41 protein-coding genes and 1 pseudogene (1 of these 42 running past the window's edge) are annotated in these 57,671 nt (G+C 64.6%); 21 read left to right on the forward strand and 21 right to left on the reverse strand.

Annotated features, from left to right (window positions below):
* Positions 1-162 precede the first annotated feature (162 nt).
* Together VIQ49_RS26095 and VIQ49_RS26100 are read left to right on the forward strand one after the other, a co-directional pair.
* Complete coding sequence (locus VIQ49_RS26095; RefSeq protein WP_331889587.1) at positions 163-1,674, forward strand: coniferyl aldehyde dehydrogenase; 1,512 nt, start codon at positions 163-165, stop codon at positions 1,672-1,674.
* Between the two features lie 138 nt (positions 1,675-1,812).
* Positions 1,813-3,096 (forward strand): HNH endonuclease signature motif containing protein, encoded by a 1,284-nt coding sequence (locus VIQ49_RS26100; RefSeq protein ID WP_331889589.1) that lies wholly within the window; start codon positions 1,813-1,815, stop codon positions 3,094-3,096.
* Positions 3,097-3,229: 133 nt separating this feature from the next.
* Here VIQ49_RS26100 and VIQ49_RS26105 read toward each other — a convergent pair whose 3' ends face one another.
* The 3 genes from VIQ49_RS26105 to VIQ49_RS26115 form a co-directional block, all read right to left on the reverse strand.
* Positions 3,230-3,865 carry a cysteine hydrolase gene (locus VIQ49_RS26105; RefSeq protein WP_331889591.1) on the reverse strand — a complete coding sequence of 212 codons (636 nt, stop codon included), beginning with the start codon at positions 3,863-3,865 and terminating at the stop codon, positions 3,230-3,232.
* Positions 3,862-4,878, reverse strand: coding sequence for a Rieske 2Fe-2S domain-containing protein (locus VIQ49_RS26110; protein ID WP_331889593.1), 1,017 nt, complete (start codon positions 4,876-4,878; stop codon positions 3,862-3,864). Before VIQ49_RS26110 ends, VIQ49_RS26105 begins: the two co-directional genes overlap by 4 nt.
* A gap of 82 nt (positions 4,879-4,960) precedes the next feature.
* Entirely contained in the window at positions 4,961-5,872 is a 912-nt protein-coding gene (locus VIQ49_RS26115) for a TIGR03619 family F420-dependent LLM class oxidoreductase (protein WP_331889663.1), read from the reverse strand.
* Between the two features lie 132 nt (positions 5,873-6,004).
* On the opposite strand from VIQ49_RS26115, the pseudogene VIQ49_RS26120 reads away from it, so the two are divergent.
* The 5 genes and pseudogenes from VIQ49_RS26120 to VIQ49_RS26140 all read left to right on the forward strand — a co-directional run.
* A pseudogene (locus VIQ49_RS26120) lies at positions 6,005-6,926 on the forward strand (TIGR03617 family F420-dependent LLM class oxidoreductase); the annotation flags it as partial.
* A gap of 151 nt (positions 6,927-7,077) precedes the next feature.
* Positions 7,078-8,073 carry a hypothetical protein gene (locus tag VIQ49_RS26125; RefSeq protein ID WP_331889595.1) on the forward strand — a complete coding sequence of 332 codons (996 nt, stop codon included), beginning with the start codon at positions 7,078-7,080 and terminating at the stop codon, positions 8,071-8,073.
* A 42-nt stretch (positions 8,074-8,115) separates the two neighbouring features.
* Positions 8,116-10,317 carry an acyl-CoA dehydrogenase gene (locus VIQ49_RS26130; protein WP_331889597.1) on the forward strand — a complete coding sequence of 734 codons (2,202 nt, stop codon included), beginning with the start codon at positions 8,116-8,118 and terminating at the stop codon, positions 10,315-10,317.
* A gap of 41 nt (positions 10,318-10,358) precedes the next feature.
* Entirely contained in the window at positions 10,359-12,089 is a 1,731-nt protein-coding gene (locus tag VIQ49_RS26135) for a class I adenylate-forming enzyme family protein (protein ID WP_331889599.1), read from the forward strand.
* A 114-nt stretch (positions 12,090-12,203) separates the two neighbouring features.
* Positions 12,204-13,289: a phosphotransferase family protein gene (locus tag VIQ49_RS26140; RefSeq protein WP_331889601.1), complete on the forward strand. Its 1,086-nt coding sequence runs from the start codon at positions 12,204-12,206 to the stop codon at positions 13,287-13,289.
* Here VIQ49_RS26140 and VIQ49_RS26145 read toward each other — a convergent pair.
* Positions 13,263-14,588, reverse strand: a complete 1,326-nt coding sequence (locus tag VIQ49_RS26145) for an MFS transporter (RefSeq protein WP_331889602.1) — start codon at positions 14,586-14,588, stop codon at positions 13,263-13,265. The two genes, VIQ49_RS26140 and VIQ49_RS26145, sit on opposite strands and share 27 nt — an antisense overlap.
* Before the next feature lie 86 nt (positions 14,589-14,674).
* On the opposite strand from VIQ49_RS26145, the gene VIQ49_RS26150 reads away from it, so the two are divergent.
* Complete coding sequence (locus VIQ49_RS26150) at positions 14,675-15,586, forward strand: LysR family transcriptional regulator (protein ID WP_331889603.1); 912 nt, start codon at positions 14,675-14,677, stop codon at positions 15,584-15,586.
* A 19-nt stretch (positions 15,587-15,605) separates the two neighbouring features.
* On the opposite strand, the gene VIQ49_RS26155 is transcribed toward VIQ49_RS26150, so the two are convergent.
* Positions 15,606-16,181: a TetR/AcrR family transcriptional regulator gene (locus tag VIQ49_RS26155; RefSeq protein WP_331889604.1), complete on the reverse strand. Its 576-nt coding sequence runs from the start codon at positions 16,179-16,181 to the stop codon at positions 15,606-15,608.
* A 115-nt stretch (positions 16,182-16,296) separates the two neighbouring features.
* Between VIQ49_RS26155 and VIQ49_RS26160 the strand changes: the two genes are divergently transcribed.
* From VIQ49_RS26160 to VIQ49_RS26180, 5 genes are all read left to right on the forward strand, one after another.
* Positions 16,297-17,007: an alpha/beta hydrolase gene (locus tag VIQ49_RS26160; protein ID WP_331889605.1), complete on the forward strand. Its 711-nt coding sequence runs from the start codon at positions 16,297-16,299 to the stop codon at positions 17,005-17,007.
* Between the two features lie 215 nt (positions 17,008-17,222).
* Positions 17,223-17,519, forward strand: coding sequence for a putative quinol monooxygenase (locus tag VIQ49_RS26165; RefSeq protein ID WP_331889606.1), 297 nt, complete (start codon positions 17,223-17,225; stop codon positions 17,517-17,519).
* A gap of 457 nt (positions 17,520-17,976) precedes the next feature.
* On the forward strand, positions 17,977-22,560 hold the full coding sequence (gene gltB, locus VIQ49_RS26170) for a glutamate synthase large subunit (protein WP_331889607.1): 4,584 nt from the start codon (positions 17,977-17,979) through the stop codon (positions 22,558-22,560).
* Positions 22,553-24,019: a glutamate synthase subunit beta gene (locus tag VIQ49_RS26175; protein ID WP_331889608.1), complete on the forward strand. Its 1,467-nt coding sequence runs from the start codon at positions 22,553-22,555 to the stop codon at positions 24,017-24,019. Before gltB ends, VIQ49_RS26175 begins: the two co-directional genes overlap by 8 nt.
* Before the next feature lie 97 nt (positions 24,020-24,116).
* On the forward strand, positions 24,117-25,025 hold the full coding sequence (locus VIQ49_RS26180) for a cutinase family protein (RefSeq protein ID WP_331889610.1): 909 nt from the start codon (positions 24,117-24,119) through the stop codon (positions 25,023-25,025).
* A gap of 501 nt (positions 25,026-25,526) precedes the next feature.
* On the opposite strand, the gene VIQ49_RS26185 is transcribed toward VIQ49_RS26180, so the two are convergent.
* From VIQ49_RS26185 to VIQ49_RS26230, 10 genes are all read right to left on the reverse strand, one after another.
* A complete protein-coding gene (locus tag VIQ49_RS26185; protein WP_331889612.1) occupies positions 25,527-26,396 on the reverse strand; it encodes an alpha/beta fold hydrolase in 870 nt (289 codons plus the stop codon).
* A gap of 71 nt (positions 26,397-26,467) precedes the next feature.
* Positions 26,468-26,731, reverse strand: a complete 264-nt coding sequence (locus tag VIQ49_RS26190) for a hypothetical protein (protein ID WP_331889614.1) — start codon at positions 26,729-26,731, stop codon at positions 26,468-26,470.
* A 220-nt stretch (positions 26,732-26,951) separates the two neighbouring features.
* Entirely contained in the window at positions 26,952-27,998 is a 1,047-nt protein-coding gene (locus VIQ49_RS26195) for a hypothetical protein (RefSeq protein WP_331889616.1), read from the reverse strand.
* Between the two features lie 104 nt (positions 27,999-28,102).
* Positions 28,103-29,539 (reverse strand): HAMP domain-containing sensor histidine kinase, encoded by a 1,437-nt coding sequence (locus tag VIQ49_RS26200; protein ID WP_331889618.1) that lies wholly within the window; start codon positions 29,537-29,539, stop codon positions 28,103-28,105.
* Positions 29,536-30,255, reverse strand: coding sequence for a response regulator transcription factor (locus VIQ49_RS26205; protein WP_331889621.1), 720 nt, complete (start codon positions 30,253-30,255; stop codon positions 29,536-29,538). The genes VIQ49_RS26200 and VIQ49_RS26205 overlap by 4 nt, the downstream gene beginning before the upstream one ends.
* Before the next feature lie 634 nt (positions 30,256-30,889).
* Entirely contained in the window at positions 30,890-31,693 is an 804-nt protein-coding gene (locus VIQ49_RS26210; RefSeq protein ID WP_331889623.1) for a lipase family protein, read from the reverse strand.
* A 445-nt stretch (positions 31,694-32,138) separates the two neighbouring features.
* The gene (locus tag VIQ49_RS26215; RefSeq protein ID WP_331889625.1) at positions 32,139-32,393 is read right to left on the reverse strand and encodes a DUF4190 domain-containing protein; all 255 of its coding nucleotides are present in this window, start codon (positions 32,391-32,393) and stop codon (positions 32,139-32,141) included.
* A gap of 57 nt (positions 32,394-32,450) precedes the next feature.
* Complete coding sequence (locus VIQ49_RS26220) at positions 32,451-32,846, reverse strand: hypothetical protein (RefSeq protein WP_331889627.1); 396 nt, start codon at positions 32,844-32,846, stop codon at positions 32,451-32,453.
* A gap of 69 nt (positions 32,847-32,915) precedes the next feature.
* Complete coding sequence (locus VIQ49_RS26225; protein WP_331889629.1) at positions 32,916-33,878, reverse strand: alpha/beta hydrolase family protein; 963 nt, start codon at positions 33,876-33,878, stop codon at positions 32,916-32,918.
* Positions 33,879-33,952: 74 nt separating this feature from the next.
* The gene (locus VIQ49_RS26230; RefSeq protein WP_331889631.1) at positions 33,953-34,885 is read right to left on the reverse strand and encodes a polysaccharide deacetylase; all 933 of its coding nucleotides are present in this window, start codon (positions 34,883-34,885) and stop codon (positions 33,953-33,955) included.
* A gap of 681 nt (positions 34,886-35,566) precedes the next feature.
* Between VIQ49_RS26230 and VIQ49_RS26235 the strand changes: the two genes are divergently transcribed.
* A complete protein-coding gene (locus tag VIQ49_RS26235) occupies positions 35,567-36,406 on the forward strand; it encodes a helix-turn-helix transcriptional regulator (RefSeq protein WP_331889633.1) in 840 nt (279 codons plus the stop codon).
* Positions 36,407-36,481: 75 nt separating this feature from the next.
* Here VIQ49_RS26235 and VIQ49_RS26240 read toward each other — a convergent pair whose 3' ends face one another.
* The 3 genes from VIQ49_RS26240 to lysX form a co-directional block, all read right to left on the reverse strand.
* Positions 36,482-37,753 carry a glutaminase gene (locus VIQ49_RS26240; RefSeq protein WP_331889635.1) on the reverse strand — a complete coding sequence of 424 codons (1,272 nt, stop codon included), beginning with the start codon at positions 37,751-37,753 and terminating at the stop codon, positions 36,482-36,484.
* Positions 37,754-37,931: 178 nt separating this feature from the next.
* A complete protein-coding gene (locus tag VIQ49_RS26245; RefSeq protein WP_331889637.1) occupies positions 37,932-38,627 on the reverse strand; it encodes a hypothetical protein in 696 nt (231 codons plus the stop codon).
* 54 nt (positions 38,628-38,681) lie between these two features.
* Positions 38,682-41,969 (reverse strand): bifunctional lysylphosphatidylglycerol synthetase/lysine--tRNA ligase LysX, encoded by a 3,288-nt coding sequence (gene lysX / locus VIQ49_RS26250; RefSeq protein ID WP_331889639.1) that lies wholly within the window; start codon positions 41,967-41,969, stop codon positions 38,682-38,684.
* Between the two features lie 126 nt (positions 41,970-42,095).
* Between lysX and VIQ49_RS26255 the strand changes: the two genes are divergently transcribed.
* The 6 genes from VIQ49_RS26255 (at position 42,096) to VIQ49_RS26280 (ending at position 49,969) form a co-directional block, all read left to right on the forward strand.
* Positions 42,096-42,317, forward strand: coding sequence for an RNA-binding S4 domain-containing protein (locus VIQ49_RS26255; protein ID WP_331889641.1), 222 nt, complete (start codon positions 42,096-42,098; stop codon positions 42,315-42,317).
* Between the two features lie 49 nt (positions 42,318-42,366).
* Positions 42,367-42,855: a ribonuclease E activity regulator RraA gene (gene rraA / locus VIQ49_RS26260; RefSeq protein WP_331889643.1), complete on the forward strand. Its 489-nt coding sequence runs from the start codon at positions 42,367-42,369 to the stop codon at positions 42,853-42,855.
* Between the two features lie 13 nt (positions 42,856-42,868).
* Complete coding sequence (locus VIQ49_RS26265) at positions 42,869-44,422, forward strand: succinic semialdehyde dehydrogenase (protein ID WP_331889645.1); 1,554 nt, start codon at positions 42,869-42,871, stop codon at positions 44,420-44,422.
* A gap of 132 nt (positions 44,423-44,554) precedes the next feature.
* Positions 44,555-45,523 (forward strand): alpha/beta hydrolase, encoded by a 969-nt coding sequence (locus VIQ49_RS26270; RefSeq protein ID WP_414731724.1) that lies wholly within the window; start codon positions 44,555-44,557, stop codon positions 45,521-45,523.
* Positions 45,520-48,075, forward strand: coding sequence for an AMP-binding protein (locus tag VIQ49_RS26275; protein WP_331889649.1), 2,556 nt, complete (start codon positions 45,520-45,522; stop codon positions 48,073-48,075). Before VIQ49_RS26270 ends, VIQ49_RS26275 begins: the two co-directional genes overlap by 4 nt.
* Before the next feature lie 7 nt (positions 48,076-48,082).
* A complete protein-coding gene (locus VIQ49_RS26280) occupies positions 48,083-49,969 on the forward strand; it encodes a glycosyltransferase family 2 protein (protein ID WP_331889651.1) in 1,887 nt (628 codons plus the stop codon).
* Here the strand turns inward: VIQ49_RS26280 and VIQ49_RS26285 are convergent, their stop codons facing one another.
* The 3 genes from VIQ49_RS26285 to VIQ49_RS26295 are packed head-to-tail and all read right to left on the reverse strand — an operon-like array spanning position 49,970 to position 52,619.
* Positions 49,970-50,821 carry an ABC transporter permease gene (locus tag VIQ49_RS26285; RefSeq protein ID WP_331889653.1) on the reverse strand — a complete coding sequence of 284 codons (852 nt, stop codon included), beginning with the start codon at positions 50,819-50,821 and terminating at the stop codon, positions 49,970-49,972. It abuts the gene before it with no gap.
* Positions 50,818-51,651, reverse strand: a complete 834-nt coding sequence (locus VIQ49_RS26290) for an ABC transporter permease (protein ID WP_331889655.1) — start codon at positions 51,649-51,651, stop codon at positions 50,818-50,820. The genes VIQ49_RS26285 and VIQ49_RS26290 overlap by 4 nt, the downstream gene beginning before the upstream one ends.
* Positions 51,648-52,619: an ATP-binding cassette domain-containing protein gene (locus VIQ49_RS26295; RefSeq protein ID WP_414731725.1), complete on the reverse strand. Its 972-nt coding sequence runs from the start codon at positions 52,617-52,619 to the stop codon at positions 51,648-51,650. Before VIQ49_RS26295 ends, VIQ49_RS26290 begins: the two co-directional genes overlap by 4 nt.
* Positions 52,620-52,926: 307 nt before the next feature.
* On the opposite strand from VIQ49_RS26295, the gene VIQ49_RS26300 reads away from it, so the two are divergent.
* On the forward strand, positions 52,927-57,671 hold the 5' portion of the coding sequence (locus VIQ49_RS26300; RefSeq protein ID WP_331889659.1) for an amino acid adenylation domain-containing protein. Its footprint extends 12,610 nt past the window's final position; the window shows 4,745 of its 17,355 coding nt (coding positions 1-4,745); the start codon lies at positions 52,927-52,929; its stop codon lies off the right edge, out of view.

Here is a 57,671-nt window from a genome sequence, read left to right on the forward strand (position 1 = left end):
CTGGTCGGTCGGTCCGAGGAAAACGGGACGATCGTCGACCTGAAGCCGATCGACGTCGGATATCTGTTCGCCCAGCCGACCACCTGATCGACTACCGAAGCCGCGAACGATGCTCTGGCGCCGAAGGAGTCTTCGGCGCCGGAGCCATGGAATGGACATGACATGAGCACAACCGACCACGCAGAGCCCGGCATCACGACCGGTCCGCCGGTGATCGAACTGCAGCCGGTCCTCGATCGGTTGCGGCAATCGTTCCTGCACGACGGGCCACCCGGAATAGCACTCCGCCGCAATCGGATCGATCGTCTGATGGCGCTCGTTCTCGACAATTCCGACGCCCTCGTCGATGCGATGGTGGCGGACTTCGGCTCCCGGTCGCGAACCGCGACCCTCATGACCGAGATCTTCGGCATGATGTCGGTGATCGAACACACGCGGTCGCACCTCGGTCGGTGGATGCGATCGACGACGCTGATGCGCGCCGGCAAACTCGTCGGCCTGAACGCCGAGGTGCAGCCGACGCCGTTGGGAGTCATCGGCATCGTCGGGCCCTGGAACTACCCGCTCAATCTCGTGATCCTGCCGGCAGCAACCGCATTCGCGGCCGGCAATCGGGTGATGATCAAGATGTCTGAGGTCACTTCCAATACCGCGGAGCTGGTGAAGATCTTGGCTCAGAAGTACTTCGACGACACCGAGCTGGTGGTCGTGACCGGTGGACCGGATGTCGCCGCCGCGTTCGTATCGCTGCCGTTCGACCACATCTTCTTCACCGGTTCACCGGCCGTCGGCAAGCTTGTCCAGCGTGCGGCTGCCGACAACCTGGTGCCGGTCACGCTCGAACTCGGAGGGAAGAACCCGGTGGTGGTGGCCCCGGACGCCGACATCGCCCGGTCGGCGGCGCGAATCGCGCGTGGGAGGATGGTCAACGGCGGCCAGGTCTGCGTCTGCCCCGACTACGTCCTCGTACCGGATGACAGGGTCGACGAGTTCGTCGAAGTGGTGCACAAGACCTTTCGTGAGATGTTCCCGACGATCCTCGACAACGACGACTACGCCTCGAACGTGAACCAGGCGAACTTCGATCGGGTGGTCGGATTGCTCGAGGACGCGCGGTCGCTCGGTGCCCGGATCGAGTCGGCCACCCCCGACGGAGAACCGCTTCCGGATGCCCGTACCCGCAAGATCGCGCCGACCACTGTGCGAAACATCGACGCCCGCATGAAGATCGCCGACGAGGAGATCTTCGGTCCGGTGCTGGCTGTCAAATCGTATTCGACGCCGGCGGAGGCCATCGACCATGTCAATCGCGGCCCGGCGCCGCTCGTTGCGTACTGGTTCGGACCCGACGGAACGGAGTTTCGCGAGTTCGTGCGGAGCACACGTAGCGGCGCGGTGGCCCGGAACGACTTCGCGATCCACATGATGCCCTCGGACGCCCCGTTCGGCGGTGTCGGCAACAGTGGCATGGGCGCGTACCACGGCAAAACGGGCTTCGACACCTTCAGCCACCAGCGAAGTGTCGTCGGCACCGACGTCCGGTTCACCATCACGACAGCGGTCGCCACCCCACCCTTCGGTGGTGCGATGCGAAAGTTCGGCGACATCGCCATCGCATCGGTACGACGGCGTACGCGTAGGCGCCTGAAGAAGGGTGCAGGTGAGCGTGATTGAGGGAGCATTGATTGTCGTACCGTCTCGGTAGACTGGACGGTTGCCTCGCTCACTCTGGCTAAAAATCATTGCAGGCCAAGCGAATTGGCGTACTCGAAAGTTTGTGCGAATCGCGATCGTGGCGGGTATTATTGAGTCATGGACTTCGGGGGAATGTTCGCCAGACTGTCTGATCTGGCAGGGGATGCGGCTGTGGTCGCGGGTGACGATGCTGAGTTGTCGTCGCGGGTTGTGATGGTGATCCGTCTCAATCATGTTGTGGAACAGATACTTTTCCGGCTGGTGGGTGAACTCGATGCGCGGGGGATCGCCACGCGGAGGGGTGAGGGTTCTACGGCCACGTTGTTGCAGCAGGCGGGGATGGCGCCGGCGGTGGCGCACCGCTACGTGAGGGTGGGCGGCGCGTTGGATGATAGTGCGTTGGTCGCGTCCTATGCGGTGGATGGGTCGTTGTCGGGTGAGCATGTGGATGCGATTGTGAAGGGCTTGGGCCACATTGCCCGGCGCAACCCAGACCTGTCGGACGAGGACCGGACCGATTGTGTGCGAGGCCTGTGGGCGGAGGCGTTGTCGGCCACTCCTGCGGCGGTGTCGGTGCGGGCGCGGCATATGGCGTTGGTGTTGTCGCCGCCGGACAAGGCGGTCCCCGATGCGGAGAATCATGAGCTGAACGAGTTCACGCTCGGCTTGGGTGACGATGGGCGCAGTCGCGGGACGTTGGATCTGGACAACCTGCTCGGCGAAAAACTGCGGGTGGCGCTCGACCCGTTGTCGAAACCGGTACCTGAACCCGACGGTTCACCCGACAAACGCACCAGCGCCCAGAAACGGGCGGACGCGTTGGAACGCCTAGTCGATTCCTACCTCGAGCAGGAGGACCGACCTACCCGCGGCGGGGCGACACCGCAGGTGGTTTTGACGCTCACACCCGAAGGGCTGCAGACGTTGCAGTTGAGCGGTATCCCGGGAGCGAAGGCTCCGGAGGTGGCGGCGGCGTTCGAGTGGACCGGGCCGGCGTCGGCGTCGACCGCGCAACTGGTGGCGTGTGATTCGGTGATCACGAAGATCTTGGTGGACAACAACATGGTGCCGCTTGATGTCGGCCGAGACCACCGGACGGTAACTCCGGCAATCCGTAAAGCCCTCATTGCCCGCGATCGAGGATGTGCGTACCCGGGGTGCGATTGCTCTGCCGGCCGCACGGACGCGCACCACATCCGGCATTGGAGCCAGGGCGGCGCGACGAGTCTCGCCAATACCGCCCTATGCCGGCGCCATCACCGGTACATCCACCACATGGGCTGGGAAGTGTTCATCGGGTCCGACGGCCATCCCTGGTTCATCAACCCTGACGACGCGACCAGAACTCCGTTGCGGTCTCACGCCCGCCGCACCCTGACGTCCGACCTCGCCGCCGCATAACCAGGCGAGAATCGGAACCGCAAGACCAGCAAACCTACGACGACATATTCGGAGAACCCCGAGCGACACGGCAATCGCTGTGTACTGCAGGACCTTTGAGAACTGAATAGTGAACACCGGCGAAGCGCACCCTTCACAGTCGTGTGGTTGGCATGTCTTTCCAGGTTCGGAGTAGCTCGTCGGTGGTTGTCACCGTGGACAGCAACGACAACGTGTTGTCGATGACGGCTGCGCCGTAGTCGGCCGGAAATCCGGCGACCGCATCTCTCGGCAGGACCACCCGGTAGGCGGCGTTGACCGCGTCCATCACCAGATTCGGGATCGCGACGTTCAGTGAGACACCCACGGCCACAATGGTCGTCACGCCGAGGTTGCGGAGGATGGCATCGAGATCGGTGCCGCCCATCGGACCCAGACCGTGCCAGCGGCTCAGGGTCAGATCGGTTGGTTCGGGCCCGAAGTCAGGCAGGAGTGCGGAGCCCGGTGTGCCGGGTGCGATGCCCACCGCACTGCGTCCGATGGCGAACAGTTTCGCGTTGCTGTTGGAACCGAGTCCATCTGGCCTTCGCTGGACGAGGCAGTGCACCACCTGCACACCCGCCGCCCGTGCGGCGGGAAGCAGACGCGCGATGTTCGGCAACGCTTCGCGGCGTGCCTCGTCGGCGAGTACGCGCAGACCGGCATCCGGACCGACGACGGCACCCTGCAACTCCTGGGTGACGATGGCGGTGTGGCCGGGTGCAACCAGTTCGGCCAGATCAGTCCTCATCTCGCGGCCATGCTGTCGTCCGTCGGCGGCACGTCGTAGAACTGGGTGGCCCACTTCCGCATCGCCATATACGGTTTCGCGTCCACCCGGGACAGCGGCGGGCGTTCGACGTACTCCTGGTAGCGCCAGATGTCGAGGTCTTCGAAAACCGTGACCAGATACTGTCGCTCGACCTTCTCGCGAATATCGTCGGGTGGGATGTCGGACTCGTCGCCCGGGTTGCGTGGCCACCAGATCGAATAGAACAGATCGGAGTAGCCGTCCTCCACCGGGGTGCACGCGAAAATCAGGCGGTAGTTGGTGGACCCTTCGAATGCGCTGATCGCGAATCCCAGCCCCGAGAAATGACTGTGGATGAACAACGCCATCTTGTCGGGGTCATCGCTGCGCACGTCCGGCCACCCGGTGAGGAACCGCCATTCGTTGTCGACCATTTCCCAGTTCAGGCTCACCGGCGTCACCGAGGCATTGTGCACGTAGCGGAAATGCGCACTGTCCGGGCCATTTTCGGCCACGATCTGCGGATGAACCGGTTCGTGCTCGGACTTCCTCGAGAACTCGGGATACGGGCGGTAGTACGCCTCTCGGTCGGTGGGGAACTGGGGGAACTTGTCGAACAGATCAGGTAGTTCCCAGCTCGGTGCCTTGCCTTCGGGGTGGTGCCACATGAACACCAGGCCGTACTGCTCCTGAACCGGGAACACCCGCAGTTTCAGCAGCTTGTTCGGGCGGTCGGGCTCGTCGGGCCGGTACTTGTTGACACCGTCGGGTCCCCACTGCCATCCATGGAACGGGCACTCCACGCAATCGCCGACCACCTTGCCGCCGTGGCCGATGTGGGCGCCGAGGTGTCGGCACCGCGCGGAGGTCACGTGCATCTCTCCGGACTCGCCGCGGTAGGCAACGAGGTCTTCGCCGAAATACTTCAGCGGGCGGACCTGCATGATCGCGAACTCCTGCGACCACCCGATCACAAACCAGCCGGTGACCTTCCAGGTGAACGGAACTCTCATACTGTGCCTTCACATCTCGTAACTGTTGCCAGGTGTTGGTGCTTGTCTCCCCGACATCGTGGCGATATCGCGGCGTCCCGAGTCAGCCGTCGATGACGGCCTCGCCGAATACCTTGATGAAGTTGGTCGCAGCCTGTGGGCTTGATCCGTCGACGTGGACGACGACCGAGGTTGCTCCGCGCCGCTCCATGTCGTTGACAAACGTCCGGGCCTCGGACAGCGAGGCGTGATCATCGAGGTCGATGTGCGGGCAGACGACTTGAACATCGACCGACGAGGGATCGCGACCGACGGCGAGCAACCGGGTCCGCAGCCGGCCGACTGCCGCCTCGAACTGATCGGCATCCTCGATGGCGACGGTACGAATGGCCGAGGCCAGGCCCGCCGACGCGATGATCGGCATCCAGCCGCTACCGTGCTCGACCACGCGGCGCATGGCTGCATTACCGTTGCCGCCGATCCAGATCGGCGGGTGCGGTTGCTGGATCGGGTTCTGCAGCCAGAGTGGTCCCTGAGCTTCGAAGTCCTTGCCGGCGAACGGAACCTGAGGTCTGGTCCAGATGGACTGCAGCGCATCGAGGGCTTCGTCGAGCAGTTCTGCTCGACGGTCGAAATCGACACCGACGGCGGCGAACTCCGACCGCAGATAGCCCGCGCCGACACCGGCGATCAACCGGCCGCCCGAGACGATCTCGACACTCCCGAGGGCCTTTGCCGACAGGTACGGGTTGCGGAACGGGAGCACGTAGAGGTTGGTCATCAGCGCGATGCTGTCGGTCACGGCTGCCATGAAGCTCAGTGCGGCAATCGGATCGAGAGTGTTGTGGCCGCCACCACGACGCCATTTCATCGACGGTGCGGGGTGCTCACTGAGCGCCAGCGCTGAAAACCCCGATGATTCCGCGTGGATGGCGACCTCCCGGATGACCTCCGGCCGAAGGAAGTCGTCCGGAGCGGAGGGCAACTCGCTGGGGTATTCCAGGGTGTACTTCATCGTCGGGACTCCCGATCTGCTCACGGCTCTACTGTAATGCTTACCGTATCAGCCGCGGCGATCGTTGGGTCGGGATTCGAAAGGCCGACAGGAGCGGTGGCGCACACGGGGACTGTTCCTGCCGAACCGCCTACTGTAACGTCCGCCCACGACCCGTTTCTTCTGTTACTTCTTGCGGCAGAACACACGTCGCGCCTCGAGATCGGCACGAGCATCGCCGTGGCTTTCGCCAGGAATCCGATGACCGTGGCAAATCTGGCGTGGGATCTGCAGGACTACGCGCAGGGTCGGTTCATCCTCGGTCTGGGCGCCCAGATCCAACCGCACATCGAGAAACGGTTCGGGATGCCGTGGAGCCGTCCCGTCCGGTGGATGGAGGAGTTCATCGCTGCGTTGCAGGCAATCTGGAGCGCCTGGCACGAACAAGGCGAACTGCGGTTCGAGGGCGAGTTCTACACCCACAAACTCATGACCCCGATGTTCAGGCCCGAACCGTCGGTCCAACCGGCCTCCGAAGGTGTTCGTCGCGGTCGTCGGGGAACGGATGACCGAGATGTGTGGTGAAAGCGCGGACGGCGTCATCGGTCACGCTTTCACGACCCGGTTGTACTTCGACGAGGTCACGGCGCCGGCGATTCGACGCGGGCTGCAGCGATCGGGTCGTGATCGAAGCGAGTTCCAGGTGATGTCTCCCGTCTTCCTCGTCACCGGTGAGGACTCGGCCGAGACGGCCGTCGTCTCGGAAGCGGTTCGGCGCCAGATAGCGTTCTACGGTTCAACTCCGGCGTACGCCAAAGTTCTGGAGTTGCACGGTTGGGGCGACCTGCACACCCGACTCCACCGTCTGTCGAAGGTGGGTGAGTGGGGTCAGATGGGCGCGCTGATCGATGACGAGGTTCTCAACGCGTTCGCTGTTGTCGCACCGCCTGACGGGGTGGCGGTCGCCCTGCGAGACCGATGTGCGGGCGCCATCGACCGCGCCCTGGTGATGTTCCCGCAGGCGATCTCTGTGGCGACGGTAACCACGGTTCTCGAGGACCTCCGCGCCCGGTAGTCCCGGGTGCTGCCTGGCCCTCGTGGTCACAACACACGATTTGGCGACGATACTGGAAGCATTACGGTAACCTCGACCTCACTCTCCGCGCCGCCGGTCGTGATTGCACTCCCGGCCGGTCGGGGCACCACGCTCATCGAGAAGAGGCGCCATGGCGAAGGTCGATACAGCCAGGGTCGGAATCATCCCTTACGTGTCGCTGGCGGACGCAACGGTACAAGACCATTCGACCGCTGACACCCAATTCCCGGGGGTTTACAACGACGCCCTGTTCCTGTGGGCGATGGTCGACACCGAAGACGGGAAACGCTACGAACTGATCCGTGAACTCTCGGCGAGCGCCGCCTTCGACTACAACCTCCACGAATGCTCGACCGACCTGTGGGAGCACCCGCGGAACCTCCGATTCCCCAGTGAGACCGACTTGTACGCCGGACTGATCATGTGGTTCGAACGTGACGGGAAGCAGATCGTCTACCCGGCACATGCCCAGATGCGCGCGAAGCATCGAATGCGGATCTCGCTCGGACCGGACGAGTACATGTGGAAAGAAGACGAGAACTGCATCGATGTGGTCCTCACGCCGCTCCCGATGAACGTCACCGCGATCTACGTGCCAGGTCTCCCCGACGATGTGGGATACACGAGTTCGGGATGTTCCGTGACCGGGACCATCGAGGGCTCGAAGATCGTCGGCGGATACGGCGGCCTCGACCGGATGTACTGCCTACCGGGGCGCAGCGCCCACGATTCCAAAATCGCTGAACTCGAACACTATTGGTTCGTCTGGGGCTCGATCTCGGCAGACGGGACCTGGGAGACCGGCAATGCGATGCTGGGCACCGGAAATTATGCGACGGCAACGTTCCATCGCCAAGGTGAACCGCCGATCATCGCCACCAACGACGACGTCGCCGCCAGGGTCAGCTGGGAAACGAGGGGCGATCGAAGCCAACCGCTTTTCGCCACACTGTCTTTCGGTGGACGCACCTTCGACTTCGAGGCGACCCACAACGCCGCGGCCGCCGGGATATCGCTCGGCATCGCATGGATGCACGGCACCATGCACGAACAAGGTGCCCCGAAACCGGCCATGAGCTCGTCGACGATGGATGTCATCAAGTCGCGTGCGACGCCACGCGACTAGGCGCCCATCACCTTTGCCCATCAGTACAGAATCGAGCTCAGATTGTCTCTCACGGTAACCAGGGACCAGCAGGACCTTGCCGCGTCAACCGGCTCCTGGGGTGAACGGTGCGGGCTTCGTGCGGCGGCCCGGGCGGGGGTCAACACACCACCCGGTGATCGTTCGACGGAGCCGCCGCTCTGGTGGGCCGAGGCAGTCGATCTGGGTCTTCCGGCTTTGTCGATACCCGAATCGGCTGGGGGAGTGGGGGCAACGGTCGAGGAATCCTCGATCGTGATCGCCGAACTCGGGTACCGGATCGCCACCGGTCCAATGGCGACGAGCGCGGTCGGTGCGCTGGTCCTGGCAACACAGGCGGCAGGTACCGATGCCCACGAGGTGCTCCGTGGCGTGGCGGATGGGTCGGAGATCGTCGTGGTCGCGTTGGTTGGGGACACGCAGGCGATACGGACAGCAGACGGTTGGCTGGTCTCCGGCGACGCCGGCTACGTCATCGGTGCGCAAGAGGCGACACGAATCATCCTGTCGGTCAGGACGGTTGAAGGAATGGTCTGGATCGTTGTGCCGAAAGGGGAGGCGGTCACGGTGACACCCATCGACAGCGTCGATGTCACCCGCCCCTCGTCCAGGGTCACGATCTCTGACGCCCTGGTCGGCGCTGAGAGCGTACTCGCCGGTGTCGACACCGAACTCGTCCTCGACCTGTGGATCACGATGACCGGCGCAGAGGCGGCCGGGATCGCCCGCTGGGCACAGGAAACGGCAATGGAGTACGCCAAGGTACGTGTCCAGTTCGGGCGCGCCATCGGATCCTTCCAGTCGATCAAACATCTGTGCGCCGACATGTTGGCACGGTCCGAAATGGCCGGTGCGGCAGCGTGGGATGCAGCCGGGGCGGCCACGGCGTATCTCCGCCTCGGAGACGACGAATCACGCAGGCAGCTGGCGGTCGCAGCAGGGGCCGCCGGGGTGGTGGCGCTGGAGAACGCAGTCCTCAACGCCAAGGACTGCATTCAGGTGCTGGGCGGTATCGGGATGACATGGGAGCACGACGCGCATCTGTCTTTGCGTCGGGCACTGACTCTCCGAGAGATGTCCGGCGGCTCCGACCACTGGCGTGCTCGCATGACCGAGGTCGTCCGCGCGGGAGTGCGCCGGGAGTGGGCGGTCTCATTGGGTACGGAGACCGACCGGCTCCGCAACGAGATCTCGGAGCTCATCGCCCGGCTACCGGTCGAGGAAGGCAAGCTCAGGATCGCCCTTGCCGACGAGGGGCTGATCGCGCCGCACTGGCCCGAACCCTACGGCCGGGGAGCGACGGCGATCGAACAGATCCTGATTGCTGAAGAACTGAACCGAAATGGGATTCGGGTTCCCGACATCGTCGTCGGGAACTGGGCGCTGCCCACCATCATCGAGTTCGGGACCGAGGAGCAGCGCGACCAGTTCGTCTCCCAAACGTTGCGTGGCGAGATCACCTGGTGCCAGATGTTTTCCGAGCCAGGAGCCGGTTCCGACCTCGCCTCACTGCGGACCAGGGCAGAGCGCGTCGACGGTGGCTGGATGCTCAACGGACAGAAGGTGTGGACATCGAATGCGATGCAGGCCGACTGGGCCATCTGCCTGGCCCGCACCGATCCGGCGTCGGACAACCACCGGGGGATCACCTACTTCATCGTGAATGTGAGAGATCCCGGGGTCGAGGTGAGGCCGCTGCGGGAGATCACGGGCGATGCCGTGTTCAACGAGGTGTTCCTCGATGACGTCTTCGTGCCGGACCACATGGTGGTGGGCCAGATCAATGACGGGTGGAAGCTGGCGCGGGCCACACTGGCCAGCGAAAGGGTTGCCATCGCAGCAAATACCACCCTCGGAGACGGCCTCGATGAGTTGGTCGCCGAAACGCCGGCGAACCTGCTGTTCGACAATCGCCTCGGCGAGCTGCTGGCGACCGGACAGGTTGTCAAAGCCGTGGGTCAGCAGATCGCGCTCCGGCAGATCGAGGGTCTCGATCCCGGTCCGTCGGCCAGCATCAGAAAGCTCGTTGCTGCGCACTTCTCGCAGAGTGCCAGCGAACTCGCGATGAGTGTCCTGGGCACGGCGGGACTTGACATGACGGATAAGCAAGCAGCGCAACGGGTATCCCTGTTCATGCTGACCAGATCCGGCACCATCGCCGGCGGCAGCAGCCAGATCATGCGCAACATCATCGCCGAACGCCTCCTCGGACTGCCTCGAGATTGACGTTCACCCCCCCGCACGAAAACCATTCAAGGGAGCCAATCGTGACACTCGGCCCAGCTACCGATCGCCGCACCTTCGCGAGTGACTACGCAATCGATGCACGGCTCGCGGGCCTGCTCGGTCCCTTCGCGGTCGAAGAAGTTCTTGTCGACGGCGTCCGGATACGTTCTTTTGTGCACATACCGGGATCGCTGGTGGATGTCTTCGCGATAGCGCAGGCACATCGTGACCTGGTCCACCTGGTATTCGAGAACGACCGATTGACCTTTGGCGACATCCGCTCGCAGGCACTGGGTCTTGCGCAGCGGCTGAAGTCCGATCTGCATGTGGGACAGGGTGATCGGATCGCCATCGCCATGCGGAACTATCCCGAGTTCGTGCCGGCGTTCTGGGCCGCGGTAGTCCTCGGTGCGATCGTGGTACCGCTGAACTCGTGGTGGCAGGGCCAGGAGTTGCACACCGCTCTCGAGGAGTGCGGCGCCAAGGTGGTGTTCGCCGACGCCGAGAGGATCGAGCGGCTCGCGAGCGTCGGGCGAGGACACTCGGCGCCGGCCATCGTCGGGGTCCGAACAGCAGGCAGCAGCCACGTCGGGGACCACTCCTACAACGATCTGGCGTTCGGACCAGGACTCGACCCGGCCGAGTTCGCCACCGCTGCAACCGATGACGTGGTCGCGATCTCGTACACCTCGGGGACCACGGGGCGTCCCAAAGGAGTGGTCATCACGCATCGAGGCATTCTCTGCAGCATCATGAACATGGGTTTCGCCACCGTCCGCGACATGACGATCAGTGGAACCCAACCGTCGGGTCCGCCGGTTCAATCCAGCGGGATCCAGGCCGCCCCGCTCTTTCACATCGGTGGGATCAACGGCATCACCGGCGCCGCCATGGCGGGTGCGAAGATCACGTTGTTGCGCAGGTGGGACATCGAGAAGGCGATGCGGCTCGCCGAGCAGGAGAACGTCACCAGCCTCGGTGGTCCTCCCACGATTGCCCGGCAGATGCTCGAACATCCCGACGTGATGAGGTTCCGCCGGCAGGTCACGGGCTTCTCGATGGGTGCGGCAAGTGTCCCACCCGATCTGGTGGGACTGACCGGTGAGGTTTTCGGGGATTCGGTACGTGTCTACAACGGCTACGGCCTCACCGAGACGACATCGGCGGTGGTCAACAACATCGGGGCCGAATACTTCGCGCACCCGGACAGCGTCGGCCGACTCAACATCACCGCGGACCTGTTGGTCGAAGGTCCGACCGGCGAATCGCTCGGTCCCGGGGAAGTCGGTCAGCTGTGCTTTCGCTCGCCGCAGAATGCCAAGGGGTACTGGAACAATCAGGCCGCCACGGACGAATCCTTCATCGACGGCTGGTTCCGCAGCGGAGACCTCGGCTACATCGACGACGACGGCTACATCTTCGTGGTCGACAGGCTCAAGGACGTCATCATCCGTGGCGGGGAGAACATCTACTGCGCCGAGGTCGAGGCCGTTCTCTTCGAGCACCCCGACGTGTTGGACGTGGTGTTGATCGGGCTGCCGGAACGCATCATGGGTGAACGAGCCTGCGCCGTCATCGTCGCCCGCCCGGGCACGCAGCCGACACCGACGGATCTCCGAGAGTTCGCCGGCCGACGCCTCGCCGCATTCAAATGCCCGGAAGCGTTCTATCTGACCGACGAGATCCCCAGGACCCCAACCGGAAAGACCGTCAAGAAGGCCGTTCGCGACCACGTCATCGATGACGATCAACGGATCGTGGCCACGTGGTGAGCACCTGGCCGGGTGCCGGATTCACACCGAACCACATCGAAAGGAAGCCCCGTTGAGATCACCTCTGATATCCCGCCAGATGTCCTGTCTCCCGCTGATGAAGTCGGTGACTCCGTGAGTGCCGCGCTGTCGATTCCGCGTCGTCCCGCCGATGTCACCAGCGGGTGGCTGTCCTCGGTGCTCAGCGCGACGGGCGACAGCATCGATGTCACAGAGGTCGATGTGAGTCCTATCGGGACCGGTCAGACGGGCGCCACTTATCGGATCCGGGCGACCTACGCCGAGCCCGCGTCGCAGTTGCCGGCCACATTCGTGTTGAAACTGCCCGCTCAGGATGACTCCACCCGCGACCGCGTCATCCTCGGCTACCGGAGTGAATGTGCGTTCTACGAGACGGTGGCGGACAAGGTTCGCATACCCAAACCGGCGTGCTACCACTCCGACATCGACAACGAGACAGGCGACTTCGCGCTGCTACTCGAGGACCAGGCCACCTCGGTGCAGGGTGACCAGATCGGTGGTTGTGGCGCCGACCAGGCGGTCGCGGCGGCGCGCGCCCTGGCCGGCCTGCACGGACCGACGTGGTGTGACCCGATCTGGCAGGACTTCCATGCGTTGTCGATGACGATGAAGGATGACGAGTCGATCAAGATGCTCGGTGAGGTCGCGGTCATGAGCGCCGGAATGGTCATCGAGAAGATCGGCGCCCGGTTGAGTGCGGAGGATCGCGAGACACTCACCGCTGCAATGTCTTTGGTCGATCCGTGGCTGCGTGATTCACCAGAGCGATTCGCACTGATGCACGGCGACTACCGGCTCGACAACATGCTCTTCGACACCGAAAGCGATCGGCTCACAGTGGTCGATTGGCAGACGTTGGGTGTCGGCCTGCCGGCCCGCGACCTGGCGTACTTCATCGGCACCAGTCTGGTCCCGGAACTACGAGCTGAGCTGGAAGGTGAACTCGTTGACAAGTATCACCGGGAGCTGCTGGCCTACGGGATCACCGGCTACACCCGGGAAACCTGTTGGCGCGACTACCGGATCGGGATGCTGCAAGCGTTGCTGATCCCGTCGCTCGGGTGTGCATTCGCCAGCGACACCGCCCGCGGGGACGACATGTTCATCGTCATGCTGCAACGTGGTTGCCGAGCCATCCGCGAGCTGAACAGCCTAGAGCTGGTCTCCCCCTCCCCCTGAAAATTCGCTCCGGTTGCCGACGTTCGCTCCTGTTGCAACAGGAGCGTGCGCAGGCACGTGGAGCGAATTTGGGCGGCGGGTGTGTGTGCGTAGGAGGACAACCATCAAGATCGTGGAAGCAACCAGGAATACACCGACGAACCCGACGATGCCGGCCCACCCGGCAACGGCGAACGCGATCCCACCGAGCGCGCCGACAAACGAGCTGCCGAGGTAGTAGCAGAGCATGTAGAGCGACGACGCGCCCGCACGATTGTGGGTCGCGCGGGCCCCGACCCATCCACTGGCCACGGAGTGGGCGGCGAAAAAGCCTGCGGTGAACAGCAATATCCCGGCGAGGACGGTCGGGAGGAAGTCGGGGAGACTCAGAACGAGCCCGATGACCATCACGGCCAGCGACGCCACGAGCACGCGGCTGCGACCCCACGCATCCGACATCCGGCCCGCAGCGGCCGACGAGACCGTCCCGGCGAGGTACAGCAAGAACACCAGTCCGGCCAGCACGACCGGGAGGTCGAACGGGTCGTCGATCAGTCGGTATCCGAGGAAGTTGTAGACGGTGACAAATCCGCCCATCAACACGAATGCCAGCCCGAAGAGGCACAGCAACGGGACATCACGAAGGTGTCCGGCGAGGTTGCGCAGGGTCGCGCGGGGCGTGATGCGCGCAGCGGTGAAGTTGTTGGAGGGCGGGATCATCCGGACGAACAGGATGGCGAAGCCGAGAGAGGCCAGCGAGGCCAGTTCGAGGGCCCATTGCCACGCGATGAGATCGACTGCGAGCGTTGGGATCATCCGGCCGACGAGCCCGCCGATGGTGGTGCCCGCAACGTAGGTGCCCATCGCTGTCCCGAGCGATCGGCCGTCGATCTCCTCGGCGAGGTACGCCATGGCGACCGCGGGTACTCCGGCGCACAGCAGACCCTGCAGGGCTCGTCCGGCGAGCAACAGTTCGAAGGTTGGACTCCACGGCAACACCAGACCCAACACCGATGCTGACACCGCCGCGACACTCATCACCCGGACCCGGCCGAAGCGCTCGGACAGCAGGCTCGCGGGCACGATCGCGAACGCCAACAGCCCCGTCGCAACCGATACCGCCAGGGCTGACATGGCGGGCGACACCCCATAGTGATCGGAGAAGATCGGCAACAGGCCTTGCACGCAGTACAGCGTCATGAAGGTGCCCATGCCGGCGGCGAACAGCGCCAGGGTCGTGCGCCGGTAGCCGGGGCCGCCGACTCGGTAGCCCGCCGGGCGCTGGGATGTTCCGATGTCGTTGGTGTCGAGGGTGTGCATCGGTGACCAGCGTTGCAGCCGATTCGGCACGACGGAAATGAATCATTTCGCATCTCCTTATACGCTCAGGACATAAGGAGGTTCAGATGAACCACGAATGGTTTGTCACGCTGGCCGAAGTGGAGAACGTGTCCGCCGCGGCCGAGAGGTCGCATGTGACCCAACCCACGCTGTCTCGCCAATTGGCGCGCCTCGAACGTGATCTCGGGGTCCTGCTGTTCGACCGCAAGGGAAAGCGGCTGCACCTGAACGCCGCTGGGCAGATCTATCTGCGGCACGTGCGTCGGGCGGTCGCCGAGATCGAGACGGCCAAATACGAACTGGCGGAGCTGGTCAACCCTGTCGCGGGCAGGGTCGAGCTCGGGTTCCTGCATTCGTTCGGGATCTGGTTGGTACCCACACTGATTCGCGAGTTTCGCGGTCAGACGTCGCAGGTCGCATTCGGGTTGGCGCAAGGTGCTGCCGAGGACATGCTGGCGCTGGTGCTCTCCGGCGATGCGGACCTGGCGATCGTTTCACCGCGTCCGATGAGCATCGACGTCGGGTGGACGCCGATCATGCGTCAGCACCTCGGTCTGGCTGTCGCCGACACGCATCCGCTCGCGCGGCGGGATCAGGTCACCATCAACGACGTCCGCGACGAGAGTTTTGTCTCGATGGAGACGGGCTTCGGAATGCGCCGGATCTTGGAGGAGCTCTGTGCAGCAGCAGATTTCCGTCCGCGTATCACCTTTGAATCCGCCGAGCTCGCGACGGTGGGTGGGCTGGTGGCCGCCGGGCTCGGGGTCGCGGTGCTGCCGGTGGAGCACGATTCCCAACTGCCGCCGGGTATCTCGATGGTGACACTCGGCGGCTCGCAGAACACTCGCGAGGTCGGGCTGATCTGGAAACGGGAGACCGCCATGAATCCGGCCGCCGCCCGGTTCCGGGAGTTCGTCACCGGTTGGGCGGCGAGCGCTGACCGGGGGAGCGATCACCCTGATCGGGCCGGTCGGTGAGTCCAAGTCATCGGTGAGTCTAGGTCTTCTGGGCGGCTGACCGGTCGACGATCGCCTGCACCGTCTGAGCGAACCATTCACTGATGTTCGCCACGTCTCGATCGCCGTCCGGCAGGAGCGGGAGTTGCCTGGAACAGAGCACGAAACCCATACCCATCATGACGATCTCAAAAGCGCGTTCGGCGCCGTCCGGAGGACCGAGCCACTCCGCGAGTGGTTCCAGCACATGGACTTTCGCGGCATGCGCCGCGATGTCGCGGGCGTCGGTGTGGCCGATCGCCAATGCCACGATCGATGGGCCCAACAGGTTGGAGTCGGGGTCGCGGAGCACCGATGCGAGGAGTTCGCCGAAGTCGTGCCGTGGGGCGTCGAAGAGGCCCTCGATATGAATCGTCTCGGCCAGCGCGGTTTCGAAAAGACTCGCCTTGGTACCGAAGTACCGGTGCAGCATCGGTGACGTCACGCCGGCCTGGGCGGCGATCTCACGGATGCCCGTCTGCGCGTAACCCTCTTCGGCAAACGCCTGCTGGGCGGCGGCGAGAATCTGCGCCTTGGTGCGCGGGGCGTTTCGTCGTTTCGGGGTCGGCGAGGTCATCGCACGCAGTCTAGTGCGGAGAAAACGCTGCGGGGACGACTCTGAATCATTAAGTTATCAACTGATTACTTAGTGTCCGGTGCGGGCACACGGAACTGAAGTTCGGAGATTTCCTATGGCAACGTTTGTCCTGGTACATGGTGGGGGACACGGCGGTTGGTGCTACCAGTTCGTGGCGCGCCGACTCCGGTCCGCCGGCCACGACGTCTACACACCCACGCTGACCGGATTGGGTGAGCGGTCGCACCTGGTGTCGAAGGACGTGAATCTCGACGTCCAGATCACCGACGTCGTCAACGTTCTGGAGTTCGAGGATCTGCATGACGTGATCCTGGTCGGCCACAGCTACGGCGGGATGATCATCACCGGTGTCGCGGATCGCGTCACCGACCGGATCGGGCATGTCGTCTTCCTCGATGCCGCCAACCCGGAGAACGGTCAGTCGCTGGTCGATGTCGCGGGCCCGCTGATGGAGGCAGCCCGGGCGGGGGGCCGTGTGGTCGACGGGGTGGAACTCGTGTTGTTCCCGGGCAACGATCCGATGGGGTTCTACGGTGTCACCGACCCCGACCAGATCGACTGGATGAAGCCCAAGCTGACGCCGCACCCCTGGGCATGTTTCGAACAGAAGTTGGTGCTGCACAACGAGTCCGCGATGCGCACGATCCCGCAGTCGCACATCGTCTGTACCGAGACCCTGCCGTTTCGTGACGTGGAGAAACTCAAAGCCGACTCCGACGGACGCGTCTGGGACATCGACACCGGTCACGACCTGATGATCTCTGAACCGGAGGCGGTCACCGAGATGCTCCTGCGGGTGATCTGAGCGGCAAGCCGCGTCGAAGGGGACTGGGGTCGGCGTCTTCGTCCCCCTGAGCGGGGTCGGAGGGAAATGTTCCCTCGGAGGCCCCTGTGGGGGACGAAGATGGCGGTGCGCAGCGCTCAGCGGCCGAAGCCGTCGGTTTCCGCGCCGATGGCCACCACCTATGGGTAGGTTCGGTCGAGTAGAAATGTCGTTCCCACGAGACCGGAGATCCGAAAATGTCATTGACCGCACTTCTCGAGCTGAAGTTCAAAGAAGATTCTCTCGACGCCGCCAAGACCGTGATGCAGCGCGTGCTGGCAGAGACTCGGGCTTTCGATGGATGCGACGGCGTCGAGGTGCTCATCGACAAGGCGGATCCGACCAGGTTCCTCGCTGTCGAGCGCTGGGCGACCGCCGAGGCCGACGCAAAGTACCGCGAATGGCGCGCCGGCGATGGGGCGATCCTCGACCTGGGCCCGTTGCTGGCCGGTCGGCCGAACTTGACGGTCTACAACGTCGCCGCAGACATCTGACGAACATCAGCTGAACAAAATTCGCGCCAGGGGCTGTGACCCCGGGCGCGAATTGTTGTTATCGATCGATCGATCGAAGATCTCTAGTCCGAGAGGCCCGGGTCGGGCGCGCGCTCACATGTGATCTAGGCAATAGTGGGTGCTTCCGGAGCAGCGAGAATCGTTCGGGGGATCCGTCGGGGTGGCTTTTTTGGCGGGCGCGATTTCAATCCGGCATGGGTGCCGTGAGAAAATAGGTCGATGTTTGTTGCAGGGGAGATCCTCCGTGCAATGATCAGCGATCATCTGTGGTCAGCAACGGCGCTGGCTGGAAGTATGGGGGACTGGCCCGCGAGGCACGTAAGTGCAGGTGGAAGCAGTCTTTAGGTTTACCTTACCTGGTTGGCCGCGTCCCCGTGTACGTAACCACTGCTGAACCTGTGCGCTCCACGTGAGCGCGGTGTTAAGGGCGAAAAGTATGAAGCACGCTCCCGGCCCTATAGGGCTCTACGACCCGCAGAATGAGCACGACTCCTGCGGTGTTGCCTTTGTTGTCGACATGCATGGTCGGCGTAGTCGCGACATCGTCGACAAGGCGATCGCGGCTCTGGTGAACCTCGAGCACCGTGGCGCTGCCGGTGCAGAGCCGAACACCGGAGACGGTGCCGGAATCATGATCCAGGTTCCCGACCGCTTCTTCCGCGGTGTCGTCGACTTCGAGCTGCCGGCCGAAGGTTCGTATGCCACCGGTATCGCCTTCCTGCCGCAGGGTTCAGCGGACGCCAAGACCGCGTGCGACGGCGTCGAGAAGATCGTCCAGTCCGAGGGCCTGACCATCCTGGGCTGGCGTGATGTCCCCATCGAAGAGGCTTCCCTGGGTGCGCTGGCGCGTGACGCCATGCCGACCTTCCGCCAGATCTTCATCGCCGGAGAAAGCGGTGACGACCTCGAACGACGCGCCTACGTGGTGCGCAAGCGGGTCGAAACCGAACTCGGCAGCAAGGGTGCAGGCAAAGACGGCCCCGGCCGGGAGACCGTCTACTTCCCGAGCCTGTCCGGCCGCACCTTCGTCTACAAGGGCATGTTGACCACCCCGCAGTTGCGTGGCTTCTACATCGACCTGCAGGACGATCGCGTCGAAAGCGCACTGGGCCTGGTCCACTCGCGCTTCTCCACCAACACGTTCCCGAGCTGGCCGCTGGCGCACCCGTTCCGTCGCGTCGCCCACAACGGTGAGATCAACACCGCCACGGGCAACGAGAACTGGATGCGGGCCCGCGAGGCGCTCATCGACACCAGCGTCTTCGGTGAAGGCACCGCGGAGAAGATCTTCCCCGTGGTCACCGAGGGTGCTTCGGATACCGCGCGTTTCGACGAGGTTCTCGAACTCCTGCACCTCGGTGGGCGCAGCCTGCCGCATGCGGTTCTGATGATGATCCCGGAAGCCTGGGAGCGTCACGAGTCGATGAAGCCTGAGCACCGGGCGTTCTACGAGTACCACTCCACGCTCATGGAGGCCTGGGACGGACCGGCATCGGTCTGCTTCACCGACGGCACCCTGATCGGCGCGGTACTCGACCGCAACGGGCTGCGTCCGAGCCGTATCTGGGTCACCAAGGACGGCCTGGTCGTGATGGCTTCCGAGGTCGGTGTCCTCGACATCGATCACGGAGATGTCGTCCAGAAGCTGCGCCTGCAGCCCGGCCGGATGTTCCTCGTGGACACCGCCGCCGGCCGCATCGTCGACGACGCCGAGATCAAGGACGAACTCGCCGCCGCACATCCGTATCAGCAGTGGCTCGACGAGGGCATGAAGCACCTCGACGACCTGCCCGGTGAGCCGCACACCCACATGGCCCATGACCGGGTGAAGCTGCGTCAGCAGGTCTTCGGGTACACCACCGAAGACATCAGCGTGCTCGTCGAGCCGATGGCCCGCACCGGCGCCGAGGCGATCGGATCGATGGGCACTGACACGCCCATCGCCGTGCTCTCGAAGCGTTCGCGCATGCTGTTCGACTACTTCCAGCAGATGTTCGCGCAGGTCACGAACCCGCCGCTGGACGCGATCCGTGAAGAGGTCGTCACCAGCATCGGTGTCACGATCGGCCGTGAGGCCGACCTGCTGAACCCGGGTCCCGAATCCTGCAAGCAGATCGTGCTGCCGCAGCCGATCCTCGACAACGACAACCTGGCCAAACTGGTGCGTCTGGGTGAGGACGAGCGGTTCGCCGACTACCGCAGCGTTCAGATCCGTGGTCTGTACCCGGTCGCCGACGGTGGCGCCGGACTGCGCAAGGCCATCGACGACGTCCGCAACCAGGTCTCCGAGGCCATCGCCGACGGCGCCCGCCTGGTTGTGCTCTCGGATCGTGAGTCCGACGAGAACCTGGCGCCTATCCCATCGCTGCTGCTGACCTCCGCCGTGCATCACCACCTGGTCCGGGAGAAGACCCGTACCCAGGTCGGTCTGCTGGTCGAGGCCGGTGACGCCCGCGAGGTGCACCACATGGCCGCGTTGGTCGGCTTCGGTGCCGCCGCGATCAACCCGTACATGGCACTCGAGACCATCGAGGATCTCGCCCTGCGTGGCGTGCTGGGTGGTCTGGACTACAAGACGGCCCAGAAGAACTACATCAAGGCCGCCGGCAAGGGTGTTCTCAAAGTGATGTCGAAGATGGGCATCTCCACGTTGGCGTCGTACACCGGAGCCCAGCTGTTCCAGGTCATCGGCATCGACCAGGAAACCGTCGACGAGTACTTCACCGGTCTGCGGTCGCATCTCGGTGGTATCGGTCTCGATGAGATCGCCGCCGAGGTCGCCGTCCGCCACGCTGTCGCGTTCACCGACCGTCCTGAGGAGCGGGCCCACCGCGAGCTCGAGGTCGGTGGCGAGTACCAGTGGCGTCGCGAGGGTGAATACCACCTGTTCAACCCGGACACCGTCTTCAAGCTGCAGCATTCCACGCGCACCGGGCAGTACTCGGTGTTCAAGGAGTACACAAAGCTCGTCGACGATCAGTCCCGGCAGATCGCGTCGCTGCGTGGTCTCTTCGACTTCAACTTCGGCGATCGTGATCCGATCCCGATCGATCGAGTGGAGCCGGCGAGCGAGATCGTCAAGCGTTTCTCGACCGGTGCGATGAGCTTCGGCTCCATCTCGGCCGAGGCACACGAGACCCTCGCCATTGCCATGAACCGACTCGGCGGTCGCTCCAACTCGGGTGAGGGCGGCGAGAACGTCGCTCGTTTCGAGCGCGAAGAGAACGGCGACTGGCGTCGTAGTGCCATCAAGCAGGTTGCGTCGGGACGTTTCGGCGTCAACTCGCACTACCTGACCAACTGCACCGACATCCAGATCAAGATGGCCCAGGGCGCCAAGCCCGGCGAGGGTGGACAGCTCCCGCCGCACAAGGTGTACCCGTGGGTCGCCGAGGTCCGCGGTTCGACGCCTGGCGTCGGGCTGATCTCGCCGCCGCCGCACCACGACATCTACTCCATCGAGGATCTCGCACAGCTGATCCACGACCTGAAGAACGCGAACCCGGAAGCCCGGATTCACGTGAAACTGGTGTCCGAGGTGGGCGTCGGAACGGTTGCCGCCGGTGTGTCGAAGGCACACGCCGACGTGGTGCTGATCTCCGGTCACGACGGCGGTACCGGTGCAACTCCGCTGACCTCCGAGAAGCATGCCGGCGGACCCTGGGAGCTCGGCCTCGCCGAGACCCAGCAGACGTTGCTGCTCAACGGACTTCGCGACCGCATCGTGGTGCAGGTCGACGGTCAGCTCAAGACGGGCCGCGACGTGGTTGTCGCGGCACTCCTCGGTGGCGAGGAGTTCGGTTTTGCCACAGCGCCTTTGGTGGTCGCGGGCTGCGTGATGATGCGCGTCTGCCACCTCGACACCTGCCCTGTGGGTGTTGCGACGCAGAACCCGTTGCTGCGTGAGCGTTTCACCGGCAAGCCCGAGTTCGTCGAGAACTTCTTCATGTACATCGCCGAAGAGGTCCGGGAACTGCTGGCGCGCTTGGGCTTCCGCACCCTGCAGGAAGCTGTCGGCCAGGTGCAGATGCTCGACACCGCCAAGGCCCTGGACCACTGGAAGTCGGACAAGGCGGGCAAGCTCGACCTGTCGGCGATCCTGGTGCAGCCGGATTCACCGTTCATGAACCAGGACCTGTACTGCTCCGGCAGACAGGACCATGCGCTGGACAAGGCCCTTGATCAGCAGTTGATCGCCCAGGCCCGTCCCGCGATCGACAAGGGTGAGCGGGTGGCCTTCACGTCGAAGATCGCCAACGTCAACCGCACGGTCGGCACGATGCTCGGCCACGAGATCACCAAGAACTACGGTGCGAACGGCCTGCCCGACGGCACCGTGATCATCGACTTCGCGGGCTCGGCAGGCAACAGCTTCGGCGCCTTTGTGCCCCGGGGCGTGACGCTGCGACTCAAGGGTGACGCCAACGACTTCGTCGGCAAGGGTCTGTCCGGCGGTCGCATCGTGGTCTCGCCCGCCGACAACGCCCCCGAAGGCTTTGTGGCCGAACAGAACATCATCGCCGGCAACGTGATCGGATTCGGCGCCACCGGCGGCGAGATCCTGCTCCGCGGCGTGGTGGGCGAACGCTTCTGCGTGCGCAACTCGGGTGTCACCGCGGTGGTCGAGGGTGTTGGCGACCACGGTTGTGAGTACATGACCGGTGGACGCGTGGTGGTCCTCGGATCGACCGGACGTAACTTCGCGGCCGGTATGTCCGGTGGCATCGCGTACGTCTACGACCCGGCCAAGGAGCTGGAGTCGAACCTGAACACCGAACTGGCTGCGCCCGAACTGCTCGAAGCCGATGACCTGGAGTTCCTCGAAGGCATCGTCACCAAACACCGCAACGAGACCGGTTCGCCGGTGGCGCAGGCGATCCTGGACGACTGGGCGAACACCGCCCAGAACTTCGTCAAGGTGATGCCGCGTGATTACAAGCGCGTTCTGCTGGCCATCGCGTCGGCGGAGAAGGACGGACGCAACGTGGACGAGGCAGTTATGGAGGCCGCACGTGGCTGATCAGCGAGGTTTCATCAAGCACACCGAACGCGAGCTGCCCCAGCGCCGGCCGGTGCCGCTGCGCCTGATGGACTGGAAAGAGGTCTACGAAGACTTCGACAAGTCCACCCTCAAGACCCAGGCCAGCCGCTGCATGGACTGCGGTATCCCGTTCTGCCACAACGGCTGCCCGCTGGGCAATCTCATTCCCGAGTGGAATGACCTGGTGTACAAGGATCGTTGGGCCGACGGCATCGACCGTCTGCACGCCACCAACAACTTCCCGGAGTTCACCGGGCGGCTGTGCCCGGCTCCGTGCGAGGCGTCGTGTGTGCTGGGGATCAACCAGCCCGCCGTGACCATCAAGCAGGTCGAGGTCGAGCTCATCAACAACGCCTTCGACGAAGGCTGGGTCACGCCGGTACTGCCGACGGTCAAGACCGGTAAGTCGGTGGCCGTGGTCGGGTCGGGTCCGGCCGGACTCGCCGCTGCTCAGCAGCTCACCCGCGCGGGCCATGACGTCACCGTCTTCGAGCGGGCCGACCGCATCGGTGGACTGCTGCGATATGGCATCCCCGAGTTCAAGATGGAGAAGTGGCACATCGACCGCCGTCTCGAGCAGATGGAGGCCGAGGGCACCGTCTTCCGCGCCGGCGTCAATGTGGGAGTCGACGTCACAGTCGATCAGCTGCGCGCCGACTTCGACTCGGTGATCCTTTGCAACGGCTCGACATTGGGCCGTGACCTGCCGATCCCCGGGCGCGAGCTCGACGGCATCCACCAGGCGATGGAGTTCCTGCCGTGGGCCAACAAGGTGCAGCAGGGCGATGACGTCCTCGACGCTGCCGGTCAGCCACCCATCACCGCCAAGGGCAAGAAGGTCATCATCATCGGCGGCGGTGACACCGGTGCCGACTGCCTCGGTACGTCGCTCCGTCAGGGCGCCGAGATCGTCCATCAGTTCGAGATCATGCCGCGTCCTCCGGAGGAGCGCGCCGAGTCGACACCATGGCCGACGTACCCGCTCATGTTCCGGGTCTCGTCTGCGCACGAAGAGGGCGGCGAGCGTGTCTTCTCGGTGAACACTGAGGAGTTCACGGGTGAAGACGGTCGGGTCACCGGGTTGAAGGCGCATGAGGTCGTCATGAACGCGGGACGCTTCGAAAAGGTCGAAGGCAGCGAGTTCGAACTCGAAGCCGACCTGGTGCTGCTGGCGATGGGCTTTGTCGGTCCCGAGCGCGACGATCTTCTCGACAAGCTCGGCGTGGCTTACAACGAGCGTGGAAACATCAAGCGCGGCAACAACTTCGAGTCGACTGTGCCGGGCGTGTTCGTGGCCGGCGACGCCGGTCGTGGCCAGTCGCTCATCGTCTGGGCGATCGCGGAAGGCCGTTCCGCGGCTGCTGCAGCGGATGTATACCTGACCGGTTCGTCGTTGCTCCCGACACCGATCGAGCCCACGCAGGCACCCCAGCGGTAGGGCGTGCGGCATCCTTTCGGACCTGAGAGGATGTGCACGGGGATCGGGCGGCGAGATCGTATCGTTACCCGTGAAAGTCGATCAGTGGAGGAACGGCATGCGGTTGCGTCGATGGGTCAGTGCGTTGGCGGCGGGGGTGTTGGCGGCGGGAACGCTGACCACGCTGTCCTCTCCGGTTGCCGGAGCTGATCCGGCGGACTGCCCGGAGCTCTATGTGCTGGCCATCCCCGGCACCTGGGAGAAGTCGGCCGACGCCCAGATCCGGGGGATGCTCGCCTATCCGACCACCGGCTTGGGCTCGGAAACGAAGACTCAGCTCGTCGGCTACAACGCCACCGCCTTCCCGTGGGAAGACGGCGGCAGGATCTACGGGGAGTCCAAGGCCCAGGCCGTTGCCAACGCAGAGGGCCTCGCGGTATCGATGACCAAGCAGTGCCCGGGTGCCAAGATCGCGCTCATCGGTTACAGCCAGGGTGCGGACGCCGCCGGAGACGTGGCCGCCGACATCGGTACCGGACGCGGTGCGATCGACCCGGCCAAGTTCGCGGGCGCGGTGCTGATCTCCGACCCCCGCCGGTCGAAGAGTGATGCGCTGATCGGCCCGCAGCTCACCGGTGAGGGCAACGGCGGTCCGCGGCAGGGTGGCTTCGGCTGGGTGAAGAACCGCACCTTCACCATCTGCGAGCCCGACGATCAATACTGCAATGTGCCTCGCGATTACTATGTCTCCCGGATCGCCGGATACCTCGCGGAAACCAGTGACCCGAACCCGGACCAGCTTGCGCAGTACCAACTCGAAGCCGCGGCGATCGTCGGCGAATTGATCACTCAGGGTGGCCCTGGCGCAATCGTCGACGAGCTGAGCAACGAGAAGGCGCGAGCGCAGATCGTCGCATTCAACAGGTTCCTGCAGTCGGGCTCACACGGTAGCTACGCCGACTTCGAGGTCCAGCCCGGCGTGACTGCGCTGCAGTGGGCGCAGAACTACCTCGCCGGTCTCGCCTGAAGCCAGCCAGACAAATCCACTCGTTCCGGTCATACCCACTCGTTGCAACAGGTGGAGATGACCGGAACGGGTGGGTTTCTGCTTGGCCAATTGATCGTGGGGCTGCTGTGACAGTTGTGACTTCCCCGCGTGTTCTCCACGGGATCGAGAGTTTGCCGGCGTAATGTGATCAACGCAACATCGCGAACACTGACAAGGTGCTGACCTGCGGAGAGTAACAACACATTTGGTCAACACGACACACTGCACAGGTAGCCGGAGATGAATCCACTGTCCGTCGGTCGGTAGGCTCATCTACGGTATTTAGAATAGTATCCGCTGTAGCAAACAGGATGTGATCAGTCGTGAAACTGGCGAACTCTCGCACACGCCGCCGGACTCAACTGCTCGGCATGACACCGCACATCTTCGGCTCGAACGGACTGATTGCCCATCGTCGGCTGGCCCGTATGCTCCCCGAAGACGGCGAACGTCTGGCGACCACCGCGGACCTGCGTCAGTTCAACCTCTGACGACGCGATCGGTGAACTCCTCGATCAGACGCGCGGTGACCTCAGGTTGGTGGACCACAAAATAGTGGCGCGCCGGGCTCAGCATCCGATACTCGGCACCCAGTCGCGCGGCATAGCGCCGCTGCTTCCAATTCCAGAAGATCCTGACCGGCGTACGGTGCCGGGAGACCGCAGATACGACCAGCGCCGGCGCAGTCAGATCGTGGGTCCGGCGCAGGCCGGTCAGCTCTGAGCTCAGCACTCCGAACGCCAATTGCTCCACGAGCAGCGCCCGCGGGTAGTTCTTCCCGTTGAAGATCTCGTCGACCAGTGCCTGCTGCTTCTCGTTCAACTCTTCGGGAGCACCGGGAGATGTGGCGATGCGGTGGGCGAGGGTACCGGCGGCCCGGGGTAGCGGCAGCTTTGTGATGACCGTGGCGGTGGCGTGGGCGAACCGATTGCTCCACCGAGGTGGAACCAACTGCCAAGGCAACAGCACGTACGAACCGTCGAGCATGATCACGCCGGCGACGCGGGCCGGTCGGCTGCGCGCATACGCCTCGGCATACAGCGAGGCGAGTGAGTGTGCGACGACAACCACCGGCCCGACGATGCCGAGGGTGTCGAGGATCTGATCGGTACGCGAGACCTCGGCGGCGAGCGACGGAAGTTCACCGACGCGTAGTGGCTCCGAGAATCCGTACCCTGGTCGGTCGTAGCGGATGATCGTCCACCGGTCCTCGAGCAGCGCGGCCACATGATCGAAGTCGAACCAGTTGCCGCCGAGAGCGGCCAGATACAGAAGCGGCGGACCATGGCCATCGACCACCACGTGAGTCCGTAACCCGGCGATCACCTGAAATGTCCCGGGCGGCTGCACAAACGCAGTGTATTGCGCGCGGCGGCTCCGTGTCGGGTCGATTCGCAGGGACGGGCGTCAGGTGCAGGGGGTCAGTTCGATGCGGGCGACGGTATCTCGGCATCGGCGAGCGACGCACCGCTCTCGGCCGCGGCGCGATAGCGCTGGTACATGATCCGGTCGTATTGCTCGCGACTGAGACCGCGATGCAGTAAGGCGGTCCACGCGGCCTGACTCTGCAGCAGTTCTGCGTTCGGGTACTCCTCGTTCGGGTACCTGTTCTGGCGGGGTGGCCGCAATGCGGCGGTGAGCGTCAAGGTTCGCGAACCGAGGATGTGGGCCGAACACGCGAGCACTGGCCAAGGCGTAGAGCCGGTCGGTCGACTCCACGTGATGACGGATGGTCGCGTCGGATACACCGAGCTCTCGTGCGACCGCCGACCGCGTCAGATGATCGAGGCCCACTTTCTCTGCCGCATCGAGGATGTCGGCCACAGAGGTCAACGGTGGGCGACCAAGTCTCGGAGTGCTCGGATTCTTCCCTCGGGGCGGCATGACACTCACCGTAGCCAAGTTTCAGGCAGCGGCAGCCCGGCTGGTCGAGTGCGTCCGGCCCGTGATCGCGCTGATCAACAACAGGACCACCAGACCGGTCAGGGCCCCGTATCCGATTGCCTTGGCGGTGGTCAGCGCAGTGGTGTCGGGTGCAGGCTCCATCGATGCGATCTCAGTGGACTCTGCGGGCTCGGTGGACTCGGGATCAACCGCCAGCGAGTCGGATGCCGCGGTCAGGTCGTCGCCGATAGAGGTCAGGACACCGGCGAGCTGATCAACGCCCGCGGTGACCTGCTCGGCGGCGGCGACCGCGTCGGTCCGGGCGTCGGCGAGGGTCGACAGGCCGTCGCGGAGCCCGACGGCTGAGGTCTGCGCCGACGCGATCGCGCTGTTGGCGGATGTGGCCGACGATTTCACCGAGGTCCCCAGATCCCCCAGCGAGTCCTGTAGACCGGCAACCGAATCGAGGTCGGTGGCCAGCGCCCGTGCCGAGGTCTGCATCGCCAGCAGGTTGTCCCGGGTCTCCCGGGTGCCGGGTGCCGGTAAGGAATTCAGAGTCGTCAGCAGTGGAGTGACGATCTCATCGAATTGTGTGGCGACGGCGGACAAGTTCTGAGCCTCGGCGACGGCGGTCCCGGCAGTGGTGGTTGCCGCGGCGATCTGATCGGCCGCGATGGTGAGGTCGGGCGCAGTGTCGAGCGCCTGCACCAGCTGGTCGGCGCCGAGTCGGGCGGTGTCGATGGAGTCGAAGATCTGGCCGGCGCTTGCGGTCACCGTGCTGATGCCCGACGAGGCGCTGGTCGCGGCGCCGGACAGGAAACCGAAGAGCAGCTGCGCTTCCTGCAGCGATGTCCGAGCCGATTCCACACTCTCCGAATCGGGTTCAGCCGGCCCGGACGACGACTGTGGGGTTGCCGCCGGTGGTGTGTACGTGATCGCGAAGACCAGCGTCCCGGTGCATACGCCGATCAAGGTGACCGTCAAGAACAGCGGTGCTGATCCGAAAAGTCGCGTGGCCCAGCGTGATCCGGTGTGCCACAGTTTGGTGGCAGAGTGGGGGAGTTGCAACTGTGGTCCTTCTCGTCGGCCTGATCGACGCGACCCTGAACGTTTCGCGGTAGAGGCCAGCACACCATTGCGACCTCGCCGTCACCCACCGTCGAACCTGACGATCAGCTGACGGTATTCTCCGCAGACGGGAGAATCACCGTCACGACGGTGCCCACCCCGGGTTCGGACGTGACGGTGGTCGTCCCGTCGTGCGCCTCGACGATGGCTTTGACGATCGCGAGCCCCAGGCCGGAGTGACGCTGGGTCCGGGATCCGCCGGGTTCCGCGCGCCAGAACCGGTCGAACAGATGCACCAGCTGTTCGGGAGGTATCCCCTCACCGTGGTCACGTATCTCCACTCGAACATCGGCTGCCCCGGCGGTCACTCGGACACCGATCGGCCGGCCCGCGGGGGTGTGCTCCTGGGCGTTGCCGACGATGTTGCCGAACACCTGACGCAGCCGATGTTGATCACCCAGGACGCGGGCGGGACCGGAACACCAGTATGAGATCTCTCGTTCCGGTGTGACCACACCCGCGTCGGCCACCACTTCGTGCACCAGCTCGCCGACGTCCATCTCGGTCAGCTCGTACTGCACGCCGGCATCGCTGCGGGTCAACAGGGTCATCTCGTCGAGCAACAGTCGCATCCGCCCGGTTTCCGCTTCGAGGCGCGCGATCATCCGGTCGATGTCTTCGGCTGTTGTGAGACCGCCTTGCAGGTAGTGATCGATCCATGAGCTCATCGTGGTGACCGGCGCCCGGAGTTCATGCGAGGCGTCCGCGACGAAGTTCCGCATGCGGTTCTCCGCATCCTGGCGGGCTGCGAACGCAGACTCCAATGCTGTTGCCAGAGCGATGATCTCGGCGCCCGAGTTGGAGTGTGCGACATGTGACACGACCGTCTGCATGTCGCCGCCTGTCGAGGTGGCTGTCGCGCCGGCCATACGTTCCAGGGGGCGCAGGCCGCGCCGCAACAGATACGCACCGACACCGCCCACCACGATCATCGAGACGCAGGCTCCCGCAACGGTGTACCAGAGCAGGCGCTGGACCAGCAGATCGTTGTCGCGTTGCTCGAGGCCGATGATCAGATCGGTGACTTCGACGGTGGAGGCCCCGTCGACGATGATGATCCCGGGCGTGGGAACCCGGGCAACGGCGTAGACCTGGGAACCGACGGTGATGCGTTCGGCTCGTCCCGGACCGAGATCGTCCGTCTCGCGGACGAAGGTCGCCAGGTCGCCGGTGGTGAGATCGGTGCCGGCCGAACCGAGCATCAGGCCCTGGCCGGTGGAGTCGACAACAACAAAAACCGCAAGGGACGGGAGCAGGGCGCGCACCTGCTGGGCCGGAACCTGAATGGGCGAGACCGCGGACAGCGCGGCGCCGATCCGGTCCGACGTGCTGATCAGTTGTTCGGCGGCGCGTTCTTCGAGGTGGTCGCGGACCAGGAGCACACTGAGCAGCGGTGCGACGAGCGTGATGGCGACGGTCAGCAACCCGAGGGCCACACCGAGCCGGAACCGCAGTGTGCGCGGATGCCGTCGCCCGCTCACCGTGACGCGTCCAGCGTGTATCCGAATCCGCGAACCGTGTGCAGCAGCCGGCGTCGGTGGCCGCCGTCCACCTTGCGCCGGATCGACGAGACGAACCGTTCGACGACGTTCCCGTCGCCACCGAAGTCGTAACCCCACACCTCGTCCATGATCTGGGATTTGGACATGACGTGCCCGGCATTGACCATCAGGTACTCCGTGAGCCGGAACTCGGTGGGTGACAAGGAAATCGGTTCGTCGCCACGGGTCAGTCGCCGCGCACTCCGGTCCATTCGTAGATCGCCCACCTGCAGGACGTCCTGAGATGGACCGCTCGAACCGGCCCGGCGGATCAACGCGTCCATCCGGGCCAGGAGCTCAGCCATGCTGAAAGGTTTTGTCAAATAGTCGTCCCCGCCGAGTCGCAGGCCACGGACCCGGTCCTCGACGGCGTTGCGGGCGGTCAGGAACAGCACCGGCATGTGTTCGTATCGGCCGCGGATGAGCTGCACCACCTCGAAACCGTCGAGGCCGGGCAGCATGACGTCGAGGATCACCGCATCAAACGGTTCCGACAGGGCCCTCATCGCGTCGGTTCCGCTGGGCGCCGACGTCACCCGGTACCCGCTGAACTCGAGCGACGTGGAGACGATCTCGGTCAGCTCCGGATCGTCATCGATCATCAAGACCCGCGGTGGGGTCCGGTGATCGTCGCCTGTCTCGCCGGTGTGGACCATTGCACCGGAAGACTACTCGCGTCCGCCGACCAGATCGCGCGTCCGTCCGCGGCGGACGTTGTACTTGACGCTTGCCATCAGTTTCGCTCGGAGGCTCGCGCCAGTATCACTGCCCGTGCGGTTTGGTAGGAGCGGATGTGGACGGCGTTTTGTGCCAACACGGTTGGGGAACAGGTCAGCAGCGACATATCTGCGAGCGTGACCCGCCGAAGCGCGGCAGGCAGAGGATCTGCGCCTTTGCTCAAGACAGTGGTCAGCGGGGGAAGCCACGTTGATGGTTCAGGTGGGAGATACGAGACCAACTGGTCAACGGCGGCGAGGCACCAGGACGCCAGGCCATCAAAGTCGAGTCGAGCGAGTTGCTGAATGGTGTCATCGGTCGTGACGGTGTGGAGACCGTGTTTCAGGGCAAGGCTGTCGAGGTCTTCTGTACTCCCCAGGCCACAGCAACGCCGAAGCCACACGGCGCACAGGTAAATGCCGCGCCAATCGTCGGATTCCCCGCACCGACGCAGGGCGGCAGCCAGATTTGCTGCCGCGGTTTCCGGTTCTGCCACTGTCTTCCGTCCCACCGTATGTCCGTCGAATCCTCTGATCTCCGGGGCTTTCGCGCGGCGCCAACCACCTACATCTGTCATTCGCAGTTGTCCTGGGCGGGCACGCCACCAAGTCGCTGTTTGAAAAAGGGCCAGATCGACGACGTATCCACAGTGAGATGACCTGCGGTGGATTGGTAGTCGATCGCGACGGTTGAGCCCCACTCACATGCCTGAGTGATGGAACTCTCAGTGCCCGAAGCGTCCACAAACCGGTCCTCGCCGCCGTATATCACCAGCAGGGGTGCAGAGCTGCGCCGGTGTGGCGGGGACATCGGTTCGAGCAATCCTCTGAGGTACTCGATGGCCGCCTCGCTACGAGGCAAGAAGTCTTCCGCAGTGACCGTGTGCAGCGCGTGCTCTCGTGCAGTGTCACCACCACACAGGCTCAACTGATCCCAGACCGCGCGAAGTTGTGGTGCGCGCAGCTCGTCTAGGTTCAACGTGCCATGTTGGCGGGCCAATGATTCTAGAAGCCATTGGTAGATGCCTTGCTGTTCGATCGTCAGAGTCCCCTCGATGGCCCGGTCGACGAGTCCCGCCTTGTCGGTCGAGGGGACTTGCGCTGCTGCTCCGAGCAGTTGGAGCTCGGGTGCGTAACTGGCGGCGATTTCCGCTGTGGCCCAGGCTGCTCCACCGCCTTGAGAGACGCCGTAGGTGAGCCACCGAGCCGAAACATGCGGGTACACCCTACGCAGGGCGCGGACTGAGTCGATCATCGAGCGGGCTGCGGAATAGGAGTCCAGGTAGGGGTGCTGGCCCGAGGGCGAGCCAAGCCCAGGAAAGTCTGCGACCGTGACAGCAAGGCCCCGGTTGAGGTAGGTGAGCACGCTAGGACTCATGCCGGAGAGATTTCCGGTCATCGAAGGCCCGCACTCCTGATTGATTCCGACCGAACCGTGACCGAGGGCGACCACTGGCCATCCTCGGGCGGGAGAGTCGCCGGCGGGAACGAAAACGACCGCAGTAACCACCAGTGGCCGGTTGTTGAGGTCAGTTGTGCGATACCGAACCCACTGACCGGAGATTCTGCCGGCCGCTGAGGTCCACGGGCGGGTCTCGATCGGCGAGCCAGCCTCGACGGGTGGAGGGAACTTGTCGACGGACACTGGCGTGGATGGGCTGGCCGCCGATTGTGCACGTCCGTGGTCGCTGAGGGTGACCACCGTGAGAATGATCGCCAGGGTGAGTACAAGACAGCCCGCGGCGATCAACCCGGTCCATATCCGGCGATGAGGCGAAGTGGTCATCGAATATTTCTGTTGCGCAGTGCCTTTCGCGCATCAGTCAGTTGCCCCAGAACACGGCCAATGCGATGACACCGACGATGCCCCAGATCAGGGAGACCCACCCGATGATCACTCCTGCCTTCGCTATTCCCGCGCCACCTTCGCCGGACGCGATGATCTGGCGTTTCGCGATTCTGCCGGTCACGATCGCGACGATCGACAGGATGAACACAAAGGTGACAAAGGACAAGATGGAGGTCACCAGGCTGACGACGGCCAAGGTATTGGTTTTGGTCGTGGTCGTGTTGCTCATGTTCTTCTCATTCTGTTGATTGTTGTGGTCACAACACCGCCTTGGCGCGGTAGCGCCTTATCCTCCGGCGCCGTGGTTGGGGTTGGTGCAGATGGTGCCCTCACATGGAACTTGTGAGCCGTCGCCGTTCGGGTTGGGCATGACTGCGCCGCCATTTTCGTTGGGATTGGTACCGGCGCCGTGGTCAGGGTTGGTGCAGATGGTGCCCTCGCAATTGCTGGTGTCACTGCCAGGCAGGCCCGGCGCGGGGGTGATCTGCTGAGGCGGCGTGGCGTTCCCGTTCTGTGGAGCTGGGCTTTGCACCGACGAGGGTGTCGTCGTTGCTGCTGTCGATGACGTGGTGGCGCTGGTCTTGCTCGACGAACTCGGTGCGGTGTCAGCGTTATCGGTGCCACAGGCGCCGATGAAGGCAATTGCGATTGCCGCGGTGAACAATAGGCCGATCTTTTTCATGAATGCTCCTTGGATGTTGGGGTGTAGGTAGACGATTCGGATGCAGTTGTACTGAGCGCACGGGATGCCCTATTTGGCCAGCTGATCGGAGTTCGTGTGTGCGGCATCGGTGATGGTGTCGAGGATGCGTGCGTAGGCGGGCGAGGTGGAGTTGACGATGGAGGTGTGATCTTCGCCCTCGAGTAGAATGACTTGTCCACTACCACTCTGCTTTTCGAGCTCGTCGATGTACTTCTGGGATAACGATGGGAGGACGACGGTGTCGTTGGTTCCGTGCATGGCGATGACCGGAGTACCGGGGTCGATGTTCTGGATCGGGTCGACCGCGGCGTAGCGGTCCGGGATCTGATTCGGGGTTCCCCCCAACGCGCGCACGATGTTGTTGTCACCGTTGGCAACGGCTTGGACCATGTCCAGTGGTCCGGCCAGTGAAATGACCTTGGTGGGGCGGAACTTGGGATGCGCGCCGATATCGCCGTGTTCGAGTAGATGGCGGGTGCCGCCCCATACCGCCAGTTGTGCACCGGCGCTGTGCCCGACGACCAGTGCATCCTCTTCCTCGAGCTGAGGGAAGCGTTGGTCGATGGCGACAACATTGTCGAGGGCTTGCGAAACGTCTTCGAAAGTCGTGGGCCAGCCGCCGCCCGATCCCACTCTCCGGTATTCGATGTTGTAGACGGCGAGGCCACGTGCGGCCAGATCCCGGGCGAAAGGGTCGAAGAGGTCGGCTCCCAGTTGGGACATCCACGCGCCACCGTGGATCAATACAACCAATGGAATCGAGTCGGGCCGTTGAGGTCCGGCCGGTAGATACAGGTCGCCGTAGTCCTGGTCGGGATCGCTGCCGTCGAATGTGGGGTACCCGATGCGCTCGACTTTGATCTCGTCATAGTCGGGAACGCTGTTGACGTCTTCTACCACCGATGCGCTCGTGGTGGGCTCGGAGGTGGGTACATCGTCCGAGCAGCTGGTCAGCAGTAGGGCGCAGACGGTGATAGCACCGGCCGCGGTACGGACGCTGTTGCGGCGCATTGTTGAACCTTTCGGGAAACTGGATCGGGTGCCGGCGTTCGGCGGATGGGGGTCGTGCCGCTGCAGCACTGAGTTCAGGTGTCGGGTCCAGCCGCTACCGGTGGCATCGCGCGCCACGGCGCCAGGACGTTCGGGTCTTGCATTTCCATCCACGTGATGACGTCTTGATAGGTCGCACAGATGGTTTCGGGAACGATGCAGGCCTGGGCCATGAACTCGGCCGTGGCCGGGTTGAACGCGTTTCCGCTCCAGTCGTTGAAGTGGTTCGCGATCACCAGCGGCGCGCGGTTGCCGTTGTAGGCGCGGTCGAACATGTAATCGTAGGAGTCCTTGACGATCTTGCGGATCCTCGGCGCCTGCGCGGGTGCGTCTTTGGCCTTGTTGAAGGTGTACCAATAGTTGTAGTCGAGGGCGGTTTGCTGATGTTGTAGCGGCGGCGACCACGTGTACGGAATAGGGAACTCCCAGATGCTGCCCACTTTCGTAGGCCAGTAGATACCGGCCTGGCGTGCGGCCTTCGACGAATCCCACGTCATGTTGTGTGCGCCGAGCGCTGGGAACAACTCGCCCATTCCGCCTTCGAGGCACGGGGTGCGACCTCCCTTGACGACGTCGGTGCCAAAGGCAAGGTCGGGACCGCTGGTTATGTTGTTGATTTGCTGCCAATCGGTCATCAGCCGGAAGAACTCATCGAGCTCGTGATTCCACTCGGCGGTGGACCAGTCTTTGCCAGGATTCTTGGTGCCGGCGCAGAAGTGGCCGACGTAGTGGGTGCCCATTTCGTGTCCGTCATACCAGGTCCGGTTCAGATACTCGACCTGTTCGACGACCTCGTTCTCGGTGCCGCCGAATGCCAGCGATGCTTCGCCCGGCTTGTATCCGGGTCCTTGATAGTGGAGTTTGTTGTCGTCGGTCAAGAAGTACAACCCGGTCATCAACGCGGTGAATCGGGCGTCCGCATCTTTGGCGGTCTCGAGGAAAAGATCCCAGTTCTCTGAGACGCCCACACCGTCAAAGGAGAAGAGGATGAACTGCGGAGGTCTTCACCCCGCGAAATGCGCTCCATGGGCACATTGCTCACGGTCCGCTGGGGTTCAGCCGGGAGGACCGGGGCAGGTGGCGCGACATCGGAGCTCGTAGGCTCGAGGCTGTCGGCGCGCTCGGTTTTCGTGACTCCGCAACCGGTCAGGACCGCAGTCACGGCCGCCACCACAACCATTCTGGTCAGATGGTTGATCGTCATCGGCAGCGGCCCAGGCGATGTGCTGTGCGCTCACGTCTGATGGCCGTCGTCGACGACGTGGTGCCCGCCAGTGATGATCGGGCTGGGAAGAAGCCCCCGGTGGTCCTGAGATATGACTGCGCCACGGTGGGTGGCACTAACCGCGTTTTGATTAGCAATCCTCACGTTTGAACCGGGGTTCCGATTTCTGCTTTGCTGGCGGGTGTCAGTCCGAAATGAAAGGGCGGGGCGAAGAATAAAACGGCCAAGCCACCTTCGAGCGGAATGAGAGTCGAGCTACCGATGAGCGGCAGACCAATTCGAAACTAAGCGACTGGCAATCGCACAACAAGGTCAAGAATGTTCCTAGGAAAAATCCTTCCCCCCGAGACTCTGGCCATGTCGAAGGGAGGTCTCGCTGATGGTGGGCGATTGTTGGGGGGCGGGTCCTATGTAAGGTTTGGGCGTGAACGAGCGTTCGGAGAGCCGGGAAGAGTTGGGCAAGTTTCTGCAGACGCGGCGCCGCGCCCTCCAGCCTGAGCAGGTGGGTCTAGTGGTCTCTCGAGGCAGCCGCCGAGTACCGGGACTCCGGCGAGAAGAGGTAGCCCAGCTCGCATCCATCAGCGCCGACTACTACACACGACTCGAACAGGGCCGACTACCAAGCGCGTCGGAGGCGACGTTGACAGCGATCGCGAACGTTCTCGGTCTCGATTCTGACGAAGAGCGCTACCTCCGCCGCCTGGCGGGAAAGACCAAATCACAGTCGATTCGAGACGACCGAGTCCATCCGCTGACCCGTCGGTTGCTGGACAATCTCGCCGACTCTCCCGCGGTTGTGCTCGACCGGAAGATGGATGTGTTGGCCTGGAACGCCTTGGCCGCTGAGTTTCTCGTCGACTTCGCTGAGATCGGCCAGGCCCAGCGCAACTGGGTGCATCTGACCTTTCGCGATGACAGGATCCGCACCATGTACCCCGACTGGCCATCAGCCGCCCGTAGCTGTGTTGCCTTCTTACGGATGGTGGCCGTGGATGGCGAACGTGATCCGGCGCGCGATGAACTGGTGGCCGACCTGTCAGCCAGCGACCCCGACTTCCGGCATTGGTGGACAGCACGATTGGTGTCTGATCTGTCGGGCGGCTCGAAGCGATACCGGCATCCCAAGATCGGTGACCTGACGCTGGACTGGCAGACACTCCAAATCAGCGGAAGTGCTGGACAATTTCTTCTGGTGATGAGCGCCGCGCCGGGCAGTCCCGCCCACCGGGCGTTGCAGCAGCTCTCGGTTTCCGCCGCCTTGTGATCAGTAATTGTCCTGACTGGAGGCGAGATCGTATTGACCCCCCGCCCCTCAGCGTGTGGGGTGACCTCAGCTGCCTCAGCCGCGTGCGGCGCTCGCGACGTCGGGGTACGACGTAGGCACGTAGCCGCCATGCGCCTGCTCGCCTCGCACGAGTTCGCCTGAGCCGGTTTCGGCGTTGCCGAGCACGCCCCACGGGTCGACGATCCGCACGTCGTGACCGTCGAGGTGAAGACGGCGGATGCCCTCGAGCAGCATTCGCCTGGCGATGTCGTTGGCCCGGCGCACGCGGTCGAGGTCGATGACAACAGGCGCATCGCCCACGGGCTCCTGCGCAAACCCTCGCAGCACACGCTCAGCTTCTATGAAGTGAAGATCGCCCGTGATCTCGTGCACCGCAGCGCCATCGCGCTCTTGGCGACGCGATACCGATTGCGCTGACTCGGTCGCGGCCATCAGATGCAGGCCCAGGTCGTGATTCATGCGCTCGAACATGCGCACGCCTCGCGTGCTGTTGCCGTGCGCGTCGAGTCGCGGCGAGAACACGGCAATGCCCACTTGACCGGGCAGCACGCCCATGAGACCGCCGGCGACGCCACTTTTCGCGGGGATGCCGACCGAGGTCAGCCAATCGCCCGCGGAGTTATACATGCCACACGTGGCCATGACGCTCAGGACCTGCCTGTTGACGGCGGGGTCGAGCACCTGGTCACCGTCAGGCGTTCTTCCGTTCGAGGCGAGCACCGACGCCATGCGCGCAAGGTCGCGCACCGTCACCGAAACAGAGCACTGCCGGGTGTAGCCCCGTACAACGTCAGCGGGATCGCCGTGGAGTGTGCCGACCGTGCGCAGCATGTAGGCGAGCGCCATGTTGCGGTCGGCGGCGGAGAGTTCGGACTCGAAGACATCCTCAGCGATCGACAGCTGCCGCCCCGCGAGGCGGCTGTAGAGGTCGAGGATGCGCTCGACGCGGGCATCGGCGCCGTCGCCGCGCACGAGTGCGTGAGATGCGATCGCTCCCGCGTTGATCATCGGGTTTCTCGGCCTGCCGGTGTCGGGGTCGAGCGATATCTCGTTGAATGCGTCACCGGACGGCTCGACGTCGATGCGATCGAGCACGGCTTCGAGGCCCTGGTCGGCGATCGCGAGCGCGTAGGTGAATGGCTTCGAGATCGACTGAATCGTGAACTCGACGTCGGCATCGCCCGATACGTATGACTCGCCGTCGAGCGTCGCCACCGCGACGGCAAGCCGGTTTGGGTCGGCCTGCGCGAGCTCAGGTATGTATGCGGCGACCTCACCTGCGTCCTCTCCGATGGACTCAAGCAGTAAGTGAAGGTAGTCGATCATGGGCGTCTGCATGCCGACGATGCTGCCATACGATAGTGCGATGTCGGCGCCCAGCGGAGAAGAAGTGCTCGGTCGTCACGAGCGCCGTTGTCGGACAACAGTACTCACCCGTCATCTGCGAAACGTACACAGCCACTTCGCGAGTTGAGGCCGAGTTCGCGGTGGCCTGCCTGCTGAGCTACTCGCGTCCGCCGACCAGATCGCGCATCCGTTCGCGACGGTCGACGTACTTCCTGTAGCGACCACGGGCCTTCTCGACCTTCACCGGCGAATAGAATCGCCGGGCCCAGTACGACTCCGGATGTGCCAGTCGCATGGATCCGAAAAAGCCCAGGAGCGGCACGGGCAGGCCGATCAGGCCGGTGGCGATCTTGCCCTTCAACAGACAGATCACCGAGTAGAGCAGATGGATCAGGATGCCCAGCGCGACCACGGTGCCACCCAAGAGGGTGGAATGCGGTTCGTTCTCACCGATCGGTGACGTCCCGATCAGCATCGCCAGGCCCACCACCGCAGCGATCATCACCGCATCGATCGACTTGCGACCTTCCTCCGACCAATACACGTCCTCGAGGTGCAGCCACAGGGCGAACTCGTCGAGAACCAGCGCCGCGCCGATCCCGAACAGGCCGGCGAGCACTTCGCGCCACGGGGCGCCCGGCTGGAAGCGGAACTCGAGGAGCGCGGCCACCAGGACCATCAAGATGCCCCATACCTGATGGTGGATGTGGACCCCGCCGATGTAGATGTCGTTGACCGGGCCGGACTCGGCGCTGCCAGTGGGGTTCTCCCCGCGCGCCTTGATCGACCGCGTCACCCGACGAGTGATCGCATAGGTGACGATGAAAGTGATCAGAGCCACAAGTGTTGCCACGCGGCCGGTTTCGACCACGTGCGTGTGAAACCAGTCCACTACGTCTGGCCGTTCCTATTTGGGCTTCGCGAGCGGGAACGCGAGCGTTTCACGGATCGACTGCCCGGTGAGGAGCATGACGATCCGGTCGACGCCGATTCCTAGCCCGCCGGTGGGCAACATGCCGTGTTCGAGGGCCTGCAAGAAGTCCTCGTCGAGTTCCATTGCCTCCGGATCGCCGCCGGCCGCGAGGAGCGACTGTTCGGTCAGGCGCTTGCGTTGTTCCACCGGGTCGGTGAGTTCGGTGTAGGCCGTGCCCAATTCGACACCCCAGGCCACCAGGTCCCAGCGTTCGGTGACGCCCGGAATGGTCCGGTGCTGGCGGGTCAGGGGCGACACCGACGTCGGGAAGTCCTTGTAGAACGTCGGGAACGTCGTCTGGTCCTCCACGAGGTGCTCGTACATCTCGAGCGCGACCTGGCCGGCGTCCCAATCGTTGCGGTACGGGATGTCGTGCTTGTCGCACAGGGCCTTCAGGGTGTCGACGTCCGAGTACGGTGTGACGTCCTCGTTGATCGCCTCCGACACCGCGCCGTGCAACGTCTTCACCGGCCACTCACCGGAGATGTCGACCTTCTCGATCTCCCCGCCGGGGCCCTCGATGTAGACCACCTGTTCGCCGTGGGCGGCGATGGCGGCGTTCTGGATCATCTCCCGGGTCAGGTGCAGCATCCGGTCGTAATCGCTGTGGGCCTCATAGGCTTCCAGGCTGGTGAACTCCGGGTTGTGCTTGAAGTCCACACCCTCGTTGCGGAAGTTGCGGCCCATCTCGAAGACCCGCTCCATACCGCCGACACACAACCGCTTGAGGTAGAGCTCCGGAGCGATCCGCAAATAGAGGTCGAGGTCGTAGGCGTTGATGTGGGTGCGGAACGGTGCCGCGTTGGCGCCACCGTGGATCTGCTGGAGGATCGGGGTCTCGACCTCCATGTAGTCGCGGCCGGAGAGATAGTCCCGCATCGACTTCACGATCGCGCTGTGGACCCGCATCAGATCGCGGGCACGCGGGTTGATGGTGAGGTCCACATACCGTTGGCGGACACGGGCTTCGGGATCGGTGAGTCCACTCCACTTGTCGGGCAACGGGTGCAGGCACTTGCCGAGCATCCGCCAATCCTTGGCGAGCAGCGACAGTTCACCCTTGCGGCTGCGTCCCACGGTGCCGCTGACCTCGATCAGATCCCCGAGATCGACAGTCGACGCCAGGTCGGGCGTGCCGGACTTGAGCGCGCTCGAATCCACGAGCACCTGCATGTCGCCACTCCAGTCGCGCACATCGCAGAACACGACCTTGCCGAAGTCGCGCATGCGGATGACCCGTCCGGCGATACGACCGGTGGTCCCCTGCGGTGCGGCAACAGCCTGGGCGATGGTGTGGGTGGGCGGATAAGCCGGCGGGTACGGATCGACTCCGGCGGCAGTGAGCTTTTCGAGCTTGGCCAGCCGCACCCGGACCTGTTCGGGGCGTCGCGGACCGCGATGTTCCTGCTCGCCTTCGGTTTCGATCTTCGCGGCGATCGCGTCGACGTCGACACCCGGCGGAACCGACGACGAATCACCGGTGAAATCACGGCCTTTGCCGAACTTGGGCAGTTTTACAAAGCCTTCGTTGACGACTGCGGCGAGTCCGACACGCGGCACCGTCCGGCCGTCTTCGAAGCAGAGGAACCGGGGAACCCATTCGGGTTGATACTTGGCGTTCGATTTGTAGAGCGATTCCATCTGCACGTACTTCGAGGCGAAGGTCAAGGCGCCGTACATGGCTCGCATGACCGGGCCGGCACCGATCGTGCCGCCTTCTTCGAAGACGGTCCGGAAGGCTGCGAAGTTCATCGAGATGTAGAGGATCCCGAATGCCTCTGCGTTCTCGGCGAACTCGGTCACCATCGTCTCGGTGAGGCCGTTGATCGAATCGTGGTCGCGTCGCATCACGTCGAGCGAGGCACCCGTGGTGCCCCAGGGTACGAACGACAACATGCCGACGACCTTCTCGTCGACGGCACCGGCGTTCTGGACGGCTTCGACCAGGATCGAGCGGCCGTCCTTGGGGTCACCGAGGCGGCCGAGCGCCATCGAGAAGCCGCGTTCCTCGTCGGTGTCCCGCCAGGCGTCGGCCCGGGCGATCATCGCGGACATCTGCTCCGCTGAAAGATCCTCGTGCCGGCAGATCCGGACGGTGATCCCGGCACGCTTGGTGCGTGCCACCGACTGCCGAACGGCCTTCATGTCGGGCCCGTTGAGGTTGTAACCGCGCGTGTGGACGATCGCCTCGTCGCCGATGTTCAGGGTTTTGAGCCCGGCCGCATCCCAGTACTCGGCGCCGGTGACACTGACGCCGATCGCTCCCGCGTGCCACCCGTAGCGGTCGCAGACCTTGAGGAACTCGGCGATCGCGTCCGGCCAGTACTTCTTGTCGCCGACGGGGTCTCCGCCGGCCATCGCGGTACCGACCTCGACGCGATAGGTGATCGCCGCCAAACCGTTGGGCGCGAACACCACTGCCTTGTCGTGGCGGGTCGAGAAGAAGGCGAGTGAATCGTCGCCGCTGTACCCGTCGACCAGCACGCGGATCAGCCGTTCGTCGTCCGGGGTCATCGAATTGTTGGAGCGCTGCGAGCGAAACAGGATCAGCGCCGCCGCGATCAGGGCGAGCGCACCGAGGATGCCGAGCAGGGAGTCGATCGGCTGGTAGGAGTGGTACTGGTCGTAGTCGGTGGAGACGTCGACAGAGCCGAACGTCACCACATGATTGATCGCGTACGGCAATCGGTGTGACTGCGGCAGTGTGCCCGGCCAGATCTCGACCAGCGCCCAGCCGATCAGCGACGCGGCGACGAGCCCGGCGACCAGCACGCCGAGGGCTCGCCAGACGGCGCCTCTGCGGACCTTTGTGTAGAACTGCCGGTAGCTCCCGACGAGGTAGGCGAGCGCCAGCAACTGGAATGCCAGACCGATGAAGATGTTGACCCGAACCACCGCGTCGACGCCGTTCTCGGACGCCAACGGCTCGAATAGATATACGACGTTGGCAGTTCCGAACAACAGGATGTAGACAACCGTCAGCCACCACGCGATCCGTTTGCGGGCCGCGAGCGCAAAAGCCAAGAGCGCCAGCACAAGAGCCCAGGCCAGGCTGGTGTCGGGGGCCGAGATGATGTAGTTGTCGACGTACTCGCGCGGTACTTCGGTGAGCCGCCGGAACTGATACGACAAGCTGCTGAGCAGCGAGATCCCCGCCAGAACCCCCACAACCCAGCTGGCGTAACGGGGTGCGTTCCGGAACCAGCCTGTAGGAGGCGTCATTCGGGACGGTCGCGGTATCGGTGAGGTTGCTTCGGCGGTGGTTTCGGGGGAATCAACGCTCACAGTTTGGTGCCTTTCCACAGCTGGTCCGCAACAACGTTAACGTGGCAGTGAGAGGATTGGACCGTGAGCACGCAAACAGTTCCGATCCGTGATGACTCAATCCGTCTGGGACAGTTCCTGAAACTGGCCAACCTCATCGAATCCGGGGCCGAGGCGAAGGAAGTGATCGCCGACGGTCTGGTGAGTGTGAACGGAGAACTCGAGACGCGGCGCGGACGGCAGCTTGTTGTCGGCGATCTGGTGGAGATCGGTGGCGTCGAAGTCGCCGTGGGTGCGCCGGAGTGACCGGCACCGTTATTACCCGCCAGTAGGATATGTCGTTAGTCTGAAGGTCATGAGCGAAACGACCTTTGTTGCAACCGCTGACCTCGTCGACGAGATCGGCCCGGATGTCCGCAGCTGCGACGTCCAGTTCACCCAGTTCGGTGGCACCCGCGAGTTCGTCGGACCGGTCACCACGGTCAAGTGCTTCCAGGACAACGCACTCCTGAAGTCGATCCTCTCCGAGCCCGGCAACGGCGGCGTCCTGGTGATCGACGGGTCCGGATCGCTGCACACCGCTCTGGTCGGCGACGTGATCGCGGAACTCGGTCGCAGCAACGGCTGGTCGGGGATCATCGTCAACGGCGCCATCCGGGATTCGAAAATGATCGGTGACATGGCCATCGGCGTGAAGGCCCTCGGAACCAACCCGCGTAAGTCGACCAAGAGCGGTGTCGGCGAGCGTGACATCCCGATCGAACTCGGTGGCGTGACATTCAATGCAGGTGACATCGCCTACAGCGATGACGACGGAATCGTCCTCGTCGCTCCGGCGGAGTGAAGGGGCGGACACAATGGCAAAACCAGGCCAGGCAACTTTTGACAGGCTTCGCGGGCTGATTGCGATCGACGACGTCGACGCCCGTGAGACCCGACCGGTGCTCGAGGCGTTCAGCGGCAGCGAGATGACCACGATCCCGGTCGGTACCGCCGACGACGTGACCGTCGCATTCGGGAAGGCCCGGATTGCTCAGGCGCAGTGGTCGAAGCTCTGGCCGCGGGAGCGCGCACAGATCCTGACCGACTTCGCCGCGCTGGTCCTGAAGAACCGCGACGCCCTGGCCGACATGGCGCAGGCCGAGACCGGCAAGGCCCGCGGATACGCCCAGGAAGAAGTGCTGGATGTGGCGATGACCGCCCGGCACTACGCCAAGACCGGGCCCAGGCTGCTGGCCGCGGGCAAGGTCAAGGGCATGCTCCCCGTCGCCACCGACACCAGAGTCCGGTACCAGGCAAAAGGTGTGGTCGGGGTGATCTCGCCGTGGAACTACCCGATGACGCTGGCGGTGTCCGACGGTCTGGCGGCGCTGATGGCCGGCAACGGTGTGGTCCTCAAACCCGACAGCCAGACTCCCTACTGCGCACTGGCCGTGGTCGAACTGCTGTATCAGGCCGGACTGCCTCGCGATCTGTTCGCCGTGGTCCCCGGACCGGGTTCGGTGGTCGGGCAGGCGATCGTGGCCCAGGCCGACTACCTGATGTTCACCGGATCCTCGGCCACCGGAGCCCAGCTCGCCGAACAGGCCGGTCGCCGGCTGATCGGTTTCTCGGCCGAACTCGGTGGCAAGAACCCGATGATCGTGACCAGATCCGCCGATGTCGACAAGGCGGTCGAGGGTGCGGTGCGCGCGTCGTACTCCAATTCGGGTCAGCTCTGCATCTCGATCGAACGCATCTACGTGGAGAACCCGGTGGCCGCCGACTTCTCCGCGAAGTTCGCCCGCCGGGTGGCCGCGATGACCCTCGGCAGCGCGTACGACTTCTCCACCGAGATGGGTTCGCTGGCCTCGGCCGCGCAGGTCGACACCATCGAGGCACACGTGGAAGACGCCAAGGGCAAGGGCGCCGTCGTCCTGGCCGGTGGCAAACGTCGACCTGACCTCGGGCCGTTCTTCTACGAGCCGACAGTCCTCTCGGGTGTCGACGACGGTATGGACTGCTACGCAGAGGAGACCTTCGGGCCGCTGGTCTCGATCTATCCCGTCGATTCGGTCGACGAGGCGATCAAGCGCGCAAACGACACCGAATACGGGCTGAACGCCAGCGTTTTTGCCGGTTCGTCCGAAGAGGCCCGAAAGATCGCCGCCGAACTACGCGCCGGCACCGTCAACATCAACGAGGGCTACGCGGCCGCGTGGGGGTCGACCGCCGCGCCGATGGGTGGCATGGGCCGTTCCGGTGTCGGACGCCGCCACGGTGTCGAGGGACTCCTCAAATACACCGAACCGCAGACGGTTGCCGAGCAACGCATCATCGGACTCGGTGGCATCAAGGGCGTCCCGCGGTCGTTGTTCATGCGGATCGTTCCCGCCTTCGTCAAGGCGCTGCGATTCCTGCCCGGACGCTGAACGGCGGAGGGTGTGACCTGGAGAAACGAGGGTAGTCTAACCTAAGCCGTGATGAACGCTAACTTGATCACGGATTCGCTGCCCGCTTCGTCTGCGCCGGTGAACAGTCGCTCCCGCCGATGCCTCCAACTGATGTTGGCGTCCTTTGTTGTGCTGACCGCGCTGTTCGCGGCGCCGGTCGCGTCGGCTGATCCAGCCGTCGAGGGTGCGCGTGTCACGTCGCTCGTGCAACTCGACGGCAACCTGTGGGAGATCACCGTCCACTCGCCGTCGATGGACCGGGACATTCCGTTCCAGTTGATCAGGCCCGCCGGCGGCGCCGGTGCCCCGACCCTGTATCTGCTCAACGGGGCGGGCGGTGGTGAAGACGGTGCCAATTGGCTGGCGCAGACCGATGCGCGCGAGTTCTTCGCCGACAAGTTCGTGAACGTCCTGATCCCGTCGAAGGGGATCGGCAGCTATTACACCGACTGGATCGCCGAAGACCCGACGGTGGGCCGTCCGATGTGGACAACGTTCTTGACCACCGAACTCCCGTCTGTCATCGACGACGCATTGGCGACGGACGGCAGAAACGCGATCGCCGGGTTGTCGATGTCGGCGACCTCGGTCCTCGACCTCGCCATCTCGGCTCCCGGCCTCTACCGGTCGGTCGCCTCCTACAGCGGGTGCGCGCAGACCAGCACCCCGCTGGGACAGGCCGCGGTCCGTGGCATCGTCCTGACCGCGAGCGGCGGCAACGCCGACAACATGTGGGGCCCGGCGACCTCGCCGCTCTGGGTCGAACGCGACCCGTACGTCAACGCCGAGAAGCTTCGCGGGCTGTCCCTGTATCTCTCCAGCGGCAGCGGGGCCGCCGGACGCTACGACACGCCGGAGTCGCAGGCCCCCGGTGCGCCGCCCGTCGAGAACCAGATCATCGTCGGAGGCGCACTCGAGGCCGCGACCCGCTATTGCACCGAGGCGATGGCGGATCGGTTGCGGGAACTGGATATTCCGGCCGAGATCCATCTGCCGACGGAGGGCACGCACTCCTGGCTGTATTGGCAGGATGAACTGCACCGGTCCTGGCCCACCATCGAAGCGGGACTGCTCGGGTGATCGAGTCGCCGACCGCCGTGCCGGAATCCGCTGTCGCACAGTGGCGTGCCACGGCTGCGGCGCGACCCGACCATCTCGCGGTCGTCACGCCCGACGGGTCGATCACGTACGGCGCCGCGCGAGCGTTTGCCGATGAGCGTGCCGGTGCGGTCGCCGCCGCCGTGTCCGAACCAGGGCAGCCGGTCGCCATCGACATCGAATCCGATGTCGAGTCGGTGCTCGCGGTGCTGGCCGTGCTGAGCTCGGGACATCCGGTGATCCTGCTGGACCCGCTGCTGCCCGACGATCGGCGCGACCACATCCTGGCCCTGTCCGGCGCGACGCGGTTGTCACCGTCGCAGATCGCGGAGTTGCCCCGGGTCCAGGCGACGGTTGCAGAACCCGAACCCGGCGATGCGGCGGTCATGATCTTCACCTCCGGGTCGACCGGAAAACCCAAGGGGCTGGTGCATTCCCAGCGCGGTTGGGTCAATCAGGCGCGCGACGGGCACGAGTTCATGGGGCTCGACGACTCCGACCGGGCAGCAGTGCTGTTGCCGTTGAGTTTCGGTGCCGGTTTCGATTGTCTGGTGATGTCTCTTCTCAACGGGGCGACGATGTTGCTCTGGGATTCCCGGCGGCGCAGCACCACCGGGCTACTCGACTGGCTTGCCGCCGAAGGCGCCAGCACCGTGCACTGCACGCCCTCGTTGCTGCGGGCCTGGCTGCCGGAACTGTCGCCCGGGGAGCAGCTGCCCGATGTCCGGTTGCTCTCGACCTGTGGAGAGCCGATCCACAGTACGGATATCGAGCATCTGCGGCGGACCCTGTTGTCGGATGCGGTGTACTGCAGCTGGTCCGGGTCCTCGGAGATGGGCAACCTGGCGTTCAATTCGTTTCCGCCGGAACGGGCCCTTCCAACCGGCGTGATCCCGGTGGGTACTCCGGCGACGGACAAACTGGTCCGGATCGTCGACGACACCGGAACCGATGTTCCGGTGGGTGAGACCGGCGAGGTCCACGTCGAGTCCGGGCATATGGCGTTGCGGTACCACGGAGATCCCGAGATGACCGCGACCAAGTTCGTACCGCTCGGGGATGGTCGATTCCGGCTCCGCACAGGCGATCTGGGACGCTTCGACGAATCGGGGCAGCTGCACCTGCTCGGCCGGTGCGACGATGCGGTCAAGATCCGCGGCTATCTGGTCGAACCGGCGGAGGTCGAGGCCGCGCTGCGTTCCCTGCCCTGGACCACAGAAGCAGTCGTCACCGCCAACCGGGAGGCCGGTCAGCTGATCGCACACGTCGCGATCGACGAAGCGGGATGGACTCCGTCACCGGCCGAGATCCGGACCGAACTGGCAAAAACCCTGGCGCCATGGATGATTCCTCGCGATGTGGTGGTCATGACGGCGCTGCCGCGCAACGAGCGTGGCAAGGTGGACCGGAATGCCTTGCCGCCGCCCGCGCCCCGGTCTCCCGAACCGGTGCGAGGACCCACCGAGGCCGCGCTGTCGCATCTGTGGTGTGAGGTCCTGGGTCTGGAAACCGCGGGCCGCAACGAGGATTTCATCTCGCTCGGTGGCGATTCACTGGCCGCGGCGAAGATGCTGAGCGGGCTGCAGGAGCGTTGGCTGGTGGACATCCCGTCCTCGGACTTCGCGCGAGAACCGACGATTGCCGGACTGGCTGCCACGCTCGATCGTGCTCATCGGGATCGCGCGAGCACCGCGGGCGCGAGTTCCATCACCGAATTGCGCTCCGGTGAAGGCAGACCGCTATTCCTGGCGGCCGGAGCAGGCAGTCCCGCGGCCAGTCTCTTGCCGCTGACCCGGAGTCTGAATGCGGATCTACCGGTATACGGCATCCAGGCGCATGGGCTGGAAAACCGAGGTCGAGCGGATCGTTCGATCCGCGCCGCCGCGCGCCGCGCGGTTCGCGACATCCGATCGATTCAGCCTGAAGGCCCCTACCGGTTGGCGGGATACTCGATGGGAGCACTCGTGATGCTCGAGTCTGCGACCATCTTGCGCCGGAGTGGGCAGGAGTGCGAGCAGGTGCTGTTGCTGGACCCGCTGTTCGAGCCGGAGTTGCTGGCTCGGGTCACCGGCGAGGCGGCGTCCGCGCGGAGCGCACGTCACGACGACTCGGGCGCCGATAGGGCGGCACTTCCGGACCGGGGCGCCGGCGACGATGACGCAGCTGCCCGGGCGGGAGCCGAGCAATCACAGATCGCGGTCCTGTGGAATCGGGTGATGATGCGGCTGCTGGTATCAACGGCCGGACTTCTGCGCCTTCCGACGACGCTGCAATGGACGGTGTTCTGGGATCTGGGCCGAGAACTCATCAAGAAGCACCATCCGACACCGTATTCCGGGCCGGTCCACCTGATCTGCTCCCGCGAGAACCCCGACGATCTCGGGGTCTGGAAACGTCTCGCCACCGGTGTACTCGAGGTGTCTGAGGTCGCGGGCGACCACCACTCGATGATGCGTGCACCCGCGGTTGCCGAAACCGCCGCGGCGGTGGACCGGGCTTTGGGCAATACGGGAACAAGAGTCGAGGAGAGTTGAGGCGGGCATGGGTGAATCGATGACGTCCGTGGTTGCGGTGGTCGCGGCGTTCGAGTCAGGCATCGACCTCATTGACTGCGTCAACGGCATTGTGGGTCAAGTGGATTCGGTGTGGGTCGTGGACGACGGATCACCGTCGCTACGAACCTCACCGGCTGGTGACGTCCGGTCGATCTTGGACAGGTGTGAGGCACTTGGGGCCAAGATCGTCGAACTGCCGGACAACTACGGGATCGCCCGTGCCCTGAACACCGGTGTGCGCCGAGCGCTTGATGCCGGTGCCGACGTGGTGCTCACCCTCGACCAGGACACCGTGGTGGCCGACGACTACATCGATCGGATCCTCGACCATCTCGATCTGGCCGATTCGGTGGGGTTGACTTCGGTCATGTTGTCCCCGTTCGCCATCAACGACGATGTCGCACCCTTCTGGTTCGCCCACAAGGGCCTGACGCTGGCATTCGAACCGATCCAGTCGGGACTGGCCATCACCCGCACGGTGTTCGACGCGATCGGACTGTTCGACGAGAGTCTGTTCATCGATTGTGTCGAGACCGAGTTCTATCTACGCGCCCGGGCGCATGGTTGCCACGCTTTGATCGTGCCGGGAGCGGTCATCACACATCGACTCGGTCAGCCGGCGGTGTGGCAGCCGCCGCGCCCGGTGCGTTGGATCCTGCGAGGGCGGGGTGCGGGGGCGGGGATCGAGTTCTCTGAGGATGCGCCCTTCCGGCACTACTACATTGCCCGAAACCGGTGGACTCTGTATCGCCGGTACGCGCGCAGCGAGCCGCTGTGGTGCGTGGTGTCTCTGTTGAAAGACAACTTCTTGCGTGGTCGGTCCATGGCCATCGGCAGCAAGCGGGCAACGCGGATGTATTTGACCGCAGCCGGTCTACGGGCCGCGATCCGGGGTGAGACCGGGCGGATACCGGAGAGGACACTTCAGCGTGCCAGCGGTGGTCGTGCCTCGGTGACGCCGCGTCGCGAGCGACGAGTCCGCGTCGATCACGAACGGCCCGAACTTGTTTCGGTTGTCATTCCGGTCCACAACGTGGTCGGCCTGATCGACGAACAGCTCGAAGCGCTGGCGGCACAAACGTATCCCCACCCGTTCGAGGTGCTCATCGCAGACAACGGGTCGACCGACGGGATGCGTGAGCATATCGAGCGTCATCCGTTGAACGACGTGTTGACTCTGCGGTGGGTCGACGCGAGTTCGCGTCGGGGAAGCTCGCATGCGCGCAACGAGGGCGTGGCTCTGGCCAAAGGTGATTTCCTGGCGTTCTGCGACGGCGATGACCGTGTCGGTCCGGACTGGTTGCAGGAGCTGACCTCCGCAGCACGGTACTTCGATGCGGTCGGCGGCGCGGTCGAGACCGCGACATTCAATTCCCCGCTGGTGCGAAGCTGGCGGGACATGCTGCCACCGGACGTTCCATACGAGTTCCCCGGCTTCATGCAGGTATCACCAACATGCAACCTCGGCGTGTGGACGGAGATGTTCACACGTGTGGGTGGCTTCGACGTCGACTACAACCGCGGCGCCGAGGATTCGGATTTCACGATCAGGGTTCAGTTGGCCGGCGGCGTGATGGGGCATTCACCGACCGCGCTGGTCGCCTACCGACTCCGGGATACACTGTCCGGGATCTGGAGCCAGTCGGTGATGTGCGGCGAAGGTGATGCCCAGCTGTATTCGGATTATCGGCACTACGGGATGCCGCCCAGGGCGTGGTACGGAACCGTTGATGTGTTGCTGTATCTGCTGTTTCGCAACCCGCTGTTGCCGACGTGGCTGACGAAGGTACCGACCGGGCGGTGGCTCTTTCACGCCGGCAACCTGGTCGGCCGGATCCGGGGCAGCATCCGGCACCGTAGTTTCTACGTCTGATCAGCCGCGCGTTGCGGCTTGGCGATAGCCGTGCAGAGTGGGCCGGGTGAAGACCGCGATCAGCAGTGCCGACCAGCCGGCGGTCAGGAGCAGCGGTTCCATCAGCGCGCCGCCGGTCGCAAAGGCGCGGATGGCCTCGACGGCACAGCTCAGGGGCTGGTATTCGACGATCGGCCGGAGCCATGCCGGGTAGGCGTCGGCCGGAACGAAACCGGTGTTGAAGAACATGGCCAGGTTGGTGCCGATGGCAACCCATTCGACGATGTGGGAGTCCTTGCTCCGTAAGGCCAACGCGGTCACCATGATCGAGAACGACAAGCCGAAGATCATTGAAACAGCCAGGATCCCGATGTATCCGCCGAGGCCGGTCTCGATCCGGAAGCCGATGAGCGTGCCGACCAGCAACACGAAGGTCACCGTCACGACCACGCGTACCGCCTCGGCGGCCAGCCGGCCGACCATCGCCGATGCCCGGTGTACGGGGAGTGCCCACATCTTCGTCAGCAGGCCCGAGGTGCGCTCGCGTCGTAGCCCGAGACCGCTGATCGAGGCCCCAGACATCGCTCCGACGAGTGCGACCATCGGGACCATCCCGAATGCACTCGACTCGCCGGTGTGCGAACTGACGGAACGGTCGAGGACCAGCCAGAACAACAGCACCATCAGAGCCGGGAAGAGCAGCGACTGCAGCAGCGTCGCCGGGTCCTTCGCCCATTTGGTCAGGATGCGTTCGGCCTGAAGCCGAGAACCACGAACCAGAGCCCGTGGGCTCGGCTCCGGTGCCCAGGCATCGCGGCGCGGAAAAGGGAGTGCATCGGGGTTGACGACAGCGGTCGTGGCGGTACGGGTCACGGGTACAACCGCCGATGGGTCTGGGTGTGGTGGGCCAGCGCGATGAACGCGACCGTCAGTGCTCCGAGCCAGAGCAACGCGGGCGTGGCGGTGGCGATGGTCGGATGACCTTCGGCGAGTTCGCGCATGGTGCCGGCGAAATGCGAGATCGGCTGGTTGCGGGCAAACGGCTGAGCCCATTCCGGAAAGCCGGATTCCGGTACGAACCCGGTGGACAGCAACCCGAGAACGAGTTGCGGGAGGACAAGAAGCTGCGAGGTGGCTTCGGGACCGCTGGCGATGAGGCCGAGTGAATCGGCACCGATCGCGAGCACGAATCCGACTGCCAGTGAAAACGCGAAGAATCCGAGGGTGTCGATCGGTCCGCCGTCGAAACGGAATCCCAGGAGCGCGCCGAACACCAGGGCGGCGGCGATCGAGATGACCGAGCGGAGCATCGAGGTGCTCATCCGCGCCATGAGCGGGGCCAGCGGCCGAACAGGCATCGAGGACAGACGCCGATTCATACCGCGGAGTTTGTCGAGCGTGGCACGCTGGGCGGCGGCGACGGCGGTGAACGCGATCGCCTGCAGGACGATGATCGGCATCAGGAACTGCGCGTAGTCGAGGCCGCGGTCGGCCATGATCAGCCGCAGCGGCAGGTAGAAGCCGAGCGCGAACACGATCGGCATCACCACCGCGATCACGAACTCACCTTCGGTGTGCGCGGACCTGACCGCGCGGCCCGTCAACGTCAGCCACTGCCGCCAGAACGCCGGACCTCGCGTCACCACCGACGGATCGGTGGCGTCGGGCCAGGCGATGCGATCGGAGACCGATGGTGCGCTCACGTGATCGTCTCGCCGGCGGGGGTGCTGGGCCGATCGCCCGTGAGGGTCAGGAACACGTCGTCGAGTGACGGGTTGCGCAGCCCCACATCCTGCAGACCGATGCCGGCAGCCTTGGCCGCGGCGATCACGCGGGCCATCGTCTCGACGCCGTCGGTGGCGGCGAGAGTCACGGTGTCGGTGGCACTGACCGCGGGGCGGTGACGGTTGCCCAGATCTCTGGTCAGGACGCCTACCAGTGCTGCCGCCTGTGCGGGATTGTCGAGTACCGCTTCGCAATAGCTACCGCCGACCTGCTGCTTCAGGGAGTCGGCGGTGCCCTCGGCGACGACCCGGCCGCGGTCCATCACGATGATGTTGTCGCTGAGGCGGTCGGCTTCTTCGAGGTACTGGGTGGTCAGCAGGGTTGTGATGCCGTCGGCTTTGAGGGCTTCGACGAGGGACCAGACGGCCTGCCGGCTGCGCGGGTCGAGTCCGGTGGTCGGTTCGTCGAGGAATACCACGGAAGGTTCCACCACGAGTCCGCAGGCGATGTCCAGCCGACGGCGCATCCCGCCGGAATAGGAGTAGACGGGACGTTTGGCGGCGTCGGCCAGGTCGAACCGGTCGAGGAGATAGTCGGCGCGATCGCGGGCCGCGATCCGGCGCAGGCCCAGCATCCGTCCGAAGAAGATCAGGTTGTCGCGCCCTCCGAGGGTCTCGTCGAGCGCGGCGTATTGGCCGGTCATCGAGATGGACTGACGTACTCCGGGGGCTCCGGTGACCACATCGTGACCGGCGACCGTGGCGCGTCCGGCGTCCGGCGGGATCAGGGTGCACAACACGTCGACCAACGTTGTCTTGCCGGCGCCATTGGGTCCGAGGATGCCGAGCACACTGCCGCGGGGAACCGTGAAGGAGATGCCGCGGAGAGCTTGGACCGGCCCGAACGATTTGTGGACATCTGTCACGGTCACGGCCGGTTCCGAGATGACGTCGAGAGCGGTCACCTGGTGACCACCCATACTGCGTTCTCGAACATCAATTGCGCTTCCGTTGGTTGTAAGTGACCCACCTGCCACCAAAAATGATCGTTACGGTCATAATAAGCCCCGGTAAGGTTTCGAGCTTACGTATCCAGTTGAATAAGGTTAGCCTCTGCTTAGGTGATATCGTCAGCCGGCGTCGTGAAAGGCACACGGCGCTGATTCGATTCGTCAGGCAGCGTACCTCCGGCCGGTGACGACACGGACCGGCCGCCACCGAGACCCGAAGTTTGCGAGTGATTTGTGAGTAGAAGTGCCCGTCGGTGAACCAGGCTCTCCCGGAGCGGACGTAGTACCGCTTTCGGCAGCGCAGCGCAGCATCTGGTTTGCGCAGCAGCTGGTACCTGAGGTCCCGCTCACCATCGCGCAATACGTCGATGTGCAGGGCCCGCTCGACACCGCACTACTGACGGAGGTCGGCAGGCAGACCGCCCGCGAGTTCCACACCGCCATGATCCGCCTGATACCCGGCGAGACGCCGGACGCCATGCCCCTGCAGTACTTCGATGAGTCATTGCGCGACGAGATGATGCACCTCGATTTCTGTGCGCATGCCGATCCCGAAGCTCACGCGCACGCCTGGATGGACGCCGAGTATCGGCGCCCCCTCGATCTCCTGCACGACCGTTTGATCGAATCGGCGACGCTGCGGATCGGTGAGGACCGCTACTTCTGGTACACCCGCGTCCATCACATCGTTCTCGACGGCTACGGCGCGGCCGCCTTCGCCGCCCGGGTCGCGGAGGTCTACACGGCCAGGCGCGAGGGAGCGGTCGAATCCCCGAGTCGGGCGGGCAGCCTTGCCGACCTCCACGACGACGACGAGAAGTACCGGGCGTCGACGCGTTTCGAACGTGACCGTGAGTATTGGGCCGACCGGATCGTGGGTCTGCCGACTCCGGTGCGGCTCGCCGAACCCACCCCCGGGGTGATTCCGCGCTCGCACAGCATCGGCGGGGTGCTCGAGCAAGCCGTACTCGATCAGATCGATGTCCGGTGCACCGAACTGAAGACCACCTTGCCCGCGATCATCAGCGCCGCCGCCGCGCTGTATCTGGCGCGCGGCACCGGTGTGGACGATGTGGTGTTGAGCCTGCCGGTATCCGGGCGCACCAATGCCCTGCTGCGACGTTCCGGCGGCATGGTGTCGAATGTGGTCCCGATCCGGGGCCGGGTCACCGCCACGACCACCGTTGCCGAACTCGTGGCCGGGGTCTCGGCCGACATGGGTGGTGCCCTGCGGAGGCAGCGGTACCGATTCGAGGACATGCGCCGAGACCTGGCCGATTCTGCCGAGCACACGACGAACGGCGACGTGGGCCGTGGATTCTTCGGTCCGGCAGTCAATCTGATGATGTTCCGCGACGACCTTCCCCTGGGTGACTGCACCGGGCGCAGCTACATCCTCAGCACCGGGCCGGTCGAGGATCTGGCGTTCACTGTCTACACCGGCACCGGACAGACGCGGATCGCGCTGGAAGCCAACGCCGCCGCGTATTCGCCCACCGTGCTCGCCGAACACCACACGCGGTTCATGACGCTGCTGTCGCGTCTCGTCCACGCCCCCGTCGGGCAACGTGCCCTCACAGTCGACGAGTTCACCGGTGACGAACGGGCGCGCTATGTCCCTGCGGTCGGACCCGTTCCGGCCCGCCCACAGTTGCTGCCGGATCTGCTCGCGCGCGTGGCAGCCGACAACGCATCGTCGACCGCGATGATCGCCGGCGAGTCCGACCTGACGTACGCAGAACTGAGTGCACGCGTGCACCGGCTGGCCCGCGTCCTGATGGAGTACGGGGTGGGTCCGGGTCGACTGGTGGCGATTCTGTTGCCCCGGGGAAGTTTCTCGGTGGTCGCGGAACTGGCGGTGACCGCGGCCGGAGGCGCGTTCCTGCCCATCGATCCTGAACTACCCGCCGACCGCATCGCCTACCTGATCTCGGACAGCGCCGCCGACCTGGGGATCACCGGCTTCGGTGCCGACCACAATCTCGAAGCCGGTGCGACCGCGGGTGTGCACTGGCTGCGCTCACACGACGACGACCTGGTCCGCCGGTACCGGCAGGCCTCACCGAGCCCGATCACCGATCGGGATCGGCTGCGGCCCTTGCAGATCGACGACCCCGCCTACGTCATCTACACGTCGGGATCGACCGGACTGCCCAAGGGTGTGGTGGTCGGCCATCGAGGTCTGGCGGCGCTGGCCGCAGAACAGATTCGGCGGTACGGCGTCGGACCGGGTTCGCGCACCCTGCATTTCGCGTCTCCGAGCTTTGACGCCTCCATCCTCGAACTCCTGCTCGCGCTGGCATCCGGCGCGACGATGGTCATCGCCCCCACCGACATCTACGGCGGTGAGGAGCTTGCCGGGCTGCTGCGCTCCGCCCGGATCACGCACGCCTTCATCACGCCGGCGGCGCTCGCGTCGGTACCCGGCGTCGACCTCGTGGATCTCGGCACCATCATCGTCGGAGGTGAGGCGTGCCCACCGGAACTGGTGATGCGCTGGGCCGGACGGCACGACCTGTTCAATGCGTACGGGCCCACCGAGGTCACCGTGATGACGGCACTCGCCGGGCCGATACACCCCGGCGATCCGGTGACGATCGGACGCCCGGTGACCGGGGCGACCGCGGTCATCCTGGACCACCGACTGCACCCGGTCCCCATGGGTGCGATCGGTGAACTCTATCTCGGCGGTACCGGTGTCGCGTTGGGGTACCACCGCCGAAACGTACTCACCGCAACACGTTTCGTCCCGAGCCCGTACGGCGCGCCCGGCGACCGCATGTACCGCACGGGCGATCTGGTCCGCTGGACACCGTCGGGGGAACTCGATTACCAGGGTCGCGCCGACCGGCAGGTGAAGATCCGCGGTTACCGCATCGAACTCGGTGAGATCGACGCCGCACTCGCCGCACAGCCGGGTGTCGAGTTCGCGGCAACCGAACCCCGCGGAGATGCGGCATCTGCGATCCTCGTCGGATACGTGACCGGCGATGTGGACACCGATGCCCTGAAGACGGCGCTGCGATCGATCCTGCCCGCGCACATGGTCCCCGGCGCGATCGTCCGTCTCGACGAGGTGCCGCTCACCGCGTCGGGCAAACTCGATCGTGCCGCGCTGCCCCCGCCCGTCGTCCTCTCCGCCCCCTACGCGCCGCCGGTCACGGACATGGAAACACTTGCCGCCGAGGTGTTCTCCGAGGTGCTCGGTGCGGAGAACGTCGGACGCAGCGACGACTTCTTCGCGCTCGGCGGGAACTCTCTGGTGGCCACACAGGTGGTCGCGGCGATCGGTGCCCGGCTCGGGGCAATCGTGCCGGTGAGGTGGATGTTCGAAGCGCCCACGGTCGCCGAGATCGCGGTCAGGCTGGAGTCGGTGACGCGCGGCGGCGGGCGTCCGGAGCTGCGCGGGGGCTACGGCGACGAGGCCTCGGTCACGCCGGTATCGCCGGCCCAGCACCGAATGTGGGTGATGAACCGGTTCGACACCGCGTCGTCGATGTACAACATCCCGCTGGGCCTGCGTCTGCGCGGGCCACTCGACGTGACTGCACTGGCCGCCGCTGTCCACGATGTCATCGATCGTCATGAACCGCTGCGAACCGTCTATCCGGACAGTCCGGAAGGTCCGGTGCAACAGGTCGTTCCGGCTGCCGAGCTGGGCATCAGGATCGATCCCGAAGTGCGCACGATCACCGAGGCCGACCTGGCGGGCCACATCGACGAGGTTGTCGCCACCGAGTTCGATGTGACTGCCGCAGTACCCATCCGGGTGGATCTGGTCCGGCTGGGTCCGGACGACCATGTCCTGTTCTGCGTTGTCCATCACATCGCGGCCGACGGTTCGTCCACGGCGCCGCTGGCTCGCGATCTCGCTGTCGCCTATCACGCGCATCGGCGAGGTCAGCAGCCCGGCTGGGAGCCGCTCCCGGTGTCCTACCGCGACTACACCCGCTGGCATCACGACGCGATGGGCAAGGAATCTGATCCCGGCGGTGCGGCATCGGTTCAGCTCGAGTACTGGGACACCCAGCTCCGCGGACTGCCCGCACGTCTGGACCTGCCCACCGACAGGCCGAGGCCGGCCGTGGTCGGCGGTCGCGGAGGTGACCTGCGGACGGCGCTGACCGCGACCCAGACCTCTGGGCTGCGGGCACTGGCCGGCGCCACCGGAAGCACGCCGTTCATGGTGGCGCACACCGTTCTGGCGTTGCTGTTGTCCCGCCTGTCGGGCACGTCGGACATCGCGATCGGTACACCCGTTGCCGGGCGCGGTCACCCGCACCTGTCTGACCTCGTAGGCATGTTCGTCGGAACCGTGGTGTTGCGCACCACGATCCGGGATGACAGTCCGTTCCTGGAAGTGCTCGACCACACCCGGGCCACGGATCTCGATGCCTTCGAGAACGCCGACATCCCGTTCGAACGACTCGTCGACCTCGTCAATCCGGTGCGTTCCACATCGCACCATCCGCTGTACCAGGTGGGACTCTCGTACCAGAACATGGCGCCGACGGGACTGACCCTCGACGGGCTCGACGTCGAGATCATCGAACCCGAGCTCGGTGTCGCAAAGTCTGACCTGCACCTGACCATCGTCGAGTCCGGCGACCAGGTGAACGTTCAGTGGGAGTACGACCGGGATCTGTTCGATCGCAGCACCATCGAACGGTGGCACCGACTCTGGACCGCGCTTCTCGAGGCGGCCATCGCAGATCCGGGACGCGTCGTCGGGGATCTCGCGATCCATGCCGATGACGGGGTTCTGGCCGGCCCCACCTCGGACGCCGCCGCGCACCCCACCACCCTCACCGGGCTCTTGTACGCCGCGGTGGATCGGACGCCGGATGCCGTGGCGCTGTGGTCGGGTTCGGCTGGTGGGTGGGAACTCACCTATGCCGAGATATCCGGCCGCGCACAGCAACTGGCCCGCCTGCTGATAGAGGCCGGTGTCGGTCCGGAAAGCCGGGTTGTCGTCGCGTTGCCCCGATC

The sequence above is a fragment of the Williamsia sp. genome (assembly GCF_036566845.1).
In the GTDB taxonomy this organism is placed as follows: domain Bacteria; phylum Actinomycetota; class Actinomycetes; order Mycobacteriales; family Mycobacteriaceae; genus Williamsia.

Coding starts and splice junctions, on each gene's coding strand:
- VIQ49_RS26095 (WP_331889587.1), top strand. CDS start 163: ATGAGCACAACCGACCACGCAGAGCCCGGCATCACGACCGGTCCGCCG.
- VIQ49_RS26100 (WP_331889589.1), top strand. CDS start 1,813: ATGGACTTCGGGGGAATGTTCGCCAGACTGTCTGATCTGGCAGGGGAT.
- VIQ49_RS26105 (WP_331889591.1), bottom strand. CDS start 3,865: ATGAGGACTGATCTGGCCGAACTGGTTGCACCCGGCCACACCGCCATC.
- VIQ49_RS26110 (WP_331889593.1), bottom strand. CDS start 4,878: ATGAGAGTTCCGTTCACCTGGAAGGTCACCGGCTGGTTTGTGATCGGG.
- VIQ49_RS26115 (WP_331889663.1), bottom strand. CDS start 5,872: ATGAAGTACACCCTGGAATACCCCAGCGAGTTGCCCTCCGCTCCGGAC.
- VIQ49_RS26125 (WP_331889595.1), top strand. CDS start 7,078: ATGGCGAAGGTCGATACAGCCAGGGTCGGAATCATCCCTTACGTGTCG.
- VIQ49_RS26145 (WP_331889602.1), bottom strand. CDS start 14,588: ATGCACACCCTCGACACCAACGACATCGGAACATCCCAGCGCCCGGCG.
- VIQ49_RS26150 (WP_331889603.1), top strand. CDS start 14,675: ATGAACCACGAATGGTTTGTCACGCTGGCCGAAGTGGAGAACGTGTCC.
- VIQ49_RS26155 (WP_331889604.1), bottom strand. CDS start 16,181: ATGACCTCGCCGACCCCGAAACGACGAAACGCCCCGCGCACCAAGGCG.
- VIQ49_RS26160 (WP_331889605.1), top strand. CDS start 16,297: ATGGCAACGTTTGTCCTGGTACATGGTGGGGGACACGGCGGTTGGTGC.
- VIQ49_RS26165 (WP_331889606.1), top strand. CDS start 17,223: ATGTCATTGACCGCACTTCTCGAGCTGAAGTTCAAAGAAGATTCTCTC.
- gltB (WP_331889607.1), top strand. CDS start 17,977: ATGAAGCACGCTCCCGGCCCTATAGGGCTCTACGACCCGCAGAATGAG.
- VIQ49_RS26180 (WP_331889610.1), top strand. CDS start 24,117: ATGCGGTTGCGTCGATGGGTCAGTGCGTTGGCGGCGGGGGTGTTGGCG.
- VIQ49_RS26205 (WP_331889621.1), bottom strand. CDS start 30,255: ATGGTCCACACCGGCGAGACAGGCGACGATCACCGGACCCCACCGCGG.
- VIQ49_RS26210 (WP_331889623.1), bottom strand. CDS start 31,693: ATGAGTCCTAGCGTGCTCACCTACCTCAACCGGGGCCTTGCTGTCACG.
- VIQ49_RS26215 (WP_331889625.1), bottom strand. CDS start 32,393: ATGAGCAACACGACCACGACCAAAACCAATACCTTGGCCGTCGTCAGC.
- VIQ49_RS26220 (WP_331889627.1), bottom strand. CDS start 32,846: ATGAAAAAGATCGGCCTATTGTTCACCGCGGCAATCGCAATTGCCTTC.
- VIQ49_RS26225 (WP_331889629.1), bottom strand. CDS start 33,878: ATGCGCCGCAACAGCGTCCGTACCGCGGCCGGTGCTATCACCGTCTGC.
- VIQ49_RS26240 (WP_331889635.1), bottom strand. CDS start 37,753: ATGATCGACTACCTTCACTTACTGCTTGAGTCCATCGGAGAGGACGCA.
- lysX (WP_331889639.1), bottom strand. CDS start 41,969: ATGACGCCTCCTACAGGCTGGTTCCGGAACGCACCCCGTTACGCCAGC.
- rraA (WP_331889643.1), top strand. CDS start 42,367: ATGAGCGAAACGACCTTTGTTGCAACCGCTGACCTCGTCGACGAGATC.
- VIQ49_RS26265 (WP_331889645.1), top strand. CDS start 42,869: ATGGCAAAACCAGGCCAGGCAACTTTTGACAGGCTTCGCGGGCTGATT.
- VIQ49_RS26270 (WP_414731724.1), top strand. CDS start 44,555: ATGTTGGCGTCCTTTGTTGTGCTGACCGCGCTGTTCGCGGCGCCGGTC.
- VIQ49_RS26280 (WP_331889651.1), top strand. CDS start 48,083: ATGGGTGAATCGATGACGTCCGTGGTTGCGGTGGTCGCGGCGTTCGAG.